The sequence below is a fragment of the Microbulbifer sp. CNSA002 genome, assembly GCF_047324085.1.
GTDB lineage: Bacteria > Pseudomonadota > Gammaproteobacteria > Pseudomonadales > Cellvibrionaceae > Microbulbifer.
In genome coordinates, this window is the sequence record NZ_CP172449.1 from 173,014 (window position 1) to 228,142 (window position 55,129).

Annotated in this window: 63 protein-coding genes, 1 tRNA gene and 1 riboswitch (1 of these 65 cut by a window edge); of the genes, 33 read left to right on the plus strand and 31 right to left on the minus strand. The window is 48.6% G+C overall.

Features of this window, described 5'->3' with window-relative positions; all coding sequences use genetic code 11:
- Positions 1 to 104: 104 nt before the first annotated feature.
- The 14 genes from ACG1BZ_RS00770 to ACG1BZ_RS00835 all read right to left on the minus strand — a co-directional run bounded on the left by ACG1BZ_RS00770 (position 105) and on the right by ACG1BZ_RS00835 (position 8,468).
- The gene (locus tag ACG1BZ_RS00770; RefSeq protein WP_413663999.1) at positions 105 to 515 is read right to left on the minus strand and encodes a hypothetical protein; all 411 of its coding nucleotides are present in this window, start codon (positions 513 to 515) and stop codon (positions 105 to 107) included.
- 179 nt (positions 516 to 694) lie between these two features.
- Positions 695 to 1,099, minus strand: a complete 405-nt coding sequence (locus ACG1BZ_RS00775; protein ID WP_413664000.1) for a hypothetical protein — start codon at positions 1,097 to 1,099, stop codon at positions 695 to 697.
- Between the two features lie 64 nt (positions 1,100 to 1,163).
- On the minus strand, positions 1,164 to 1,616 hold the full coding sequence (locus ACG1BZ_RS00780) for a hypothetical protein (protein WP_413664001.1): 453 nt from the start codon (positions 1,614 to 1,616) through the stop codon (positions 1,164 to 1,166).
- A gap of 217 nt (positions 1,617 to 1,833) precedes the next feature.
- The gene (locus tag ACG1BZ_RS00785) at positions 1,834 to 2,682 is read right to left on the minus strand and encodes a hypothetical protein (protein WP_413664002.1); all 849 of its coding nucleotides are present in this window, start codon (positions 2,680 to 2,682) and stop codon (positions 1,834 to 1,836) included.
- A 486-nt stretch (positions 2,683 to 3,168) separates the two neighbouring features.
- Entirely contained in the window at positions 3,169 to 3,585 is a 417-nt protein-coding gene (locus ACG1BZ_RS00790) for a hypothetical protein (RefSeq protein WP_413664003.1), read from the minus strand.
- Positions 3,586 to 3,593: 8 nt separating this feature from the next.
- Complete coding sequence (locus ACG1BZ_RS00795; protein ID WP_413664004.1) at positions 3,594 to 4,286, minus strand: hypothetical protein; 693 nt, start codon at positions 4,284 to 4,286, stop codon at positions 3,594 to 3,596.
- A 525-nt stretch (positions 4,287 to 4,811) separates the two neighbouring features.
- A complete protein-coding gene (locus ACG1BZ_RS00800) occupies positions 4,812 to 5,351 on the minus strand; it encodes a hypothetical protein (RefSeq protein ID WP_413664005.1) in 540 nt (179 codons plus the stop codon).
- A gap of 536 nt (positions 5,352 to 5,887) precedes the next feature.
- Complete coding sequence (locus tag ACG1BZ_RS00805; RefSeq protein ID WP_413664006.1) at positions 5,888 to 6,106, minus strand: hypothetical protein; 219 nt, start codon at positions 6,104 to 6,106, stop codon at positions 5,888 to 5,890.
- 129 nt (positions 6,107 to 6,235) lie between these two features.
- On the minus strand, positions 6,236 to 6,376 hold the full coding sequence (locus tag ACG1BZ_RS00810; RefSeq protein ID WP_413664007.1) for a hypothetical protein: 141 nt from the start codon (positions 6,374 to 6,376) through the stop codon (positions 6,236 to 6,238).
- Positions 6,366 to 6,548, minus strand: a complete 183-nt coding sequence (locus ACG1BZ_RS00815; protein ID WP_413664008.1) for a hypothetical protein — start codon at positions 6,546 to 6,548, stop codon at positions 6,366 to 6,368. The genes ACG1BZ_RS00810 and ACG1BZ_RS00815 overlap by 11 nt, the downstream gene beginning before the upstream one ends.
- A gap of 311 nt (positions 6,549 to 6,859) precedes the next feature.
- Positions 6,860 to 7,564, minus strand: a complete 705-nt coding sequence (locus tag ACG1BZ_RS00820) for a GIY-YIG nuclease family protein (RefSeq protein ID WP_413664009.1) — start codon at positions 7,562 to 7,564, stop codon at positions 6,860 to 6,862.
- A gap of 32 nt (positions 7,565 to 7,596) precedes the next feature.
- Positions 7,597 to 7,731 carry a hypothetical protein gene (locus tag ACG1BZ_RS00825; RefSeq protein WP_413664010.1) on the minus strand — a complete coding sequence of 45 codons (135 nt, stop codon included), beginning with the start codon at positions 7,729 to 7,731 and terminating at the stop codon, positions 7,597 to 7,599.
- Positions 7,724 to 7,900, minus strand: a complete 177-nt coding sequence (locus ACG1BZ_RS00830) for a hypothetical protein (RefSeq protein ID WP_413664011.1) — start codon at positions 7,898 to 7,900, stop codon at positions 7,724 to 7,726. The genes ACG1BZ_RS00825 and ACG1BZ_RS00830 overlap by 8 nt, the downstream gene beginning before the upstream one ends.
- Positions 7,901 to 7,904: 4 nt before the next feature.
- Positions 7,905 to 8,468 (minus strand): hypothetical protein, encoded by a 564-nt coding sequence (locus ACG1BZ_RS00835; protein ID WP_413664012.1) that lies wholly within the window; start codon positions 8,466 to 8,468, stop codon positions 7,905 to 7,907.
- Positions 8,469 to 9,629: 1,161 nt separating this feature from the next.
- Between ACG1BZ_RS00835 and csrA the strand changes: the two genes are divergently transcribed.
- Positions 9,630 to 9,821 carry a carbon storage regulator CsrA gene (gene csrA, locus ACG1BZ_RS00840; protein WP_413664013.1) on the plus strand — a complete coding sequence of 64 codons (192 nt, stop codon included), beginning with the start codon at positions 9,630 to 9,632 and terminating at the stop codon, positions 9,819 to 9,821.
- Between the two features lie 338 nt (positions 9,822 to 10,159).
- Here the strand turns inward: csrA and ACG1BZ_RS00845 are convergent, their stop codons facing one another.
- The gene (locus ACG1BZ_RS00845; RefSeq protein WP_413664014.1) at positions 10,160 to 10,366 is read right to left on the minus strand and encodes a hypothetical protein; all 207 of its coding nucleotides are present in this window, start codon (positions 10,364 to 10,366) and stop codon (positions 10,160 to 10,162) included.
- Positions 10,367 to 10,485: 119 nt separating this feature from the next.
- Here ACG1BZ_RS00845 and ACG1BZ_RS00850 point away from each other — a divergent pair, with 119 nt between their 5' ends.
- Entirely contained in the window at positions 10,486 to 11,826 is a 1,341-nt protein-coding gene (locus ACG1BZ_RS00850) for a site-specific DNA-methyltransferase (protein WP_413664015.1), read from the plus strand.
- A gap of 26 nt (positions 11,827 to 11,852) precedes the next feature.
- Here ACG1BZ_RS00850 and ACG1BZ_RS00855 read toward each other — a convergent pair whose 3' ends face one another.
- From ACG1BZ_RS00855 to ACG1BZ_RS00865, 3 genes are all read right to left on the minus strand, one after another.
- A complete protein-coding gene (locus ACG1BZ_RS00855; protein ID WP_413664016.1) occupies positions 11,853 to 12,809 on the minus strand; it encodes a hypothetical protein in 957 nt (318 codons plus the stop codon).
- Between the two features lie 405 nt (positions 12,810 to 13,214).
- Complete coding sequence (locus tag ACG1BZ_RS00860) at positions 13,215 to 14,987, minus strand: protein kinase domain-containing protein (protein ID WP_413664017.1); 1,773 nt, start codon at positions 14,985 to 14,987, stop codon at positions 13,215 to 13,217.
- Positions 14,988 to 15,088: 101 nt separating this feature from the next.
- Complete coding sequence (locus ACG1BZ_RS00865) at positions 15,089 to 16,564, minus strand: NarK family nitrate/nitrite MFS transporter (protein WP_413664018.1); 1,476 nt, start codon at positions 16,562 to 16,564, stop codon at positions 15,089 to 15,091.
- Between the two features lie 403 nt (positions 16,565 to 16,967).
- Between ACG1BZ_RS00865 and ACG1BZ_RS00870 the strand changes: the two genes are divergently transcribed.
- The 12 genes from ACG1BZ_RS00870 to ACG1BZ_RS00925 all read left to right on the plus strand — a co-directional run bounded on the left by ACG1BZ_RS00870 (position 16,968) and on the right by ACG1BZ_RS00925 (position 27,290).
- Positions 16,968 to 18,278, plus strand: a complete 1,311-nt coding sequence (locus ACG1BZ_RS00870; protein WP_413664019.1) for an MFS transporter — start codon at positions 16,968 to 16,970, stop codon at positions 18,276 to 18,278.
- A gap of 143 nt (positions 18,279 to 18,421) precedes the next feature.
- Positions 18,422 to 19,669, plus strand: a complete 1,248-nt coding sequence (locus tag ACG1BZ_RS00875) for an alginate export family protein (RefSeq protein ID WP_413664020.1) — start codon at positions 18,422 to 18,424, stop codon at positions 19,667 to 19,669.
- Between the two features lie 196 nt (positions 19,670 to 19,865).
- Positions 19,866 to 20,016: riboswitch (molybdenum cofactor riboswitch) on the plus strand.
- On the plus strand, positions 20,005 to 20,982 hold the full coding sequence (gene moaA / locus ACG1BZ_RS00880; protein WP_413664021.1) for a GTP 3',8-cyclase MoaA: 978 nt from the start codon (positions 20,005 to 20,007) through the stop codon (positions 20,980 to 20,982). It overlaps the preceding riboswitch by 12 nt.
- 4 nt (positions 20,983 to 20,986) lie before the next feature.
- Positions 20,987 to 21,586, plus strand: coding sequence for a molybdenum cofactor guanylyltransferase (locus ACG1BZ_RS00885; RefSeq protein WP_413664022.1), 600 nt, complete (start codon positions 20,987 to 20,989; stop codon positions 21,584 to 21,586).
- Positions 21,587 to 21,588: 2 nt separating this feature from the next.
- Positions 21,589 to 22,131, plus strand: coding sequence for a molybdenum cofactor biosynthesis protein B (gene moaB / locus ACG1BZ_RS00890; RefSeq protein WP_108731355.1), 543 nt, complete (start codon positions 21,589 to 21,591; stop codon positions 22,129 to 22,131).
- 3 nt (positions 22,132 to 22,134) lie between these two features.
- Positions 22,135 to 22,626: a cyclic pyranopterin monophosphate synthase MoaC gene (gene moaC, locus ACG1BZ_RS00895; protein ID WP_413664023.1), complete on the plus strand. Its 492-nt coding sequence runs from the start codon at positions 22,135 to 22,137 to the stop codon at positions 22,624 to 22,626.
- Between the two features lie 21 nt (positions 22,627 to 22,647).
- Positions 22,648 to 22,893 (plus strand): molybdopterin converting factor subunit 1, encoded by a 246-nt coding sequence (gene moaD / locus ACG1BZ_RS00900; protein ID WP_413664024.1) that lies wholly within the window; start codon positions 22,648 to 22,650, stop codon positions 22,891 to 22,893.
- A 10-nt stretch (positions 22,894 to 22,903) separates the two neighbouring features.
- Positions 22,904 to 23,383: a molybdopterin synthase catalytic subunit MoaE gene (moaE, locus tag ACG1BZ_RS00905; protein WP_413665823.1), complete on the plus strand. Its 480-nt coding sequence runs from the start codon at positions 22,904 to 22,906 to the stop codon at positions 23,381 to 23,383.
- Positions 23,368 to 24,150, plus strand: coding sequence for a molybdate ABC transporter substrate-binding protein (gene modA / locus ACG1BZ_RS00910; RefSeq protein ID WP_413664025.1), 783 nt, complete (start codon positions 23,368 to 23,370; stop codon positions 24,148 to 24,150). The genes moaE and modA overlap by 16 nt, the downstream gene beginning before the upstream one ends.
- Positions 24,147 to 24,869, plus strand: a complete 723-nt coding sequence (gene modB, locus ACG1BZ_RS00915) for a molybdate ABC transporter permease subunit (protein WP_413664026.1) — start codon at positions 24,147 to 24,149, stop codon at positions 24,867 to 24,869. Before modA ends, modB begins: the two co-directional genes overlap by 4 nt.
- Positions 24,869 to 25,987 (plus strand): ATP-binding cassette domain-containing protein, encoded by a 1,119-nt coding sequence (locus ACG1BZ_RS00920; protein ID WP_413664027.1) that lies wholly within the window; start codon positions 24,869 to 24,871, stop codon positions 25,985 to 25,987. The genes modB and ACG1BZ_RS00920 overlap by 1 nt, the downstream gene beginning before the upstream one ends.
- A gap of 100 nt (positions 25,988 to 26,087) precedes the next feature.
- Positions 26,088 to 27,290, plus strand: coding sequence for a hypothetical protein (locus ACG1BZ_RS00925; RefSeq protein WP_413664028.1), 1,203 nt, complete (start codon positions 26,088 to 26,090; stop codon positions 27,288 to 27,290).
- 54 nt (positions 27,291 to 27,344) lie between these two features.
- On the opposite strand, the gene ACG1BZ_RS00930 is transcribed toward ACG1BZ_RS00925, so the two are convergent.
- Positions 27,345 to 28,958 (minus strand): MFS transporter, encoded by a 1,614-nt coding sequence (locus tag ACG1BZ_RS00930; RefSeq protein WP_413664029.1) that lies wholly within the window; start codon positions 28,956 to 28,958, stop codon positions 27,345 to 27,347.
- 198 nt (positions 28,959 to 29,156) lie between these two features.
- Between ACG1BZ_RS00930 and narL the strand changes: the two genes are divergently transcribed.
- Entirely contained in the window at positions 29,157 to 29,822 is a 666-nt protein-coding gene (narL, locus tag ACG1BZ_RS00935; RefSeq protein ID WP_108731363.1) for a two-component system response regulator NarL, read from the plus strand.
- Between the two features lie 41 nt (positions 29,823 to 29,863).
- Complete coding sequence (gene moeA, locus ACG1BZ_RS00940; protein WP_413664030.1) at positions 29,864 to 31,105, plus strand: molybdopterin molybdotransferase MoeA; 1,242 nt, start codon at positions 29,864 to 29,866, stop codon at positions 31,103 to 31,105.
- Between the two features lie 478 nt (positions 31,106 to 31,583).
- On the opposite strand, the gene ACG1BZ_RS00945 is transcribed toward moeA, so the two are convergent.
- Positions 31,584 to 31,660, minus strand: a tRNA-Arg gene (locus ACG1BZ_RS00945).
- 191 nt (positions 31,661 to 31,851) lie between these two features.
- Between ACG1BZ_RS00945 and ACG1BZ_RS00950 the strand changes: the two genes are divergently transcribed.
- Complete coding sequence (locus ACG1BZ_RS00950) at positions 31,852 to 32,274, plus strand: c-type cytochrome (RefSeq protein ID WP_413665824.1); 423 nt, start codon at positions 31,852 to 31,854, stop codon at positions 32,272 to 32,274.
- 313 nt (positions 32,275 to 32,587) lie between these two features.
- Positions 32,588 to 34,531, plus strand: a complete 1,944-nt coding sequence (locus tag ACG1BZ_RS00955) for a hypothetical protein (RefSeq protein WP_413664031.1) — start codon at positions 32,588 to 32,590, stop codon at positions 34,529 to 34,531.
- Positions 34,532 to 34,609: 78 nt separating this feature from the next.
- Here the strand turns inward: ACG1BZ_RS00955 and rep are convergent, their stop codons facing one another.
- Positions 34,610 to 36,643 (minus strand): DNA helicase Rep, encoded by a 2,034-nt coding sequence (gene rep / locus ACG1BZ_RS00960; RefSeq protein WP_413664032.1) that lies wholly within the window; start codon positions 36,641 to 36,643, stop codon positions 34,610 to 34,612.
- A 153-nt stretch (positions 36,644 to 36,796) separates the two neighbouring features.
- Between rep and ACG1BZ_RS00965 the strand changes: the two genes are divergently transcribed.
- The 6 genes from ACG1BZ_RS00965 (at position 36,797) to bla (ending at position 40,537) form a co-directional block, all read left to right on the plus strand.
- Positions 36,797 to 37,015 carry a DUF3565 domain-containing protein gene (locus ACG1BZ_RS00965; protein ID WP_413664033.1) on the plus strand — a complete coding sequence of 73 codons (219 nt, stop codon included), beginning with the start codon at positions 36,797 to 36,799 and terminating at the stop codon, positions 37,013 to 37,015.
- Between the two features lie 2 nt (positions 37,016 to 37,017).
- Positions 37,018 to 37,470, plus strand: a complete 453-nt coding sequence (locus tag ACG1BZ_RS00970) for a YaiI/YqxD family protein (protein WP_152450565.1) — start codon at positions 37,018 to 37,020, stop codon at positions 37,468 to 37,470.
- A 17-nt stretch (positions 37,471 to 37,487) separates the two neighbouring features.
- Positions 37,488 to 37,991, plus strand: a complete 504-nt coding sequence (locus ACG1BZ_RS00975) for a GNAT family N-acetyltransferase (RefSeq protein ID WP_413664034.1) — start codon at positions 37,488 to 37,490, stop codon at positions 37,989 to 37,991.
- Positions 37,992 to 38,001: 10 nt separating this feature from the next.
- Positions 38,002 to 38,559: a GNAT family N-acetyltransferase gene (locus tag ACG1BZ_RS00980; protein WP_413664035.1), complete on the plus strand. Its 558-nt coding sequence runs from the start codon at positions 38,002 to 38,004 to the stop codon at positions 38,557 to 38,559.
- Positions 38,560 to 38,704: 145 nt separating this feature from the next.
- On the plus strand, positions 38,705 to 39,655 hold the full coding sequence (locus tag ACG1BZ_RS00985) for an alpha/beta hydrolase family protein (RefSeq protein WP_413664036.1): 951 nt from the start codon (positions 38,705 to 38,707) through the stop codon (positions 39,653 to 39,655).
- Between the two features lie 15 nt (positions 39,656 to 39,670).
- A complete protein-coding gene (gene bla, locus ACG1BZ_RS00990) occupies positions 39,671 to 40,537 on the plus strand; it encodes a subclass B3 metallo-beta-lactamase (protein WP_413665825.1) in 867 nt (288 codons plus the stop codon).
- Between the two features lie 31 nt (positions 40,538 to 40,568).
- Here the strand turns inward: bla and ACG1BZ_RS00995 are convergent, their stop codons facing one another.
- Genes ACG1BZ_RS00995 through ACG1BZ_RS01005 form a run of 3 tightly spaced genes read right to left on the minus strand, consistent with a single transcriptional unit; the run spans position 40,569 to position 41,501 of the window.
- Complete coding sequence (locus ACG1BZ_RS00995; RefSeq protein WP_413664037.1) at positions 40,569 to 40,766, minus strand: hypothetical protein; 198 nt, start codon at positions 40,764 to 40,766, stop codon at positions 40,569 to 40,571.
- Positions 40,763 to 41,206, minus strand: coding sequence for a MarR family winged helix-turn-helix transcriptional regulator (locus ACG1BZ_RS01000; protein WP_413664038.1), 444 nt, complete (start codon positions 41,204 to 41,206; stop codon positions 40,763 to 40,765). Before ACG1BZ_RS01000 ends, ACG1BZ_RS00995 begins: the two co-directional genes overlap by 4 nt.
- A 7-nt stretch (positions 41,207 to 41,213) precedes the next feature.
- On the minus strand, positions 41,214 to 41,501 hold the full coding sequence (locus ACG1BZ_RS01005) for a putative quinol monooxygenase (RefSeq protein WP_413664039.1): 288 nt from the start codon (positions 41,499 to 41,501) through the stop codon (positions 41,214 to 41,216).
- A 309-nt stretch (positions 41,502 to 41,810) separates the two neighbouring features.
- On the opposite strand from ACG1BZ_RS01005, the gene ACG1BZ_RS01010 reads away from it, so the two are divergent.
- A complete protein-coding gene (locus ACG1BZ_RS01010; RefSeq protein ID WP_413664040.1) occupies positions 41,811 to 42,512 on the plus strand; it encodes a YopT-type cysteine protease domain-containing protein in 702 nt (233 codons plus the stop codon).
- A gap of 85 nt (positions 42,513 to 42,597) precedes the next feature.
- On the opposite strand, the gene ACG1BZ_RS01015 is transcribed toward ACG1BZ_RS01010, so the two are convergent.
- Entirely contained in the window at positions 42,598 to 44,088 is a 1,491-nt protein-coding gene (locus tag ACG1BZ_RS01015) for a YifB family Mg chelatase-like AAA ATPase (RefSeq protein ID WP_413664041.1), read from the minus strand.
- 29 nt (positions 44,089 to 44,117) lie between these two features.
- Complete coding sequence (locus tag ACG1BZ_RS01020; protein ID WP_108735120.1) at positions 44,118 to 44,360, minus strand: accessory factor UbiK family protein; 243 nt, start codon at positions 44,358 to 44,360, stop codon at positions 44,118 to 44,120.
- Between the two features lie 426 nt (positions 44,361 to 44,786).
- Here ACG1BZ_RS01020 and ACG1BZ_RS01025 point away from each other — a divergent pair, with 426 nt between their 5' ends.
- The 5 genes from ACG1BZ_RS01025 (at position 44,787) to ACG1BZ_RS01045 (ending at position 48,251) form a co-directional block, all read left to right on the plus strand.
- A complete protein-coding gene (locus ACG1BZ_RS01025; RefSeq protein ID WP_413664042.1) occupies positions 44,787 to 45,512 on the plus strand; it encodes a TorF family putative porin in 726 nt (241 codons plus the stop codon).
- Between the two features lie 52 nt (positions 45,513 to 45,564).
- On the plus strand, positions 45,565 to 45,903 hold the full coding sequence (locus ACG1BZ_RS01030; RefSeq protein ID WP_413664043.1) for a P-II family nitrogen regulator: 339 nt from the start codon (positions 45,565 to 45,567) through the stop codon (positions 45,901 to 45,903).
- A 54-nt stretch (positions 45,904 to 45,957) separates the two neighbouring features.
- On the plus strand, positions 45,958 to 47,217 hold the full coding sequence (locus ACG1BZ_RS01035; RefSeq protein ID WP_413664044.1) for an ammonium transporter: 1,260 nt from the start codon (positions 45,958 to 45,960) through the stop codon (positions 47,215 to 47,217).
- A gap of 87 nt (positions 47,218 to 47,304) precedes the next feature.
- Complete coding sequence (locus tag ACG1BZ_RS01040; RefSeq protein ID WP_108731383.1) at positions 47,305 to 47,643, plus strand: P-II family nitrogen regulator; 339 nt, start codon at positions 47,305 to 47,307, stop codon at positions 47,641 to 47,643.
- A 383-nt stretch (positions 47,644 to 48,026) separates the two neighbouring features.
- Positions 48,027 to 48,251 carry a hypothetical protein gene (locus tag ACG1BZ_RS01045; RefSeq protein ID WP_108731384.1) on the plus strand — a complete coding sequence of 75 codons (225 nt, stop codon included), beginning with the start codon at positions 48,027 to 48,029 and terminating at the stop codon, positions 48,249 to 48,251.
- Between the two features lie 66 nt (positions 48,252 to 48,317).
- On the opposite strand, the gene ACG1BZ_RS01050 is transcribed toward ACG1BZ_RS01045, so the two are convergent.
- The 4 genes from ACG1BZ_RS01050 to lptM all read right to left on the minus strand — a co-directional run bounded on the left by ACG1BZ_RS01050 (position 48,318) and on the right by lptM (position 51,718).
- Positions 48,318 to 49,055, minus strand: a complete 738-nt coding sequence (locus ACG1BZ_RS01050) for a DUF484 family protein (RefSeq protein WP_413664045.1) — start codon at positions 49,053 to 49,055, stop codon at positions 48,318 to 48,320.
- A gap of 123 nt (positions 49,056 to 49,178) precedes the next feature.
- Positions 49,179 to 50,009, minus strand: coding sequence for a diaminopimelate epimerase (gene dapF, locus ACG1BZ_RS01055; RefSeq protein WP_413664046.1), 831 nt, complete (start codon positions 50,007 to 50,009; stop codon positions 49,179 to 49,181).
- Positions 50,010 to 50,102: 93 nt separating this feature from the next.
- On the minus strand, positions 50,103 to 51,356 hold the full coding sequence (gene lysA / locus ACG1BZ_RS01060) for a diaminopimelate decarboxylase (protein WP_413664047.1): 1,254 nt from the start codon (positions 51,354 to 51,356) through the stop codon (positions 50,103 to 50,105).
- 11 nt (positions 51,357 to 51,367) lie between these two features.
- Positions 51,368 to 51,718: an LPS translocon maturation chaperone LptM gene (gene lptM, locus ACG1BZ_RS01065; RefSeq protein ID WP_282930330.1), complete on the minus strand. Its 351-nt coding sequence runs from the start codon at positions 51,716 to 51,718 to the stop codon at positions 51,368 to 51,370.
- A 107-nt stretch (positions 51,719 to 51,825) separates the two neighbouring features.
- Here lptM and cyaY point away from each other — a divergent pair, with 107 nt between their 5' ends.
- A complete protein-coding gene (cyaY, locus tag ACG1BZ_RS01070; RefSeq protein ID WP_282930329.1) occupies positions 51,826 to 52,152 on the plus strand; it encodes an iron donor protein CyaY in 327 nt (108 codons plus the stop codon).
- 7 nt (positions 52,153 to 52,159) lie between these two features.
- Here cyaY and argH read toward each other — a convergent pair whose 3' ends face one another.
- Complete coding sequence (argH, locus tag ACG1BZ_RS01075) at positions 52,160 to 53,584, minus strand: argininosuccinate lyase (RefSeq protein ID WP_413664048.1); 1,425 nt, start codon at positions 53,582 to 53,584, stop codon at positions 52,160 to 52,162.
- 89 nt (positions 53,585 to 53,673) lie between these two features.
- Here argH and ACG1BZ_RS01080 point away from each other — a divergent pair, with 89 nt between their 5' ends.
- Together ACG1BZ_RS01080 and ACG1BZ_RS01085 are read left to right on the plus strand one after the other, a co-directional pair.
- A complete protein-coding gene (locus ACG1BZ_RS01080; protein ID WP_413664049.1) occupies positions 53,674 to 54,831 on the plus strand; it encodes a sensor histidine kinase in 1,158 nt (385 codons plus the stop codon).
- On the plus strand, positions 54,828 to 55,129 hold the start of the coding sequence (locus ACG1BZ_RS01085; protein ID WP_413664050.1) for a LytR/AlgR family response regulator transcription factor. The gene runs 445 nt beyond the window's last position; 302 of the gene's 747 nt are visible here — the first part of the coding sequence; it begins with the start codon at positions 54,828 to 54,830; its stop codon lies beyond the right edge, outside the window. Before ACG1BZ_RS01080 ends, ACG1BZ_RS01085 begins: the two co-directional genes overlap by 4 nt.

The following is a 55,129-nucleotide window of genomic DNA, read 5'->3' on the forward strand; positions in this document are numbered from 1 at the left end:
TTTTATCTTAAGTGCTCTGTAGAAACGTATGACATAAAAAATTCAGTGTACCTGAGGGCTATTTATGAGATGTTGATGAATATATCTATAACAATTAGATCTCTCTATCTATGGATAGAGGATACTGGCCTTTTATAAAAAAGACCGTAACCTAAACCGCTAGTAGCTCCAAAAAGGAGGCCTACTGTAAGTACATGCTTTAGGTAAATTAACCAACCCAAAAGCGTTGGATAGCCATTAATTGCTTTGATCACATCTATGCCCATTAAAGTATCTTCAACCTTACCAATGTAACTTCCATCAGGATACGGCCAAGCATTAACTCCAGGGTATAGTGAGCCAACAATTAGGCCTAGACAAATACATTTGAATAGATTTAACCCAAAGTATCGTTCTATGATTAATGCAAGTGGTACATAAATAATCATGTGTGCTAGTGATATAGGGATTGAAAAAATAAAAATAAATGCTGGGCCGGCTGAATTTATTTTAGAAAATCCAAACGTGCCGGCCATTAGCAAAAGTACTATCGAAGGAATAAGAATTGCAGCAATTATTGATGGTATATGTCGCACAGAAATTAAATTTTAAATAAATTATAAGCTACTATTGTGTGCTGAAGCTATGTCGTTTATTGGTGCACTATATCCATATAGTATTTTCGTGCCAATGGGTCGAATGATACCTATATGCGTTAGTGTGACTGTCTTCGCAAAGACCACAGAGAAGCAATTATTACTAATCCACAAAAACCCAAATATATTATTTTACCGCTTAAATCTTCAACATTAACACATTTCCAGTTTTCACATTGACGGACTATAAAAACATTTCTCTGATCAATCCAGAAAATTATACTTGCCGTTATTGCGGAAAATATAACTGGGTAAGATCTTACTTTGGGGATAACTTCTGCCAAGAAGGCCGCAAGCCAAAAAGCGAAGAGTGAGGCTAAATATAATTTTAAGTAGCTCTCACCAGAGAAAATCAAGCTGGCGATTGTACTGAAAAAAGCACATAGCCCGATAAAGAAGCGGAGCCCACTTAATCTAGATAGCCCGCCATCATCTTTGGCGAATTTGTAGCCGTATCTTTTCATAATTTACACTAACGTGCTTGTCAGTAGCTCGAACGAAATTACCTTTAGATGGAGGTTGAATATTTTATCTGCCTATCTCTGCAAGTCTACTTTGGAGTTCAGCTAAACATTTGGCTGCTTTGTTTCTAGTATTTGCTTGAATGGCATTGATAGAAACATATGCAATACCAGCTACAGCTGTTTCATTTATCTTATCTAAAGGCAATACGCTACATTGAGAAGGCAGATGTTTTGCCACTGCATCAGGATATGCGTGGGTAACAATATCTGCATATTTTTGAAGCTCTTTTGCTGCCAAAGCAGATAATTTCAGAGTGGAAACTTCCTCAGGTGTGTATACTAAACCAAACTGATTGAAAGATTTACCTTCGATATTATTTGTGTTTATTTTTCTAGCATGTTCAATAACTTCAGGAAAAGACCATGATTCTGGTTCTAAAATTACCTCTTTGGCGTGCACACTTTTCGTCATTGAGAATAATAAACTCATAAGACCAATTATTACATATCTATTCATTTTTAAAGTTTCCTAATTAAGTTTTGTATTAAAAATAATGGCTAGCTAGCAGCAATGTGCTGACATTAGCTAGATTTGCTATTATTCAAATTCATCATGCCTTAAAATACTTATTTTTCCTCTACCATTGATTTTTATAGTCAATATGTTGGTGATTTCGCATTGAGTAAATGATAACTCTATTGTTAATAATTTATCCATTGCTTTTTATATGAATCTATATTTTTTTCATAGATCTTCTAAGCGGACTTGGGATTAAATTTTCTTTTGAGCCTAAAAAATAGCTCAGTACTAACAACAAAAATATAGGAATATTTTCTGCTTGAGGCATGAAAAAAGATAGGGTGTAAGAAAACAGTATATATGCAACTACTCCTGCAAGTATTGAAAATATCAGACGGCTAGCCCCGCAGACAGCATATATCCAATTTCCAAAATTATATTTTGTAGAAATGCTATAAATATGCTCGACAATTGAAGCTAATCCTCCAAAGCATGCGAACGCAATAGCGTATATAATTGTTGGTAGTTCTGGGTCAATACTTGATATTACTCGTGGCTGAAATAAGTAAACTGACAGAGCTAAAATAAATAAAGTAAAAGTTATGATAAATGGGCCAAGAAGATAGTAAAACAATCCAGGCCCTCTATATTCTTTCCGTGCATCAGATTCTATTTTTTCGAAAAGAAATTCTGCCTCAGCTATATTCCCTTTAATGGCTGTAAGAATGGCGCTTGATGCGCGCCTTTTATATGATGCGTCCGCATCGACTTTATCTAGATATAATATTAATTCTTTGAACTTATCTTTTGTGCGCTGAAAATTGTTAGTTAACATATCGTCGCATTCGTCAATAGTATCCAAAGTTATTTTGAAATGATGAAACCCAGAAGTTCCTTCCGAACCGAAAATAATAAATTCTTCTTCGCGAGCATAGATTTCAGTTATCGTATAGTCTGTTTTATCTTTTGTTCCTACAACATATTTAGATAGTCTATTTCTCTTATCTAACTCATCATGTGAATTACTGCTGCTCTCCTTTGGAGCATTTATCACATCACCCATACAATATCCTTTTAACTTAGAGCTGAAGTATTAGCCAGTATTCTGTAGTTTATTGTCCTAGAGCTGTATTCTAAGGAATCTTTATCATATCACCTATAAATACATCTCAAGAATGGGAACTGTCTTGGTCAGATTTATATTGATTACCACGTTAGCTAATACTAGTACCAAGTTGTTTGATGAATGTATTGCAAATAATCAATACTAGACTAATTAACTCGACTTGAAAAAAGGTTGTAATAAATAAGTGCCAGCAAGTTATCGTATAAGTTAATCTGGATGTGGGACGTCGTGGCGATCTTTGGCGATGACAATAGAGGAACTAGACATACTATATGAATAAAGTGCTAATTTTTGTGAGAATCAATAAATTAACACTTTATAGTCTTTCGTGGTCAATCTATTTGTGATGAGAGTCATCCCCTTAAATAGGGATGACCTTAAGTATTAGATAAAGCTATTGCACTGCCACTCGAACTAAAATAGTTATTGCTCCTCCTTATCAAGCTCGATAACTTCTATTCTTACCCCTTTATCAACCATCTCGGATAAATGAAATTTTCCATTAGGTTGTTTCACTATGGATTTTTCAATATCACCAGATACAAATTCCCATAGCTCAGGATTCAGTGCATTTGGCTTTGGTTTGTAAACTTCCGCGGTGAAACCGCGTTTTGGCTCATTTTCACGTAAAATAACGATATCACCCTTGTAATCTGGAGCTGTTATTATCGTTAATGTAGTTGTTTCAATCTTATCGCCGAATCCTTTTTTGTTCCACTCTCGTAAAACAACATCAACTTGAGCTTTGTCCAGTTTAACATCATCCGTTTCCGTGCTAGCACAGGTGAAGGATGACAATGTCATTAAAAATAGTAGTAGGATTTTTATAGGTTTTAGCATAGATATAATTACTTACAGTTGGTGGAAGTAATAGTTAAAAGGTTGTGCGTGTCTGGCGGTACAACAATAATTCCTGAGAGCCAGGGAAACATTTTTAATTGTGTCTTAGTATATAATCCATCGCCAGCTTCTTTTTCCCAGTGTGATTCGTACACGAACTCTTTTGAATAAAGCCATACATGCCTACCGCCACTTGACATTCCCAGTCCAAATGGAATATTTGAAAATGTGTTGTAATCTGCGTCTTGTTTCTTGGTTAAATCCAAATAGGTGGTCACTTTATTTTTGCTCGGCTTATAGTTTATAACAGTATTGCTGATCGGCACACGACTGACACTATAGGTACAGTTTTTCTTTACCTGATTGTAGTAGCTCGCAATATGTTCACCAAGACCATCACTAGGGTGCTTAACGTCAGGATTATAATATACGCCTTTCCAGTTATGAGTATTAATCAAGTATTTTGCTAACTCGGTACCTTTTTCTCCAAGTCCACCCACTCGCTTGCTGGAATTAAGCTTTCCAAGCTTCTCAAAACTATATTTAAGAACCCAAATTGCCAATGTTATACAATCGCTAGAAATATGATTTTTATATTTTGTGGGGTTACCTATTTTAAGCTGGCTACCAACATGATTGCTGTGATCATTCATAATAGAATTAATCTTGTCTACAGCGTGCTGTGAAAATGTCTTTGTCATACCTAACTTCCCAGTTGTTATTATTGTGGAATTTCCTTATCGAGAACGATTTGATTAGATGACAATAGCCAATTAGGGTCAAGGAAGTGAAAACAGAGATCCTGTACTGCTGAGTTTGTTATAGTGTATTTTAGGCTGATAATATCGCTCTAAAAACGGAGCTACTTCACATATTCTATTTTTGATATTTATCAATCACCGGCATAAATCATTAAGAATCAGAAAGTTAGTACGGTGAATAGTAGGTATACACTTGTTAGCCATTGAACCTTGATGCTGCTAAAGCAAGAAATAACAAAGCATTACACCGAGTATAAGAAATAAAAAATGGGGTGTGATAGATAATCTTCGCCCAAATTTTTACGTTAAATCAGAGCGCGTTATCTATATTTGGAGCTACATTTCTGTAAGGCGGACTATCGTACCGGATATGCCTGGTGTTAAGTGTTGGAGAAAACATCCCTGCTATCTAAACCTTGTAATATTATCTTGATGGCTTGCTGGATGCTTAGATAATTAAATAATCTACGGGTGTTGCGTTGAAGAGGTTTGTTCTGTGATTGCTGGGGCTTTAATACCTTCAGACTCCAATCTTATGCTCAATAATTTCTTTGCTAATGGATGTAAACTTGCTGTATCAATCTCCTTGAGTCTGCGCTTACCTAAACGCTTATCCAGTGTGGCTAGGGACTGAATCAATGGGTTCTCGGAGTTTAGAGCTTCATCAATTTTGAGGGTATGAACGAATTCCCAGCAGGCTTGATAGGCATCTTGCCGAGATAACTCTCCATATTCCATCTCACCATAGGATATTTTCTGCTTTTCACTTACATGCTCAGGCACTTCGGAATCAGTAACCCAGCGATTATCCTTTCGATAGTAATCACCACTCGCTCTATTCCAAAAAGCCCTTGTACAGAAATTTGCTATGACTTCTTTATCAAGAGTCAACCAGGCATGTCCACACGAACAGTTTCCATAACTGGTACTATTGATAGAGATACGGCCATCCAGGGATGGAGAAAATTTTTCTTCAACTAGAGATTTAAGCTTGCTCCATTTCATTGGGGGATATTCCTACTTACTAATAACATCTAATTAATAAATTGATTCGATTGCTGTGGCCAATCAAAGATTAGGGTTCTGATAACTGCACCCTTCTACACGAGAACACCAGAACTCTACGCTTTTGTTATAAGTTACTTTTATAGGGTTGTCCATTTCTAAATGTTTGATCCATGGAGCATATAGATACTTGTTAAGATTAATACCCAGTTGAGAGTAAGCTAAGGCTTGAGTAAAGAAGCCTAACGTATACAAACTTAACATCATTAAAAATAAGATCACTATCTTCTTCATGGCATCAGCAATTATAGTAGTAGAATTTTTATTGACCTGAGGTTCATCATTACCAATAAATCCTATTGGCTTGAGGATCTATGGGTATTTAATATCTGTACAAGTCGGGGTTGTATGTGATCTCCCCTTATTGGTTGTGCCTATTGTTTATCGACTTCGTTTTACAGTTTGTATTCATAGTGAAGAATTCAAGCATTTTCTGAAATGGAGCTCATTTTTTTTCGTGCCAAACTTCAGCTTCCTCAATCCGTTGAGCTTACTTTGTTTAGAGATGGTCCCGAAGACTCAGCCTCTTCAATTTCTCGATTTACTAGAGCCAACAAGCGTCCCAAATATATAATATCATCTTGTATTTCTGAGAACTCTTCTTCACACTCTCCTTCAGTTGTTTGGTTTAGAATGCCTTCATAGGCCTGAATAGAAGCTCTAATATAGGTAAGATCTTTATAGCTAAATGGCATTTAATATCTTTTGATTTATGTACTTGCTAGGTAGTTATGTATAAATTAACAATAGGTTTTTTTGAGCTCTAAATCTATGTATATCCAAGATTACTACCTTGTGTTATTCAGGGCTACTATATATAAAAGTTATAGTTTCTGCTGATCCTTCAATTTATTTGACTTTATAGCCGTTTCAATCTCTTTAGCTTCCTTCAGTATTTTAGATTTGTTTTTTTCAACAAAATTTCTAATATCTGCTTTGCTTAGTTGTTTATCTTTAGTTGTCATTTTTCTGGTCTCTCATGTGGTCGATTTCAGTTGGGTTTGTTTGTTTTCCTAATGGTTCTTCTATCGTTGTGCCTTTTGATTTCTTTTTTACTTCTTCAGCATGTTTCTTCATTTTTGAACGAATCTCATTGATTCGGTCTTTCTCTGTTTGTAAAAACTTGTAGTCGCTCATAATTTTTTTATTCCGTCTCTTTTCCCGTGATGGATCTCAGGTGCTGAAAGCCCTTGGCTTTCATAATAATCTATTACACCATCTCTTAAAGGGTTTGGTCTTACGGGTTCTTTGTGCCATGTTTTGATATAATTCTAAAATAAAGCCCACAAACTTAATCCACAAATCAAACTGACATCCCATTTGATTTGATATGTATTCAATTCTGGCTCCCAGTCCATATCTCATGGATGTCTAGAATCACATTGGGGAGAAAAGTATATGGATGTCTAAAAATACTGTGCTAGCCTGCCGCGCTCTCTAGGACGCGACTAGGCTGGTTCAAGTTCAAATTCCGCTTCGATATTATTAATTATCTCCGCAATAACATTTTTAGATACGCCCGACAGCTTCGCATTGCCCTTATTATTTTGTTCAACATCGTAACCTCTTGACTCGAGGAAACCCCGTACCTCTTCAAAGATATCTCTGCTTCTTCCTATTGAAAGGTGATGCTTTCCGGATTTTCTAGCATTAACATAATATGTCAATTGTTTGATATCGCTAAAGAAAGTGGGACCAGCTTTCCTTGAACTCGATCTAAGTGGCTGTCGGAGAAGATTAGCTATTTCCCCTAAAAGAATATGATCTGTTTTTTCTCTTTCTTCACATTCTCTTCTGAGGATACCACGAGTGTACTCGTCATTACTTTCCTCTATAGATAACTCATTAGCACTAATGAGTTTCATTAGAGGCTGCATCCTTTCAACGAGAGTATCATCTTTGTCTAGAAACCACTCACCTTCAATATGACTATCCTCTAATAAATTGTGTAATGCTGTTTCAACTGCTTTTGCATCCTGATGTTTCCATGCAGCTACGCACTGAGCTTTTATCGGAGATTTAGTGCTACTGATTTGCTGAATTCGAGAATTTAATGTGGCATTTCCTTCGCCAGTAATTCCAATCTTTTTATATGGAATTTCTATATGACCACCAATATCAATGTGACGCATCACATAAATTATTGTGTGCATAATTCCTCTCATTATTCATTAAATATCATTAATTACACATGCAGTTTTTGAGTTGATTTAGTGGCTTTGCTAGCGCTTTTAGGTGAAGCAATTGCATTTGCCTTTACTTTATTTAGAACTAAGGCTTTTTTTGCCTTCTCTTTTGCTTCTTTTTCAATGTTACTCATCGTTTTCAATATCCTTCTTAAAATCTTCTTTTGACTCAGGTCCTGCCATAATCCCCCCTTCATCTTCAGAGCTATACGAAGGTGTTTTATTCTTCTTTAGAGCTTGGCGAGCCTTTTCTCGAATAATCTTTTCTTCTTCGGTCATTTTTTTATCCCCTTTTTTATCCATTTTTCTATCTAATAACTTTATATAAGTAATCAGGAAAATGCTGTGCTCCTGTGGATGGAACATAAGTAAAATCAAGACTTTCGTAGTAGCCAATTAATGGTTGAGCTGGCCTCATGATACGTAGCTCTTTAGCGCCTAAAATTCCTGCATAAGCAGTAGCATTCATAATCGTTATTGGAACAACGCGTCTTGGACCTAATGGGTTTCCAGATCTTGGTGCACCTTCAATAAGCTCAATACGCATTCTGCTTTTTCCGAAGGAAGGTCGCCCATAAGATAGGCCGCAGAGATGACCTTGATGCCATATTGAAAGCTCAAACCTTTTAGGGTAGCGCTTGCGATATTCGGCAGAGGCCTCTTGCCAACTCCATTCTGCCCTTGGTCTAGAGCATGCCATATCACACCAGGCTTCTGAAGCGCTAATGGCTTCAGCATCAATTCCTAATAGCCTTATATTTGCATGATCTTGATATAAATCAGATAAGCTCTCTTGTGTTACTTCTCTGGCAATGGAGCGTAATTGCTCATACCTTTCATGTGTTTCTCTTAGTCCATAGTGAATATTCACCCTATAACTCCTTTTGGTGCTATCGTCTGCTTCAGCCCTGGAACGAACTAGAAGCACTTGTTAGAGCTAGTCTATCAGCTTTGTAAACAATGGTTTGCGTAAAGGAAAAAATTTATCCTGTCTTTACTTCTACCATTGAATATTACTTCTTCAAATTATTTTGATGTAGCTATTTCTCTGCTTAATATTTCTATTAACTCATCTATCTAAAAACTTTGAAGCGATAATTCTTGCCATGAAATCAAAATTTGCACCATGTCTAGAAAGCCTACCTGGAGGAGCAAAGCTGCCTCTTTTTTCAAGAAATGTTTCGTATATCAGATAAGAATGGACAAATTTATGTGGCTTTTTCCGTGGTTACATACCTAAGTGTGTACTATCGAACCAAATAAAGGCTTTACGATCTAATCGAAGGTAATACTAATACTTCTTACAGATTGTCATCAGAATACCACGTTAATATTTTAGAGCCTGTGAGATATTTTAATCATTTGAAATACCTCGTTATCGATACAAGGGAGACAGATCTAGTAACCGCATAGTTGCTCTTTTGCGTTCAAGTTCTAATGTGAGAATCAGAGGGAAGTATTAATTCAATCTGCCATTCCTATGGACTTCTGAAATCTCTTAAGCGTAAATGCACAAAAATATAGGCACAAAAATGATCTTATTGGATTTTATTCAGTTTGTTTTAGTGTCAAAGCTGCGTAAAATCGATTGATATTTATTGGTATTTTGGCCGGAATTGGGTGGTCTTTTGTAGGCCGATGACCAAAGTCCAAAGGGATTCGAGAGAATCAAGACATCTAAGAGTTTTCTAAAGAACCATCTTCTCACAGGAGAACGGTAGCGTGACGTAAGAGACAGTAAAAGGCGCTGACCCAAGGTGCAGCAACACCAGGGGCCAGCTGACCAAATTGATAACCTAACTATCAAAATGGCTATATGGATCATACGCTAGAAACCCGCTCGTCTTCAATAAAGTGGAGTACATCCAGCGGCTTGGAGCGATTCCCCAAGCTCTGGAAGCGTTGTGCCTGCCTTTTCTTCTTCTATGCCTACCGTTCCCGCGCACCACCCCGTATTTCCTCAAAAAGTTACTTTCTCAGCCTTCCATCAGAGAAGGTTTACCCATGATTTGAGTATCAGTAGGAAATCAATATGTTGATTTTAAAGCGCCGGACAGGTGAAAACTTAAGAATTGGAGCTAATGTTTCAGTCACCGTATTGGAAGTTAAAGGTAATCAGGTGAAGATAGGAATTCGTGCTCCTAAATCTCTCTCCGTTCATCGTGAAGAAATATATATACGTATTCAAAGAGAGCTGGCGATGGGGGATGAAAATTTTTTATAAGTTGATAGCGGCAATGGAACACTCCGCTTAGGGATGGCTGAGGCAAAGTATATGCCATCTCTAAGCGTATCTAACATTGATACAATTATTTAAAAAACTAGGGTAGGCACTCTGACCAAAGGTATACATTTGAAGGTGCTTTATAATTGTATCTAAGGCCTCATTTTGTATGTAGTCTATGAGCTTCTAAGCTTATCATAAATACGATAATAACTTTGGCAACTTAGCTGTATCCTAAATTAGAAATACAAATTTAGTATTCTAATTCAGAATAGAAGAATCAGATTATAATCCTCAGCTAAATTCGATTTAAAAACTTATTCAGCATCTATGTTGTGTTAAGGGTTTTCGCTATCAACGCAAACTTTTCTCAGTATTTTAATCTGTTCTGATTTTGAAAGTCCTTTAAAAGACAATATGGCAGCCTTTAAAACATCGCTTCTACTGCACTTGAAGTCCCGAGGAAGAAAACTAATATCATCAATATCTTTACTGACAGGATCAGTAAGACTGAAATTAAATCTTTTGAATTTTGCCTGGCTCACAATAACCCCTTAATTTTTTTCGGAAGGTTAACATAGCCATTACCTATACACAACTTGCATAAGTTGTGTATAGGTAATGGCTATGTTAAAGTATTTGAAAACGTATATTCGAGGGTAGTATGGCTACAGGCATAGTAAAAGGCGAAAAGTTGGGAGACGATGCTCTTTTGGCTGATTCCGCGAGAAGTGAGCCTTTCCCCTTACCGTCCAATAAAGATAGCTTTGAATTGAATTATCCAAACAAGCTTTCAAAAGAAGAGATCTTGGGGGATGTGGATCATGAGTATTCTTCTGTTAATACTCGAGGTAGGGTCTCTCGTCAAAAAGATATCAATGTAAATGCATTTTTACTAGCAGATAATTTTTATGGACTTAAGAAACTTGTAGAAAAGCATTCAAGTGAGATTTCTTTAATTTATTTAGACCCGCCTTATGGAACTGGGAAAGATTTTCAGTCGAGGGCTCTTAAACATGCATACAAAGATGTTTTTGGTACAGTTTCTTGGATTGAATTCATGAGGAGGCGACTAATATTAATGCGCGAGCTACTTGCAAGTAATGGCTCTATCTATGTGCATATTGGGCATCAAATGCTATTCCATTTAAAGTTAGTTATGGATGAAGTTTTTGGTGCGAACAATTTTCGAAATTTGATAGTTAGGAAGAAATGTAGTTCAAAAAACTATACAAAAAATCAATATCCAAATTTGAATGATTACATTTTGTTTTATTCAAAAACTGATTCTTTTATATGGAATCGACCAAGCGTACCAGCAACCGAAGAATGGATTAATAAAGAATATACAAAAAAAGATGAGAGAGGACGTTATAAGTTAGTACCTATTCATGCGCCTGGAGTAAGAAATGGTGAAACAGGAAAGCCTTGGAAAGGAATGAATCCCCCTAAAGGAAAACACTGGCAATTAACTCCAGAAAAATTAGACGAGCTGGACGAAAATGATGAAATTCATTGGTCAAAAAACGGAAATCCTAGACGAAAGGTTTATTTGCCGCCTAACAAGCAGCGGCCATTGACAGATTATTGGGATCAATATCGTGATGCTCACCACCAAAGTATCAAGATAACAGGATATCCCACGGAAAAAAATCTAGATATGTTAAAAATGATTATTAGCGCATCTAGTAATGAAGGTGATATTGTCCTTGATCCGTTTAATGGTTCAGGCACCACTATCCATGCAGCAAACGAATTAGGTCGAAATTGGATTGGAATTGATCAATCTTTTACTGCTGCTGAAGCAACTTTAAAAAGGCTAAGGCATGGTTTGGAGGAAATGGGTGATTATGTCAATGGAAGGAAAGCAGATAGAACAAATGATTTGTTTAGCTCCGAGCTATCCTCTCCACCGATTAATCATCTAGCAGAATTTGATTTCTATGTAGATTCTGATGTGTTAGAAAAGCACTTTGAAGAAGTACAATTACTAGCAAAGATATAATTAAATGTGCAGCTTAAGCTGCGCATTTAATTTCGAAGCCAATCTTCAGTTATCCTTTCATTAGCTAGCTTTAAGGAGGATACTCGTACCCGATCATTTAATTTACCATCTAAAATGCAGGCTTCGTTCCAAGTGTCTCGATGAGTTAGGCCTGGTCCGTCTGCTAAGAATAGTACTTTAAAGTTAGCGCTAGAAGATTTTATAAATTCATCGGCTTTCATTACTTTATCATTATTACCACCTGTTCGATCATCAGACTGTGATCCACCCCTGGTACTATCGTAGCGTGCAAATCCAACTGCAAGAACATCGTTATTTTCAATGTCTCTAATGATAAAATCACATGGGTAATCACTCTCAAAACTATTGAAGATACTTTGCAATTGGATATCTTTTCCTGCTCCTCTGGGGCCTTCAATAGTGAATTTTTCTGAAAACTTATCTTCAAACCAAGTAAAGAATTGATCCGTTAGGATATAGCCTTGCTTGCCTCGATCATCATATTCTCCAATAAGTGTGGTTAAAGCGTATTTATCTTTATCAGGCATATCAGAAAACTGCCTTTTTAGGAGATTTATATCCTTAAAGGTATGTCCGTAGTACTCAACAAACATAGAAGTTGGGACTTTTATTTTCTTTGATTTTTCTGTGTCTATAACTGTGCTAACACATCTTCTGAAAAGTTTAAGGAGAGACATTCTTACATGGTTCTTATATGCTGCTGGGTCTCGAATCTTATTTAAGAGCTCCGCAGACGATGATGAACTCATAATCAGAGATTGAAATAAGTCTACAAATTCTATGTATCTATTAAAGCGACCTTCGACAAACTCAGGAAAAGTGGGGCTTGAGGGGATTGCTGTCACAATTGATTCAGGGTTATTAATTTCAGATAAATATGAAAAATTTACTGCCATAATATCTAGAGCTCTCGCCTCTCTCCTTTGAGGAATTAATATAGGTTCGTGATTATCTAACAGCATATTAAAAAGAAGCCGTACAATATCACTTGTTTAAGTGTCCGAAGAATGGAAGTTCAATCTAGCTGCGAAAGATAATAAACTAGCATATAAGTCAGGGCTGGCGCAAAATTGATCTGTTGAATATATTGATTTTTTCCCATATGTCATTGTTTATTTTTCTTATTAAGGATTCAGATCATGAGGAGCGACCGGTTAACCCAGATTGCTGTGGATATACGAAGTTTCTTTTGGTAATTAGTACTGATCAGATGAAAATATGGCCAAATGCAGTTGACTGTTAAATTTATCGCAAGGAAAGCGTTAGGAATGGTATCTATCTAAAATCATCAGGTAAACCAGGATGCTCTATAGGTATTCGGACTAGCATATTTTAGATTTGGCACGTTTGCACCAAAATTTTTAGCCTCAACCACTAGACGAAAACAACGCCGCCACCGCCAATAAAGTAGCCACCCAAATCCCACAAAGAATCTTCCAAAACAAAGACGCATCCCCTTTCTCAGTAGGATCTTCCCTTAGGTAATCCGGGTTTGGGTTAGCCAGGTCGCGCATAAATTCCGTCAGCGTGGAATAGCGCTGTTCCAGGTCGATACTGCATCCGCGCTCCAGGGCGCGGTCGAACCAGATGGGGACTACCGGGTTGAACTGGCTGGCGGTGCGGTAGCGCAGGCGTTCGAAGTCGGCGTGGGAACGGCAGTTCTCGATTTCTTCGCCGTAGGGCAGTTCGCCGGTAAACATCTCGAAGGCAATAGTGGCGAGGGCATAGATATCGCCGCGAATACCACTGTTGTGCCCGAGGATATAGTGGGGGTCGGAGTAGCTGGCGGTGCCCAGCGCTTCTGGGTGTTCCAGGGGGCGGAAAATCTCGGCACTGCCGGCTACATAAACTGAGCCGAAGTCGATAATTTTCACCCGCCCATGGCCGTCGATCATGATATTGGCCGGGCGCAAATCCTGGTGAATGGTTTCCTGATCGTGGAAGGCCTGTAGTCCGGTGGCAATTTCCTTAAGGATGCGAAACGCTTCCGCCGGTTTGGGAAAGCGGTTATTGGTGATCCACTGTTCGAGGGTGCTGCCCTGCACATACTCCATCAGGTAGTAGAGCGCGGTGCGCGGGCGGGTCTGGCGGTGCAGGCGCACTACCTGGGGACTGCGAATACGCAGGCCTATCCATTCCTCCTGAATAAAGCGGTCGATATAGTGGATATCGTCCTCGTAATTTACTGAGGGGGTTTTCATTACCAGGATTTCGCCGGTGGCACTGTCGCGCACCAGGTACAGCTGGCTGCGCTGGGAGGAGAACAGCTCCCGTTCCACCTGGTAGCCATCCAATACCATGCCCGGTTCTAACTCCGGGGGGAAGGGCAGGCGGGTAAGCTGGCGGCTGTAGTCGTCCAGAGTGGTTTGTGGCAATGCCTTTACCTTTACCACTAATGCGGAGAGGTTATCGTCACTGCCGTTTTCCTCGGCAAGGCGCACCAGGGTTTCCGCTGTTTCCTGTTCGCTTAGTTGGGTATCTGCCAGCAGCTCGCGCAGTAAATCCTGTTTAATAAAGTCGTGCACCCCGTCGCTGGTAATCAGCAGTACATCGTCCTTAGCCAGGCTGAGCTGGCCGTAATCCACTTGCAGGCCGGTATCCATTCCCAGCGCGCGGGACAGCATCTGCTGGCGGTGGGCCAGGGTGATGTTGTGGTCCCGGGTGAGGCATTTAAGGTTGTCGCCGCGCAGGTGATAGATGCGGCTGTCGCCGATATGGAAATAGTGGGCGGTGCGGGATTTAAAAATCAGGGCAGAGAAGGTGCAGAGGAAGCCCTTTTCCTGTTGGGGAAAGTCGTGGCTCTTGCGGTATAGCTTGCTGTTAATGGAGGCGAGGATTTTCTGTCCGGCGTGGGCGACAGACCAGGTATCCGGCACCTTGTAATAGTCCCGCACAAACTGCTCGGTGGCGGTGTGGCTGGCTTGGGCACCAGCTTCGGCAGAGCTGACTCCATCGGCCAGTGCGGCGACTGCGCCCAGGTATTCCTGTAAGTGCGGGCTGGCTGGCCAGTGATAGATTGCCGCGTCTTCGTTCTGCGGTTTGATGCCGGCACTGGTGCAGAGGCCGTGGCTCAATCGCGGTGTCTGGGCTTCGGGGTTTGCCTCGGTTTCTGTTTGCACCCCGGAATTGGTTTCGCTCACAGCTTTCTCCTATCTCGTTTCGTCCCCTCAGACCAACGGCGAAAAACAAAGAAGGGCCATTGGCCCTCCTTTGCGTTAGTTGCTTGATAACTGCTTTACGATCACTCCACGCTGATCAGCTGCACCGTGCCATCCGGTAGCACTTCGGCGATATTGCCTTTGGGCTCCTCCAGGAACAGGCAGGCGAAGAAGATCACCGCTGCTGCGCCGCAGATAATCAGGAAGAACTGGCTGTAGCTGACATAAGACAGGGCGGTAAGGAAAGTAACCGCACCCACGTTGCCGTAGGCTCCGGCCATACCGGCGATCTGCCCGGTCATGCGGCGCTTCACCAGGGGTACGACAGCGAATACGGCACCTTCACCGGCCTGCACAAAAAAAGAGCAGCACATGGTGGCCACTACCGCAGCGGGAATCCACCAGCCGCCGTTGATCTGGCTCAGTACAAAGTAACCCACTGCCAGGCCGCCGATCAGGAACATCAGGCTGCGGCGGCGTCCCAGTTTGTCAGAGAAGTATCCACCGGTTGGGCGAGCCACCAGGTTCATAAAGGCGAAGCCAGAGGCGAGCAGGCCGGCCTTCACCGGGCTCAAACCTTCAAAGGTTTCCAGGAAGAACAGGGGCAGCATAGAAACCACGGCCAGCTCTGAGCCGAAGGTGACGAAGTAGGCCAGGTCGAGGATGGCTACCTGCTTGAAGTTGTATTTCTCCAGCTCGGGCACACCTTCGCGCAGGTGGTCTTTGTTTACATTCCAGATCATGCGGGTCTGGAAGGCGAACAGTACTACCAGCAGTCCCCACATTGCGTAGGTGGCATTCTGGCTCAGCAGGGCTACGCCGCTGGGAGACAGTTTGTAAGCCAGCGCTGCCAGTGCCAGGTACATGGGCACATTCATCAGCAGGTAGAAGTAGAAATCCCGCTTGCTGGTGACTTCCAGGCCGCCGCTCTTTTTCGGTTTGAAGTAAGTGGAACCTTTAGGAGTGTTGCGGGCAACGCGGTAGTAGATGATGCCGTACAGGCCGGCGATGATGCCGGTGAGGCCCAGGGCATAGCGCCAGCCGTCTTCACCGCCGAACAGCAGGGCGATGGTGGGTAGGGTCATGGCACCGGCAGCAGAACCGAAATTCCCCCAGCCGCCGTAAACACCTTCTGCCAGGCCGACTTGTTTGGCTGGGAACCATTCACCCACCATGCGGATACCAATTACAAAGCCGGCACCCACAAATCCCAGCAGGAAGCGGAACAGGGCCAGGGATTCATAACTGTCTGCGGTGGCAAAGCCCAAACAGATTAAAGATGAGGTCATCAGCAGCCCGCTGTACACCAGGCGCGGCCCCAATTTATCCACCAGCATACCGATAATGATACGGGCGGGGATGGTGAGTGCCACGTTGAGGATTAACAGGGCTTTTACTTGCTGGCTGGTGAGGTCGAACGCTTCCTTGATAAAGACCATCAGCGGAGCGTGGGAGAACCACACCACGAAAGTCAGGAAAAACGCAAACCAAGTAACGTGCAGCGTCTTTATTTTGGGATCGCCCCAATTAAATAAATTGAGGCCGCTGGATTGACTCATGACTATTTTCTCCGGCTTCTCAGAAATTTTTAGAGGTGGATAGGGTCATGACCGATAGTATTTGAGCAGCGCCAGAGGGAAAGCGCGCAAAAGGGGTAAGTGGAAGGGAAATCGATTTGTAGTTGGAAGGGAGTAACCCCTTGGGGTTAGTCGCTCGGAGTGGGTAGGGATGGTTTTTAGTGCGTTTCTACCCCAGTGGAGGTAGTTGGTGGAAATTGATAATGATTAAAAAGGGTTTTTGGGAGTAATTGTCGCTAGCCGATTTTTTGTGCATCTTGCCAGTAGCTTGCCTCTGTAGATTTCTCGCCCCCGCTGTATTTCTGTGATCACTTATCTGGGGCGCGGGCTCAATGCGGTGCATAACCGGGGTGGCAATTAATTTTCGACAGCCAATATTTTGGAGATGCCTGCCGTGCAATATACACAGCAACTCGCCGGGCGCGCGCTGATATTTGCCTCGGCCATGTTCGCCGCTAACTTTTCTGTTTGGACGCTCTACGCGGTATTGGGGGTAGAGATTCGCGGGCAACTGGATCTGTCTGCAACTGAATACGGGGTTCTACTGGCTGCGCCGATTTTGAGTGGGGCGCTGTTGCGTTTTCCGGTGGGATTACTGGTGGAATATTTTTCTGCGAAAAAGCTGATTTTATTGCAGATGCTGTTGTTGTTGCCGGTGCTCTTTTTGTTGCCCTTTATCGATAGCTACGGGGCCCATTTGCTGGCGGGGTTGTGGCTGGGTATTTCCGGGGTGTCTTTTGTTTTGGGGATTCGCTATATCAGCCCGTGGTTCGAAAGAGGGCGGCAGGGTACTGCGATGGGCATTTTTGGTGCAGGAAATGCAGGAGCTGCAATTACCTTGGCATTGGCTCCAGCCATTCAAAATTGGTTTGGCCGCGAGTGGATAGGGCCGGCTTATGGAGCCGGGATTATCCTGATGATGGTTTTATTCGAATTTTTTGCACCAGAGGAAACCCGCTATATGCGCAGCCGCGGAAAACCGGATCTGCGCAGTCATTTAAAGCCGCTAACGCAAATCCGGGTTTGGCGTTATGGGCTCTACTATTACTTTGTTTTTGGCAGTTTTCTCGCGCTTTTATTGTGGTTGCCGAATTACTATCTGTCGGTATACCAAGTCAGTACACCGGTAGCAATGGCACTCACCCTGCTGTTTGTGGCCCTTTCCAGTTCACTGCGCGCTTTAGGGGGTTGGTTTGCCGATCGCTACGGTGCGCGCACCGTCAATTGGAGTGTTTTCTGGACCTGCCTGGTCTGTCTTTTCTTCCTCAGTTATCCGCCCACCAGCATGACCATTCACGGGGTGGAACGGGATGTGCATTTAAATATTGAAGTGGGTATTGAGCTGTTCACTTTACTGCTACTGGTTATCGGTATCGCCCAGGGATTTGGCCGCGCGTCTGTTTACAAAGCGCTGCACGATAATTTCCCCGCGCATATGGGGAGTGTTGGCGGTACCGTAGCCACTATTGGTGCCCTCGGTGGTTTTACCCTGCCTGTTCTTTTTGGTATCGCTCAGGACTTAGTAGGTATCCACAGTGCGGCCTTTATGCTGCTCTACGGTGTGCTCGCTATTTGTATGTTGGTTATGTATTTGGCGATTCAAAGAGAAAATTATATGCAGCGTTTACAGTACGCACAGCAAAATAATTTCCTGCTTGAGGAAACCAGCGAAACCGAGGCTTTGCCGGATAGGTAGTGCCCACTACCAATAAGGGATTACGCCTGAGTAAAGGCTAGGGAGTAAAGATTAATTAAGCAGGAAAAAATATATGGTTTCAGTCGAGTCTGAAAAATTGTAATTTGTCACTGTTCACTCCGTTGTTGCAAAGGAAAAGCGTCATGACCGTTTCCAAATTCCCAAAAATTCTCGGTGCCTTACTGTTGGGGGCATGCAGCACTGTTGCATTGCAGGCCGCTGCGCAGGAAAGTGAAAATGCCACTCTGGTGGATGCGTTGAAATCTGGTGAAGTCGGATTGAATCTGCGTTACCGAGTAGAAGTTGTCGATCAAGATATCTTAGTTGACGATACTGTCGATCAGTATGATATGGAAGAGGAAGCTGTTGCATCCACGTTAAGAACCCGCCTCAACTGGCGCAGTGGCAGCTACCGTGGCTTTACCGGCTTCCTGGAAATGGATGATGTTACTGCGATTGGTAATGACAGTTACAACTCCACCACCAATGGCAATATCGACCGCCCGGTGGTGGTTGATCCAGAAGGAACTGAAATTAACCAGGCCTATATTCGCTATAGCGGTGGGAACTCCATAATTACCGCAGGTCGCCAGCGTATAAATCTGGATGGACAGCGATTTGTCGGCGGTGTTGGCTGGAGACAAAACGAGCAGACCTACGATGGTGTTCGTTATCAGTACGGCAGTGCCGATAGCTTCCAGTTGGATTACAGCTATGTGTACAACGTTAACCGTATTTTTGGTGAAGACAGTTCCAATTCCGATATGGGCGGTGATATCCAACTGCTACACGCGATTTATCCAGTAGCTGAAAATCACAAAGTCAGCGCTTTTGTTTACAATCTGGATTTGGAAGATTCTGTCAATAATTCCAGCCGCACTTATGGAATAGATTACAAAGGTAAATTTGGTCCGGTAAAAACCAACCTCAGTTATGCCCACCAGTCTGAAATTGGTGATAGTAATCTGGACTATAGCGCTAATTACTATTTGGCGGAGCTGGGGGCCGACTTGGGTCCGGTTGCGACAAAACTTGGTTATGAAGTTTTGGGTTCCGATAATGGCGTTGGTTTTAAAACCCCGCTGGCAACCCTGCACAAATTCCAGGGCTTTGCCGACAAATTCCTGGCAACCCCCGCTGACGGTATCGAAGATTTATATGTTGGCGGCTCTATTAAACTTGCCGGCGGCAACCTGGGCTTGACCTATCACAACTTTGAGGCAGCTGAAGGCTCTACAAGTTACGGGGACGAGTGGAACTTGAGCTACGGATACAAACTCACCAAGGATATTTCCGCCCTGGTTAAGTACGCCGCGTTTGATGCCGATGATGACTCCACAGGGCTTACTAACACCGATAAGCTCTGGGTTATGGTAACCGCTAATTTCTAAGCGGCTGAAAGAACTCCTTAGCGAGGCCCCCGGCTTTGGCCGGGGTTTTCCCCGCACCTTGAACCTGTTTTTATAATTTATAAATTTTAATCGACTGAAGCTCCACGTTTTGATGTCTCCTTGAGGAGCATCAGTTCGAGCACCAAGGGAGTACCACCTTTGCCCCAAGCATAAATTAACCAGCTTGATACACTGACATCAGTTTAAACACCGAGTCCCGCTACCTAAACCGCGTCGTTTTTTATTGACGTTGCAAGGTGCCGGGACCGTGGCCGTACCGGCCACCAGGGTCTAGCGGGAAACTGCGCGGCCTCCCGACATTGGAAAGGCGTTTAATGTTACAAGACAATTTTGGCCGTAGGTTTTACTACCTGCGCCTGTCCGTGACGGACATCTGCAACTACCGCTGCAACTATTGCCTGCCTGAGGGCATCGGTTGCGGACGTTCCCTGGAAGGGGAAAATCCTCTCTCAGTCGCTGAGGTGGGCACATTAGTGCGCGCTTTTGCTTCACTGGGTACGGAAAAGGTACGCCTTACCGGCGGAGAGCCCTCCCTGCGCAAAGACCTGGTGCCGCTGCTCGAAGCCGTGCGCGCTAGCGATAAGATTCGCCGCTTAGCCATCACCACCAATGGTTACCGCCTGCCCAGTCAGATAGACGACTGGCACCGCGCGGGCTTGGATCAGGTGAATGTCAGTATCGACAGCCTCGACCCGGCTCAATTCCACCATATCACCGGCCATAATCGCCTGGATAAAGCCTTAGCAGGCCTGGATCGCGCCCTGGCCTTGGGTATCGATACCAAGGTCAACGCAGTGCTGATGCGCCAGTACAACCTGGCGGAGCTGGATAACTTCCTCGCCTGGGTTCGCGAGACTCCGGTGACCCTGCGTTTTATTGAATTGATGCGCACCGGCGATAACCGCGAGTTCTTCGCCAGCAACCATGTCTCCGGTGGCGATATAGAAACCCTGCTGCTGCGGGAAGGCTGGGAGCAGGTTATCCGCACCCGCGATGCCGGTCCGGCGCGGGAGTATTTCCACCCGGATTACGCCGGTCGTATCGGCCTGATTACCCCTTACGGCAAGGACTTCTGTGCAAGCTGCAACCGCCTGCGGGTATCGGCCCAGGGCAAGTTGCACCTATGCCTGTTCGCCGACCAGGGCTTTGATATGCGCGAAATCATCGCCGATGGCGATAGCGAGGCGCTGGCAGCTCATATCCGCGAGTTGATTGTGGATAAGACCGCAGGCCACCAGTTGCATGAAGGTTTTACCGGCGCTACCCGCAATCTGGCGATGCTGGGGGGCTAGGGTTATGGCCAGGGCTATTGTTAGTAAATCGACAATTGGTGTGGTGCTGGCCGGCGGCCGCTCCAGCCGGATGGGCCGAGACAAGGCCCTGCTGGCCCACCCCCAACAGGGCAATTTCTTGCAGCATGCTGAGGCATTGCTGAGTGGGCTTCCGCTGGAAAAAGTCGTCACCAGCGGCGCCCGCCCCGGAGCGATTGAAGACCTGGTGCCAGAGCGGGGCCCTCTGGGCGGCCTTTATTCGGTAGCCCTGGCAACCGGTGCTGATGCTGCCCTGGTGATCCCGGTAGATATGCCCCTGCTCGGGCGGAAGCACCTCGCAGAGTTATTGGCTGAAGGGCAGACAAGTGGCCGGCCCTGTTATTTTGAAAACTTCTTTTTTCCCCTGTGGCTGCCTTTAAATGGCGACTGCCTGGATTATTTGCGCCGTGCCGTTGAGGGCAGTGCGCGCAATTCTGTCGGCGCGTTGCTGCGTCACCTGGGGGCCAAATCCATACCCATAAAAAGTGCTGGCGATTGGCATCGCAATATCAATACGCCGGCAGATTATCTCGGCTTGAGTACGCCGGATAAAACTCCAGAAAACAGTTTTTTGAGAGACCACTGATTATGTCCGCACACGCTAGCAAAGAATTTGTACCGCTCAATATCGCGGTACTTACCGTATCCGATACCCGCAACGAGCAGACTGATACCTCTGGCCAGTATCTGGTGGAAGCCCTCAAAACTGCCGGCCATCAGCTCGCAGATAAGCGCATTACCCCGGACGATGTTTACCAGATGCGCGCGGTGGTCTCCGCCTGGATTGCCGACCCGAAAGTGCAGGTGGTATTGGTGACCGGTGGTACTGGTTTTACCGATCGCGACTCCACGCCGGAGGCCCTGAGCCCGCTGTTCGATAAAACCGTCGACGGCTTCGGCGAGCTGTTCCGCCATATTTCCCTTGGGGATATCGGCAGCTCCACCGTGCAATCCCGCGCGCTCGCCGGCCTGGCTAATCGCACACTGATATGTTGTATGCCTGGTTCCACCGGAGCCTGCCGCACGGCTTGGGAAGGCATATTGCTGGAGCAACTGGATGCCCGCCACAAGCCCTGTAACTTTATCCCTCATGTGCGCTTTGCCAGCGCGCCCTGCGAGAGCCGGGGGTAATTTGTGAGCCAATTAACCCATTTAAACCAGCGCGGCGAAGCCAGCATGGTGGATGTTACCGAGAAGGACATCACTGACCGCAGTGCCCTGGCCGAGAGTAGTATCAGTATGAGTGCCGAGGCTTTTGCACTGCTGAGCCAAGGGGCGCACAAAAAAGGCGATGTGCTTTCTGTAGCTCGTATCGCCGGCATCCAGGCCGCGAAGAAAACCTCGGATTTAATTCCCCTGTGCCATCCGCTGGCGTTGACCAAAGTAGCGGTGGATTTCGAATTACAGCCGGAAAAGCACAGTGTGCATATCACCGCTTTCTGCCGCCTGGCCGGGCGCACCGGAGTAGAGATGGAAGCGTTAACCGCAGCTTCGGTAGTGGCGCTGACCATTTACGATATGTGCAAAGCCGTGGACCCGGCGATGGAAATCGGTCCGACCCGCCTGCTGCAAAAAACCGGCGGTAAGCGCGGCCACTGGCGCGGCGATGCTGCGGACAAGGCGTAAAAATTTCAGAGGTGTAAAGCGATGGTAAAGGTTCTGTTTTTCGCGCGTCTGCGCCAGCAATTGGGCATGGGCGAGATTACCCTGAAGGATTTTTCCGGCAGTCTCAGCGAGTTGCGCAAAACCCTCTGTGAACAGCACCCGGATTGGAGCTCGCATCTGCAAAGAGACGATATTCGTATGGCCCTGAACCAGGAGCTGGCAGAAACCGGAGCCCAGGTGAAGGCTGGGGATGAAGTTGCATTTTTCCCGCCGGTTACCGGCGGTTAGTGGTGCCAATATGACAGCTGTTGATCGTATTGAAGTCTGTGAAACGCCCCTCGACGTAGCGGCTGAATATACTGCGCTGCAAGGCAACAGTGGTGATGGTGCCTGCGCCCTGTTTGTGGGTTCGGTGCGGGACTTCAATGCCGGTAGTGATGTCTGCGGCCTGGCCCTGGAACACTATCCGGGTATGACCGAAAAAAGCCTGCAACGGATTATCAATGATGCCCGCGATCGCTGGTCCCTGGGTCGTGTGGCTATCGTCCACCGTGTTGGCCCCATGCAGATCAACGATGAGATTGTTTTTGTCGGTGTTACCAGCCCCCACCGTCAAGCTGCCTTTGCCGCCTGCCAATACATCATGGATCGCCTCAAAACTGAGGCGCCTTTCTGGAAGCGCGAAGCGGTAGCAGATAAATCCGGTAAGCCTTCAGAGCGCTGGGTCGCAGCTCGGGCCAGCGATGCTGCGGAGATGGAAAAGTGGTCCGCCGGCTGAGCCTGCTGCTATCCGCTTTACTGGTGGCCATCGTGCTGCCGGTTAATGCGGATAACTGCACCTTGCGGGTGGCCGTAGCGGCCAGCTTCCGACCGGCACTGGAAGAGGTACTACCGGAATTTGAGCGTCGCCATGCCTGTGTGGTGCAAATCAGTAGCGGCAGCTCCGGGGTGCTCTACCAACAAATAGCGCACCGCGCGCCCTTCGATTTATTCCTGTCTGCGGATCGTGAGCGACCTGAACTGTTGGAAAAGCAGGGTGGGGCACTGGCCAACAGTCGTCAGACTTACGCCCTGGGTTTACTGGCTCTCTGGCACCCAAAATCGGAATCGAATATCGAGCAGTTACTGCAAACCTGGCCCGATAAAATTGTATTAGCCGATCCGAAAGTAGCGCCGTTCGGCAGTGCCGCACGGCAAGCGCTGCAAAGCCTGGATTTGTGGAAGAAAAAACAAACTCAATTGGCCCGGGCCCACAATGCAGGCCAAGCCTATTTAATGCTGGATTCCGGCAATGCGCAGCTGGGCTTTGTCGCCGCCAGCCAGATGCAAGCAGCCGGCCGCGACAACTACTGGTTGCTGCCGCAGCATTTGTACAAACCCATTGAACAGCAGCTGCTGATTCCCACCCAGAGTCGTCGACCTAAAGAGGCACAATCCCTCGCTAACTATTTGCGTTCAGGGGAAGTGCAGGCGCAGTTATACCACTTGGGTTACGGTGTTTTGCCAACTCAAGATCGAAGTAGAGATGGAGGGAGTGGCTTATGAATATCGCCACTGCCGACTGGCAGGCCTTGTGGCTAACTTTAAAATTGGCCGGATTAACCACCTTACTCCTGTTTATTATCGGTGTTCCCCTGGCCTGGAAATTGAGCCAATGGCAGAGTCGCTGGCGCCACGGTATCGAGGTATTAATTACCCTGCCGCTGGTACTGCCACCCACGGTGTTGGGTTTTTATTTACTGCTTTTATTTTCCCCCAACTATGCCCCCGGGCAGTGGCTGTCACAACTTTTTGATGGCCCTTTGGTGTTTTCCTTCACCGGCCTGGTGTTTGCGTCAGTGATTTATTCCCTGCCGTTTATGGTACAGCCGCTATTGGCAGCGTTTAATGCCAATGGCCAGCGTTTGACCCAGGCTGCCGCAGCACTGGGTATACCGCCCTGGGCGGCATTATTAAAAGTTCTTTTGCCGGCGAGTCGCGCCGCTATTGTGAGTGCCTGCGCTTTAACGTTTGCCCATACCCTAGGTGAGTTCGGGGTAGTGCTGATGATTGGTGGCGCTATTCCCGGTGAGACCCAGGTGGTTTCTATCGCTCTTTATCAGCATGTGGAGGCGATGGAATACGGTGCGGCGCACCGGCTGGCTTTGATGTTGATGGGGATTACTACCGTACTGCTACTCGCTGCCCGTTGGCTGGGACATAGTTTGGCCCCGCGCGGATCAAACAACGAGCAGGCTAAACCGGTAATGGGGGTGCTGGGCTAATGGAAATAACCTTACCCCTTTTCGGTACTGCGTCTACCACTTCTGATTCCACCGGATTGAGTGTTACAGGGCTAGAGACTCCGCTTAACGCTGCGACTCCCTGGCAATTAGAGCTGCCTGCCTCTGGGATTTTCGGCCTTACCGGCCCCTCCGGCAGTGGCAAGAGCACATTACTGGCTGCTTTGGCTGGCCAGCGCCACTGCCGTGGCAATATCACTTTTGCCAATACGGTTTGGCAGCGCGGACGCCGCGCCCTGGCCACCCATAAAAGAACGCTTTCTTTAGGCTTTCAGGACAGCCGCTTATTTGCCGGCCAGTCGGTGGCAGATAACCTGGCACTAGCCCGCCGTTACAGCCGCAGGCCACTACCCGAGGAAGAGTGTGATCGGCTGTTAAAGGCTTTTGGTATTGAACCGCTACTCCATCAGCCGGTGGAGCTATTGTCTGGTGGAGAAGCCCAGCGAGTGGCTGTATTACGCCAGCTTTTTAACAACGCGCCGCTGCAATTATTTGATGAGCCGCTTTCAGCGGTTGACCGCGCCCAAGTGCTGCGGCGCCTATTGCCGACCCTACGGGATTTCTGGGCTCGATATCCGGCGCTGGTAATCTGGACCAGTCACGACTTTGATGAAATCCAGCTACTGGCCCAGCGCTGTTTGTGGATGGATTCTGCCAATTTATCCGCACCACTTTCTTTACCTGAAGTTGCCCAGCGCCTGGATAGCCACGGCGTAGGGGATAGCTGTCGCAGCCGGATTGAAGCGCGAGTGGAATCCCTAAACGATGGTCTGCTGACTTTGGATTTGGGGGGGATTTCTATCTTTGCAGATAGGGTGGCAGGCCATTATCGCAAAGGCGATACCGCAGCTTTTCTGCTGGAAGCTGGAGATATTAGCCTCAGTGTAGAGAAGCCGGGCTTGTCCAGTATCCTCAATTGCCTGCCGGTAACTTTAGTTGCTAAGCAGAACCTTACCGACGGCCGCATTCGTTTACAGTTAGCCGCTGCTGATCAGGTGTTCTACGCAGATATTTCCCGTCTCTCCTGCGAGCGCCTAGAACTGCGTGAAGGCACTACCTACTTTGCCCAGTTTAAGGCCGGTAGTCTTGCTGGTTTGTAAGTAGTTCCAGGGCAATTTCTGAAAGTGCATTTCTTCGATCCCTAAAACCCCAGCAATTTTTTTGCTAAGTTTGAATATCAGCTAACTGAGTGGTGCTCCTATGGGCGTTGTGTTGGGAATTTCTCTCTTTAACGAGGGCGATAAGTTTTACCGGGAAAAAGCACAGGTCGAGGGCTTACCTGTAGCGAAAGCTGTGACCATTGAGGATCTACACCCAGTACTTACTCGCTGCATAGACGAAGGCGGGCACAACTATCGAGTAAGCCGCCTGGAATCGGGTGAGCTGGAAATTGCCGAGCTACTTGAGGATTGCGAGCCCTACCGGATCGATGCTTTCCGCTATCAGCTTCGCCGAAAGGGTGACGCTATCGTTATCCGCTCTACTTACAAAGACGATGCCTTGTACTTTCATCTGGCTTGCCGCGCAGCCAGTGGGCAGAGAGTTAAGATAGATTTCCACGGCGAGCACCCGTTTTATAACTATGACTCAATAGCGGAATACCAGGGTGGTGGTAACTATCATCTGGCTAATCTCTTCGACCTTCAATATCTGCCCGGTTATATCGAAGAGCACTGCCGGCGATTTATTCACTGCCCGGAGTACTGGTCCTTTACCTTTTTTATCCCGTATTTGGGCAAGGTAGAGCTGAATAACCACACTTCCGATCCAGAACAGCCTCTCTACCACCTCGATTTCTATTGCCCGGAGCGCAAGCTAAAAATCTTCCAGTCGGCGCTTGAGAGAGAAGGCTCTTACTATTTTCGCGACGCTATTTCGGCAGAAAAGCTGGTGCAATTGCTTGAAGATATGGCGACAGAACTGCTGCCAGAGCTGCAAGAAGCGGGTGTTATGTCCTGCTTGAGCTGTTTTGAAGCTATCCATCAAGCCTACAGTGAAATTGAGAGCACCATTGAGACGGATGACAGTCTTGCCTCAGTTGCGGAGGATCTTATTGGGTACCAACAGAGTATCTGCGGCAGACCTGTCCAATACGAAGTCACTGAAAATGCAGATGGATCTATTACTGTGCAGGCCTACTATTTTCAGCCGCCCATAGGTTACAACTATACGATTAGTGCTGAGGATATCGCAGGGTGCCATATCTATCTGGATAAGCTGCACGATTTAGATTTTTATGAGCAGATGTGTATGGCTATTGCCAGGCATCTATGCCCGACGATGCCGACCGTTGAAGACTTGGATGAAGTGACGATCTACTATCGCAGGGATACCGATAGACAGCTGATTTCCAGCCTGCTTGAAGGTTCGGATATAACGCCGATATTTATTCAGGTGAAATAAAAAAGGGGAGGTTAAACCTCCCCGCAACAGCGGTTTCCCGCCCGTGAGACCAAATTATGGATTGTAGAATTCGCCGTTCTTGCGCAGGTAGAACCAGTAGTTAACCACCAGGCAAACCGCGTAGAAGATAGCAATGCCTGCCAGAGCGTATTCCGGGGTGGTGGCTTTGATCTGCTCGCCGAAGACCTTGGGAATATAGAAGGCACCGTAGGCGGCAACTGCTGAAGTCCATCCCAATACCGGGCCTGCCTGCTCTTTCGGGAACACCATGGCGATGGTGCGGAAGGTAGAGCCATTGCCGATACCGGTAGCGGCGAACAGCACCAGGAACAGCAGGAAGAAGGGCAGGAAGAACTCTTCCGGAGTGGCTGAGCCGTAGGCGGCCTTCATGTAGTAAGCCACACCCAGGGCACTACCCACCATGATTGCAGCACAGATTTGGGTAACCAGGGCTCCGCCGATGCGGTCGGAGATCCAACCACCCACCGGGCGAATCAGGGCGCCGATAAATGGACCCATCCAGGCGTACATCAGGGCGCTGGGGCCATTGTTGTTGATGGTATCGTGAGTCATAACCCCATCCACCATCACGTGGCTGTATCCGAAGATCACCTTGATAGCCAGGGGGAAGGCCGCAGCGAAACCGATAAAGCTGCCGAAGGTCATGGTGTAAATGACACTCATCACCCAAGTGTGCTTGTTGTTGAAGATACGGTACTGACGCTGCAAGCTGGTTTTGATCTCACCGGGCAGCAGCTTCAAGCCGAACACGGTAGCGGTGATTACCAGCACCAGCACGATTTCCTTGGGCACGCCCCAGCCTGAACCATTGGCCGCTTCGGGAAGCAACAGCCACAGACCTGTGATTGCGGTGAAGAGGCCGATTCCCAGCATCATGGTCATCTTCAACATCGCGCCGATAGAGCTGCCCACATCCGGGGTGACTTCGTCGGTGCGCAGGTTGTTCATACCGAACCAACCGACAAAGGCCAGTGGAATCAGGAACAGCAGCCATACAAAACCAGCATTTTGAATCCACGCTTCAGAACCAGCTGGTACTTTGCCAATCAGGGAGCCAGAGCTGCTAACCAGGGTCATGGGGTCGCCGCCGGCAGCGCCGAAGGCACCGAAGGTCATAAACAGCGGTACCAGGATCTGCATGGTGGTAACACCGAAGTTACCCAAGCCCGCATTCAGGCCAAGCGCCAACCCTTGTTTTTCCTTGGGGAAAAAGAAGCTGATATTGGACATGGAAGAGGCGAAGTTACCACCGCCAATACCAGACAGCAGAGCCAGCAGCTGGAATACCCACAATGGGGTCTCAGGATTTTGCAAGGCGATACCCGTGCCCAGGGCAGGGACCATCAATAGGGCTGTGGTAAAGACAATGGTGTTGCGTCCACCGAACAATCGAATAAAGAAACTACTGGGTATTCGAAGAGTAGCGCCGGTGAGGCCGGCAATTGCCATCAGGGTAAATAGATCGGCTTTGGCAATGGGGAAGCCAAGGTTGAGCATTTGAACGGTAATAATGCCCCAGTAGAGCCACACGGCGAAGCCGCACAGCAAACTGGGAATGGATATCCACAAATTCCGGTTTGCGATTTTTTTGCCCTTGGACTGCCAGAACTTGCTGTCCTCTGGGGCCCACTCGTAGATGTCAGACACGGCGGCCACTCCTCCTCGAAATGATTCGTCCGGCCACTATGGGCCGGGGCTTATCCCTGCTCAATTACCAACAGTAAGTAACCCCTTTGCCCCCGCGCGTAATAGCTACCCATTTGGGGGTAAGCGCAGGCACTGAGCCCTGTGTTAAAGTCACTGTTCAGAATTAGTACAACTTACAGCAATGAAGCAGGACACCCCATGACTTCTTCTGCCACGGTAATGATGGTTGATGACCATCCTCTGTTTCGTAAAGGTCTCAAGCAATTGTTTGCTATGGAGCCCAGCCTGGAGTTGGTAGCCGAGGCAAGTAGCGGGGAGGAAGCGCTGGAGCTGGCCAAACAGCACGAGCCGGACCTTATTCTATTGGACCTGAATATGCGCGGTATGGACGGGCTGGATACCCTGCGGGCAATGCGTGCAGCCGATGTAGCCTCACGTATCGTGATACTCACCGTTTCCGATAACAACGCGGACGTAGTTTCCTGTATTCGTGCCGGTGCCGATGGTTACCTGCTCAAGGATATGGAGCCGGAAGATATTCTCGATCAGGTTATCCAGGCCACACACGGCAAGCTCGCTATCAGCCAGCGCCTTACCGAGATCCTCGCCTCCGCCCTGCGCAAACCGGACAATTCCGGTGCGGATACCCTGTCGACGCTTACCAGTCGCGAATACCAGATCTTGCAATTGATCGCCGATGGCCTCAGTAACAAGTTAATCGCCCGTGAATTGGATATCAGTGATGCCACTGTAAAGGTTCACGTTAAACACTTATTGAAAAAGTTGGGCATGCGCTCCCGCGTAGAAGCTGCTGTGTGGATGGTTAATCAGAAGCGACCGGAATCCCAAAACCGCAGCCACTAATTTGTCCCAACCGCAAAGGAATGAAGTAAGAGATATTGTCCATGCCCACTATCGACTGCTGTAGCCAACCGGGCCTGATGCCCATCGAAAGCGCCCGCGAGAAACTTCTTGAGGCACTGAGCCCAATCAGTGGCACTGAGACTTTGCCCCTGGCACAAGCCGCCGGTCGAGTATTGGCTGAGGATGTTATCTCCACAGTAAACCTACCGCCCTGCGACAACTCCGCAATGGACGGTTACGCCCTGCGCTTTGAAGACCTGGCTAGTGGCTTGCCGCTGGAACTGATCGGCAAATCTTTTGCCGGTGCACCTTTTGATGGTGTGGTGAACCCCGGCACTTGCGTGCGCATTATGACGGGAGCCGCTGTCCCCGCTGGTGCAGATACGGTAGTGATGCAGGAAAATGTCGATGCCCAGGGGGAGTCGATACGAATAAATTGCGAAGTTCGCACTGGCGATCATATTCGCCGCTGCGGTGAAGACGTAGCCGAAGGAGCTAGTCTCCTTAAGGCTGGAGAGCTCATCAGCGTTCCTCATATTGCCCTGCTCGCCGCTGCCGGAGTGGGCGTAGTGAAAGTAGTGCGTAAACCGATAGTCGCACTTTTCTCCACCGGCGATGAATTGCGTCAGCCCGGTGAAGCCCTGGGTAAGGGCGATATCTACGATAGCAACCGCATTGCCCTGTTATCAGCCCTGGACCAGCTGGACCTGGATATTTTGGATTTGGGTATATTGCCCGATAACAAACAGGCTATTACCAATGCCTTGCAGCGTGCTTCCGAAGAGGCCGATGCTATTATCACCTCCGGTGGAGTTTCCGTTGGCGAAGCGGATTACACCCGTGAAGTGTTGGAAGAGCTGGGAGAGATCGGCTTCTGGAAAGTGGCGATGAAGCCCGGCAAACCTTTTGCATTTGGTTTCCTACAGGGAACGCCCTTCTTCGGCCTACCCGGCAACCCAGTTTCCGCCCTGGTAACTTTCTACCAGCTGGCCGTCCCCGCCCTGAGTGTGATGAAAGGCGATCAGTGGACTGGCCCGCAGACCTTACAGGCAAAACTGTTAAAACCGCTGAAGAAAAAGCCGGGCCGTACCGATTTCCAGCGGGGTGTTTATCGCAGTGATGAAAACGGGATATTGGTAGTAGAACCGGTTGGTACCCAGGGGAGCCATATTCTTTCCGGTCTGGCTGCTGCTAACTGCTTTATCGTTTTGGCGCGAGAGAGTGGCAGTGTAGCGGCCGGGGAGCAGGTGGTGATTGAGCCTTTGAGGGTGCCGTTGGGGTAGGGTTTTTTACAGCTGCTTTTGTATTGGGTATGGGCTCGTATAAGCTATATCCAAATTAATTTGATTGAAGTTAGTAAAGGCGGGGAGGGTTTGCTTCGCCCTTTGGGGGTGCTGCTCTGCGGCAGCTTTGCTGCCTCTGAGTTGAACCTGAGTTCGAGCAAAACCTGGGAGTTAGCCATATACAAAGAGGCCCGCATAAGCGGGTGGTGTGCGGGAGGATTAGCTTCGCCCTTTGGGCTCGCTGCTCTACGACAGCTTTGCTGCCTCCGAGTCGAACCTGAGTTCGAACAAAACCCTGGGAGTTAGCCATATACAAAGAGGCCCGCATAAGAGGGTGGTGTGCGGGAGGATTAGCTTCGCCCGTTGGGCTCGCTGCTCTACGGCAGCTTTGCTGCCTCCGAGTCGAACCTGAGTTCGAACAAAACCCTGGGAGTTAGCCATATACAAAAAAGCCCGCTTATGCGGGCTTTTTTGTATATGGCCCGCCCGAGAGGATTCGAACCTCTGACCTTCGCCTCCGGAGGGCGACGCTCTATCCAGCTGAGCTACGGGCGGTTTAATTGGCTATCTGTGCCAATGGGAGGCGGATTATACAGAAGCTGGGGGGCGGGTTAAAGGACATTCTGTTGGCTTATATAGTCTTTGGCAGGTGGCGATGCAGTGCTTATAATGCGCGGCGTAGGAGTTTGCGACGATATTTTGAACGTTTGTGGGCCAACTCACTTCGGTCCTTTTGGGGGAATATGATGAAGCGTATTTTGGGTATTGTGGCGGCATTGGCCGTCAGTGCGGCTACGGCAGTGGCCCAGCAGTCTGTTAATGAAGAAATCGCAGAGCGAATTGCTCCGGCAGGTGAAACCTGCATGAAAGGTGAAGAGTGTGCGGCGGCAGTAGCGGCGGCACCTGAGGGTGCTAGCGGCGGCGCTGCTCGCAGTGGCCAGGATATCTACAACGCAAGCTGCCAGACCTGTCACGCAATGGGTGTTGCCGGTGCGCCAAAATTTGGTGATGCCGCAGCTTGGGCTCCCCGTATTGCCAAGGGCATGGATACTCTTTACAACAATGCCATTAACGGTATCAATGCCATGCCGGCCAAAGGCCTGTGTATGGACTGTAGCGATGACGAGATCAAAGCTGCTGTGAATTACATGGTGGATAACAGCAAGTAAGCTGTTTCTCTGTTGGAAAAAGGCCGCTCATTGAGCGGCCTTTTTTGTATCTAGCCTAAAGAAAACTTGCTTTCAGCCAATTTACTCTTTTTAGTCGGTGATTTTCAGCCACATATTTGACTTTTTAATTAACTTATTAAGTCAAATATAAAGAATAGATTTGTTAGTTGTCATACATGACTATTGGAAAAATTCTTAAAATATAAATGTAATAAGCCGTAATTAGGCGCCATTTCCCTCCAACCCAGCAGAATCTGTATTATCCGCACCTGCTTCTTAAAAAGATGTATATAACAACACAGGGAATTTATATATGAAGCTAGGGAAGTTGCTTTATTTCACTACTCTATCGATTTTATTAGCTGCTTGTAGCGGCGGCGGGGGTAGTGGTGGAAGTGATAGCGATAATGGAGAATTACCTGATACTTCTGGTGGGGGTGGTTCGCAATCAGTACAGTTCACGATTCAAGGCCTAATCGGAGAAAGTATTGATGATGTTGCTACTGTGAGAGTCAAAGTGGGTGACACTGATTACGATGCAACTGTTGATGGAAAAGTCTTTTCTGCAGAAATAATGGATTCAGAGGTTGATGACTTAGTCAGCATAGTTGTTAGTTATCCTGCCAATGAAAATCGTAAAGAAGTTATCCTCAAGTCTTATGTAGGAGATGTTTCACTGGTAGAAGCGCGTGAAAATGACGGATTGGTTTCTGTTGATGAGCTACCGACACTTTATGTAAATGCGATGTCTACCGCTGCAGCTGCTTTTTTAGAAAAAGTTAATGGAGGCGAAATTACTTTATCTACTGAGTTGTTGAATGCATCTCAGGTTTTGCCACAAGAAATGCTGTTAGAAAGTGCTGTTGGGCTTCGTTATGTTATTAGTGGTGGTGAATCGCCACTTTTTTCTCACGATAATACTTATGAATTTATTCAAGATTATCCGGTAGCTGCAAAGGTAGCACTACAGTTGAAAAATACATCTTCTGTAAATGCTGAAAATTATGAAGATCTTCTAGCCCAGCTTTTGAGTGATAGTGAGCAAATTACACCTGTTGAAGGTTATTCTGGAGAAGATGTAATACTTGTTGCAGCAGATCCCCAGATAGAGCGTATTCATGGATTTGTGATGAACTTATCTGGAGAGGAATCGGGTTCAGGGCAGTTTATAGATGATCACTATGATGTTGAAACAATTAATCCGTTAACTTATGTAATTTCCGACAATAAAACGATTTTAGATGTATCTGGCTGGGATCGAAGTGGCTATTTTCCAGAAGAGTGTACGGCGGATGGAAGTTCTTCGGCTAAACTCAATAGTATCCAATTAACAAAATATTACGATGCTGCATTTTATTCAGCGTATAAAATTGATTATGCCTATTCGTGCGAATCACCAGATTTAAATGAGGCAAACGCAGTTAATTTCCAAGCGGGAAATCAGTTTGCCCAAGTAAATATCCAGAGAGCAGGAGATTTGAAGGAAATAGCTTCAGCTGAATTTTCTATTGCTGGCTTTAGAGATCAATCTGGGGATAGCAATTTTTCATACGCAGATTCTTGGCAACCTTCGATCATTACTCCAAATGCAAATGGAACGATTGATCAAAGGTTTGACCTTCTCTCTGGTTATAAAGATGGTGGCGTACTTTCTTTTAATGATGCCGGAAACCTGGTTATAGAAAGTAATCGTGGGGTAAAAGTAGAATACTATACTTTTGGTGCTTACGGAGCTGCTATTCGGACTTTGGGTGTTTTGCGCAGAGCAGATGGTTCTTTAGTTTCGGTTGGAGGCCACTTTGCCACTCCGGTTGTGCGCGGTACTGTTATGCCTGCTCCTTCCGACATATTCAATTACGGTGGTATCTTCGATTTACTGGATTCGGAATTCCCAAGCTATCAGGAACAATTCGGATTACGGTACTTTGCCGATGGAAGTGGTACACACGTTTCCGAAGGGAGTGAAGGAATTACAGAGTCTGGATTTAACCTTTTCAGCTGGTCAGATACAAATATTATGCGTGAACATCGCTATTTTGTAGATCCTACTACCAGTGAAACTTTCAGTTCTTGTCCTGCAGACAATGTTGATTGTGTAGAATGGCGATATCGAGAAGTAGAACCCCTCTTTTTTGATGGTACTTACTACTACCTCCGTGTTTATCAGGAGCTGGACTACTGTAAATTAAGTGGTATTGATTCATGTAAAGAAGCCTCGGGCTATATCGATCGCTGGACCTTGTCAGCAATCCAGTAATTGATTGATACATATAATAAAGGCCGCTTTTCAAGCGGCCTTTATTGTTCTTGGAGCTGATGGGTGGGTGAATAAACTTCAATCAAACATACTCAACAAAGACCCTAAAGTTTCCTCTCCCTTCGCCTGATTCTGCTCCGGCGTCGCTTTACCAAATCCTTCCAACAACACATCTTCTTCCGGCAATTCGTCAATAAAGCGGCTGGGTGTGGTGTCCTGGGTTTCGCCGAACTGTTTGCGCTTGCCTGCCAAAGTCATGGTGAGGGTGCGCTGGGCGCGGGTGATACCCACGTAGGTGAGGCGGCGCTCTTCTTCGATATTGTCGTCTTCAATACTGTTGCGGTGGGGAAGTAAGTTCTCTTCCATACCGATCATAAACACATGGGGGAATTCCAGGCCCTTGGCGGCGTGCAGGGTCATAAGGCTGACCTTATCGGTGGCTTCCTCTTCTTCCTGGCGCTCCAGCATATCCCGCAGGATCAGTTTGGAGATGGCCTGTTCCAGGCGAATATCCTGCTCCAGCTCATCGTCGGTGCCCTCCATAATCTTGTTGAGGCTCTCCAGCAGCCAATACACATTTTCCATGCGCTTCTCGGCCACCTTCTCGCTGCTGGCGTTTTGCGAGAGCCAACCGGCGTAGTCGATATCTTCCAGCATTTCACGCAGGGCACCATTGGCGGTGGTATCGCGACAGTTGCGCTGAATCCCTTCGAGCCACAGGGCGAAGCGATTTAGGCGCTCGTAGCCCTGCTCGTTGATATGCTCCTTAAAGCCCAATTCCGAGCAGGCTTTGAACATGGAAATCTCGCGGCCCTTGGCGTAGTTGCCCAAGGCTTCCAGGCTGCTGGTACCTATTTGGCGACGCGGGGTATTGATAATGCGCAGGAACGCGTTGTCATCATCCGGATTCACCAACAGGCGCAGGTAGGCCATCACATCCTTGATTTCAGCGCGGGCGAAGAAGGAAGTACCGCCGGACATCTGGTAGGGAACCTGGTGTTCCTGCAGTTTCATTTCGATCAAGCGCGCTTGGTGGTTGCCGCGATAGAGCACGGCAAAATCCATAAACTTGCAGCCGCGACGGCTCTTTTGCAGAAAAATCTCGTTGGCGACCCGCTCCGCTTCCTCGTTTTCATTGGCCACTTTGAGTACGCGGATCTCCTCACCCAGACCGCGATCGGACCACAATGCTTTGTCGAATTCGTGAGGGTTGTGGGCGATCAGGTGGTTGGCCACTTTGAGGATGCGGCTGGTGGAGCGGTAGTTCTGCTCCAGTTTGATCAGGCGAAGGTTGGGGAAGTCGGTCTTCAGCGCACTCATATTCTCCGGGCGCGCGCCGCGCCAGGCGTAGATAGACTGGTCATCGTCTCCCACCACTGTGAGGCCGCCGCGCCCGCCCACTAGCAGCTTCACCAGCAGGTACTGGGAGTTGTTGGTGTCCTGATATTCGTCCACCAGCAGGTAGCGAATCTTTTTGCGCCAGCGTTGCAGCAACTCTGGATCTTTGTCGAACAACTGTACCGGCAGCAGGATCAAGTCGTCGAAGTCGACGGCATTGTAGGCCTTGAGGGCTTCACAGTAGCGATCGTAGGCAACCGCGATGGCCTGCTCACCGGGGCTCTGTGCCTGCTCCAGGGCACGGCGCGGGGTGAGCATATCGTTCTTCCAGTTGGAGATCTGGTTTTGTACCCGATCCAACAGGTCTGTATCCAGGTCGCCATCCCTGAGCATCAGCTCCTTGATCAGGGCGCGGGCGTCTTCCGCATCGAAGATGGAGAAACCGGGCTTAAAGCCGGCGGCGCGGTATTCCTTGCGCAGGATATTCAGCCCAAGGTTGTGAAAGGTGGATACGGTGAGACCGTGACTCGCTTTTGAGCGCTTGCCATCAGGGCCCGCCAGCAGTTTGCTGACCCGCTCTTTCATCTCCCGTGCCGCCTTGTTGGTGAAGGTGAGGGCGGCGATATTGCGCGCGGCGTAGCCACACTGCTCGATCAGGTAGGCGATCTTGCGGGTGATTACGCTGGTCTTGCCGGAGCCGGCACCGGCCAGTACCAGGCAAGGGCCATCGACGTACTTCACGGCTTCGGATTGGCGGGGATTGAGCTGGGTCATAGATGGGGCTGCATCTTCGCGTCGCGGAAAAGCGGGAGATTCTAGCAGTCTTGGCTCGAATCATCCCAGTACCAGTGCGAACCACCGGCCACACGTATACTTTGCCCTTGGGATTGGCTATAACTGCGCCTTATTCCCTGCTTGTGTAACCCCATGCAACAATCCATCGCCGGCTACCACCTGGATGAAGAGAATCACTGGGTGGCGGAGCTCGCCTGTGGCCACTTCCAACATGTACGCCACAATCCTCCCTGGACCAACCGGCCCTGGGTGATCACTGAACAAGGGCGCGAGTCCATGCTGGGATTCCAGCTCAATTGCAAGAAATGCGATGAGGGCGCACCGCCCGATACGCTCGAAAAGGTTGTATAGCCATGACAAAACTCTGGGTCGATGCCGACGCCTGCCCGGTCGCCATCAAGGAAATCCTGTTTCGCGCCGCTGAGCGTACAGCCACAGAACTGACTTTGGTGGCCAACCAAGCGGTGCGGGTGCCGCCGTCGCGCTATATTCGCTCCGTGCAAGTGACAGCGGGTTTTGATGTGGCGGATAACGAGATAGTGCAGCGCTGCGAGGCGGGGGATCTGATTATTACCAGCGATATCCCCCTGGCAGCAGAGGTGATCGACAAGGGTGCTGAAGCCCTTAATCCCCGTGGGGAGCGCTATACCAAAGCCAATATCCGCGCGCGTCTGAATATGCGGGACTTTATGGATACCCTGCGCTCCAGCGGCGTGCATACCGGCGGACCACCGGCCCTTAGCCAGGCGGACCGAAAAGCTTTTGCCGATCAGTTAGATAGATGGCTGGCAAAGAGTCGCAAGTAACTTTAAGGAGAATTGCCGTGGATAATTTGAGACTGAAGCCAATGGAAGAGTGGCAATTCCCAACATTGATGTCTTGGCTACCTGATAGGGAGCAGTGCCAACAGTGGGGGGGGCCTGATTTCAGGTTTCCGTTCGAGGGGAGGTCCTTCTTGGAGGATTGTCGCTGGCCGGAGTTTCCCAGCTACGCACTTCAGGACAGCAGCGGTGATGTGCTGGCTTTTGGGCAGTATTACCAACACCTGGGCCGCTGCCACCTAAGTCGCTTAATTGTCTCCCCCAATCATCGCGGAGCCGGATTAGGGCGTGCGCTGGTAGTACAGCTTGCACAAACAGGAGCCAGAGCCCTGGATGCAATCGAGTGCTCTTTATTTGTCCTGCGTACTAATCTAGCGGCACGGACTCTCTATCAGAAATTGGGCTTTGAGGAAGCGGCTTACCCAGGGCAGCGAAAATGGCTGGATCAGTGCGATTTTATGGTCGCACCGTCTGTAGATTTTCAGCAGAAACAAAATATTGAATAGCGAATATTCCATGCCTGAATTAATACAACCTATGACAGAGCGCTTACAGCTGCGCCAGTGGCGAGAGGAAGATAAGCCTGTACTTGCGGAAATGAATGCCGACCCCAGGGTGATGGAGTTCTTCCCCTCATTGCTGACGCGACAACAGAGCGACGCCGGTGTGGATCGCAGTATTGCGCATATTGAGAAATACGGCTGGGGCTTTTGGGCCTTGGAGCTGAGAGAGACTAAAGAGCTTCTTGGATTTGTCGGCATGAAAAATGTGACCGAAGATTTGCCCTTCACTCCAGCGGTAGAGATTGGCTGGCGCTTGGCCTTTCCCCACTGGGGAAAAGGCTATGCCAGTGAAGCTGCACAAGCATCTTTGGATGTAGCTTTTAATACCCTGAATCTCAGCGAAGTCGTTTCCTTTACTGCACTGCAAAACCTTCGTTCCCAGCGGGTGATGGAGCGGCTGGGTATGCGGCGGGATTCTCTCGTCTTTGAACATCCACTTGTCCCCAGCGAAAGCCATCTGCAGCGGCACTGCCTTTATCGCTTAAGTGCTGATGATTGGAAAAAATCTTGATGTGATTAGCTTCAGTTAGCTCGGGAACCATTACTTTTTCTTGGGTTCGGAGAGGGGGTGAATATGAGGTTCATCCCCTCTTCAACAATAACCAAGCAAATATAGCCCCACCATTAATTTCAGGTGAGGGCAGGGAGTTCTCGCTATGGGTTGTGTTAAATCGGCCTTTATAACGGCAACTGGTCTTCTGCTAGCGACTTTGCATATCGGCGTGTCCGCCGAACCTCTACTTAAAGTCAGTAAACGCCCAGATGGATCAACGCTTTACTGGTCTTTAGAGCAACCATCGGCTAACGGGAAGTATGGCTTGTTTTTGATAGCCCAGGGGTCTGGCTGCCTACCTGCTGTTAAAAATACTACTATCCAACAGGCTAAAGAGTTAGCGGCAGGATATGCTGTTTTATTGGTAGAAAAATATGGTGTAACTCACTCTGACAGCCCGGAAGAGCAATTTAAAGATTGTTCAAAAGAGTATGTAGCTAACCATACTGTTGAGCAGCGTGCGGTAGATGTAGAGCAGATTGTCGACGAACTGCGCGGGGCTGATTGGTGGAATGGCAAGCTGGTCTTGTTCGGCGGTTCCGAGGGTGGTGATCTTGTTGCACGACTGGCGCCGAGGCTAAATCCCGATGCGGCAGTGGTCTTTTCAAGTGGATTGGGGGAATCCTTTGCTCAAGTGCTAAAGAGTTTGGTTCCGCCCCACGTAGCTAAAGAGGTAGATGCCAAACTCGCCTATGCCCGAGCTAACCCAGAAAGCGCGGAAGTCTGGGGTGGAAACTCTATGCGTTGGTGGGCCGATGTCGTCGATCGGGTACCAGTTAACGATTTATTGAACAGCCATGCCCCCGTATTATTGATCCAGGGTACAGAAGATAAATCTGCCCCGGTCAGTTCCGGCCGAGCAGCACAAGATGCCTATGCATCAGCCGGACGTTGTGAGCTGACTTATTGGGAGTACCCCGGTTACGATCACTATATGACAGATAAGGATGGTGTAAATCACCGGGGAGAAGTTTTTGAAAGAATTTCTGGATGGATCAAAAAGACTGCACTAAATGGAGCTCCCGGGTGTATCTCTGATGCCGGTAAAAGTTGAGACTGATCAATGAATATAAGAATCCAATTAGCCGCAATAGTGATGGCCGCTTATTCCAGTTTTTCGGCAGCGGAAAACTATGCTGTCTTACCACAACTGGAAACCTACAAGGTACCAGAATCCTGGCGTCAGCCAGTAGCGCCTCTAAAGATTGCAGGTAACACGTGGCAAATAGGTACCGAGGGAATTACCTCACTGTTATTAAAAGGCAAAGAGGGATCGATTCTAATTGATGGTGGCATGGAGCAGACGGCTGAGCATTTATTGGAGAATATGCGCAGGTTGGGAGTCGCCCCCTCGGATCTCAAGTTAATCTTGCACAGTCAGGCCCATGCAGACCATGTAGGTTCCTTAGCCGAGCTAAAACGCGTAACTGGTGCACAGGTAGTAACCAATGCCGAGTCAGCGGTGTTAATGGCTCGCGGTGGTGCCAATGATATTCATTTTGCCGACGAACTTTTATATCCGCCAATAAAGGCGGATCGTATCCTGCACGATGGCGAGCAAGTGGTTCTAGGGGATTTGCGTCTACGCGTACATTTTATCCCAGGCCATACACCAGGGAGTATGGCCTGGACCTGGGAAGACAAAGTTGATGGTAAAACTAAAGATATAGCTTATGTGGATAGCCTTACAGCGCCCGGTTATCAACTGATTGATAACCGCCGCTATCCCAATATCTTAGAGGACTTCCGCACAAGCTTTGCCCGTGTGCGGGATTTACCTTGTGATTTACTACTTACCCCTCATGCACCTGCCAGCGGTTGGGAGTTTAAAAACAAAGCTATACAGAAAAAATCAGTAAGCTGTCATCAATATGCAGAGAAAGCGAAAAAAAAATTAAGTGAAAAGCTGGAAGCTGAGAAAGATCCAGCTGACTAGATATTTGCGCTACAAAACATGGCTCGGCATATTAATGCCGGGCCAAAAATTGATGCACCTTTGGCACAAGATAGAAATACATTAGTGGGACCAGAATAACGGTCATTATTAGCGCTTTTAAACCAATTGCAATTTGCAATTCCAGTGCCTGCATCCCTAGAAGTAATAGAGTAACAATAGGGTAAACCAATGCCCAGATGCACAGAGCATGTAGTATCGGTTTCTTCATTTGTTCAATTCCTCCATAAATTTAGAAATTGTCTTAAAATATCCGGGCAAGATTTTCTGTAGAAATTGTTTTCCATTCTCAGTAAGTGCTACACATTTTGCCCTGCCATCGCTGGAGTCTGCTTCCATAACGATGAGCTCATCTTCCACCATGCTTTTCAGGGTTCGTGTCATTACCGGGCGAGAAACATCGATGCGCTCTGCGATTTCTGAAGCGAGTAAACTATCTCTTTGAGGCTCCCGGTCGATAACGATCATTACCAGGAAGCGCAGCTGGGAGGTTCCGTGTTCAGAAAAGTAACCCTCCAGCTCCCGCAATAGGAGGCTCGCATCCCGCATCATGGTGAGGGCGCCCTGAATGGCAGTGGGGTCTTTTACAGAAAATCGTTTGGAATATCCCTCAACCATCTGTTGTGAGGGAAGTTCTTTGAGAAAAAACATAAGGGTATTAAGCCAACCTCACCAGCTTATTGATCTCCACAGGCTCTTTTAGCCACTCTTGATAGGCTTCGAATATCGGAGCGATATAGGGCATAGCGTAATGCTTGTCTAAGTCTTCCTGGCTGCGCCACTCCTCGTATAAAAACAGGTGTTCCCCGTCTTCGTGCACAGCAAACTGCAGGCAGCCCTCTTCCTTCAACGTATTAGCCACTATGGATAAGATGGCCTGTTTGGCTTGTATGAAGAATTCAGCCTTGGGGGAAATCTTGGCAATAATGAATAGATGCTTGTTCATATATAGTGCCTTTACATAGAGATGATTGCCATGATAACTATTTGGGTGGTTATGTCAACTGATCGCCATGTCAATAATTGCAATGATTAATGTGAATGAATACAGGCCTATTTTAAGTGGGTTGGGTTTATAAAATACTGAAATCACTAGGGGGAGAAATAGCAAGAAAAATCAAAAATACAGTAAAGCCTCACTGTAGGATGAAGGTTAATTGTTCATGTACATGCAATCGGACGAAAAGTTGTCGACAAGTTGAGTTGCAATAATTTGTCGAATAATGATCGAAGCTTTTACTGGGTGAGGATAAATATGCCTTTATGGATGAATCGAACTGCAAGAGATACTCGCAGAATTATAGAAAGAGTTATCTTAGCAGCAAGAGCTCGGGGTTGTATTAGAGTCGTTGAGTTTTCACAATCCCCTGGAAGTAAAATTCACACTGTACTCACTAAAAGGGGAGTTGGAGATGGTATATGTATAGCACTAGCACTTTATTGGCTTGAGGGGCAAATTAAAAACAGGGTCTATCTAGACCCTATGGTCGGGCAGAATAAGAGAGTTATTGCTGATGCTCTTTCACCGGCAATAGAATTATTTAATGCCACAAAAGCTGCGAGTACTCAGATGAAGGATGCCCATTTGTGGATGAATACTCACGGTTTCGTAGGAAATATGCCCCGTAAAGAATATGTCAATAGACTTAGAAATTGGGTTGGTGATTACTGCTGTCAGGGGCCAGATATAAATCAATTTCGAATAATTTCCACTCGAAGTTTTCATTCGCATACTATGGCCTTGGATCTTGAAAACTTGATATTTTTTGATCCAAATATTGGGACTTTCCAATTTAATTATCTGGCGCACCTGAGGAATTTTTTAAGCGATGTGATCTTTCCTTATGGGGTTGGGGGACGTGAACAAGGTGCACAATATTTGGGGCGTAAAGTGCTCCATGTTTTGGAAATGGGGTCTTATAGTCGGGATCCTAATTTAAATTACTTCATGAGCTGATATTGAGTATCCACCTCAGCTCACGAATAAAGGTATCGAGACCGGTATAGATTCCTCGGGATGTGTAAGTGTTCATATAGGCAAGTTATGCCGTAGCCGTTTGGCGCCTGTCCAGATTGCGGTACGCCAAAGCTTCAGCAATTTGAGTTGTGCTTATACGTTCAGAATTAGCAAGGTCTGCCAAGGTTCGGGCTACTTTAAGGACCCGATGGTAACTACGCGCGGATAGCCCCAGTTTTTCCACCGATTGACGTAAGAGGTGTTTCTCCTTTTCCCCCAAGGCACAGTGCTTTTCCAGCTCTGCGCCTTTTAACAGGTTATTTGTCTTACCTTGCCGCTGTATTTGTTGCTGGCGTGCGGCACAAACTCTCTCTCTCACGGTATCGGAAGTTTCTCCGGGAGCTGAATCCTGTAATTGCACAGCATTCATAGCGCCCACCTCTACCTGCATATCGATACGATCCAGCAGAGGGCCTGAGAGCTTGTTACGATATCGATCTATCTGGTCTGGGGTACAGCGACAGCGGGGTTCGCCTAAATAGCCACAAGGGCAGGGGTTCATAGCCCCGACCAGCTGAAAGTGGGCGGGGTAGGTGACTTGGGCTCGGGCGCGGGAGATACGCACTTCACCATTCTCCAGGGGTTCCCGCAGTATCTCCAGGGCGTGCCTGGGAAATTCGGGCATCTCATCAAGGAATAGGACTCCCCGGTGCGCGAGGGATATCTCACCGGGCCGTGGAGTACTGCCCCCACCGACCAGCGCTGTTGGGGAGGCGCTGTGGTGTGGGGCCCTGAAAGGGCGCAGGCTCTGGTGAGGTAGGCCTGCGCTGGAGTAAACGCTCGCTACCTCTAGTGACTCTTCAGTTGTCAGCGGGGGCAATATTCCTGGCAGGCGGCTGGCCAGCATGGTTTTGCCGGTGCCGGGCGGACCGTAAAAAAGCAGATTGTGGCTCCCGGCTGCTGCCACTTCGAGAGCGCGGCGGGCCTTTAGTTGGCCGCGCACATCGGCTAAGTCTGCGCACAGGTGCTCTTCGGCAATAGGCTCTGTAACAGCTTTGGGCATAGATTCACGCCCATGAAGTTCGGCGCAAACTTCCAGTAGGGAGTTGGCAATGCTGACTTCGCCGGTTGCCAGCGCGGCTTCCGCACCGTTCTCGGTAGGCACAACGAGTTTACGGTCTTCATTGGTGCAGGCCACGGCTGCCGGTAAGCTACCACTTACTTCCCGCAAGGCGCCGGTGAGTGCTAGCTCGCCAATAAATTCATAGCGTTCCAGAGTTTCGGTGGGAACCTGTCCCGAGGCACTGAGAATACCGATGGCGATGGCCAGATCGTAGCGGCCACCTTCCTTGGGTAAGTCGGCGGGGGCGAGGTTGACGGTAATACGGCGCTGGGGGAAGTCGAAATGGCTGTTGATTAGGGCGCTGCGCACACGGTCGCGGCTCTCCCGCACCGCCGCTTCCGGTAAACCCACAATATGAAAAGCAGGGAGTCCATTTGCCAGGTGGGTTTCTACGGTAACCAGAGGTGCAGAGACCCCGAGCTGAGCTCGGGAGTAGGTGACTGAGAGGCTCACGATTTCATCCTTGAAGTGGCTCCCTGGGCTTAGTCCTTGGCGGCGCTGTCTCTCTGCGCCAGGGCCTGCTCCAGCATTTCGACCTTATCTTCGAGTCGTGCCAGCTTTTCCCGGGTCCGGCGCAGTATCTCCACCTGAGTGTCGAACTCTCGCTGGGAGACCAATGGCAATTTATCCAGTGATACTTCCAGAGCACTGCGCAAGTCACTGGTCACCACGGCGCCCTGTTGTTGTAGCTCTTTCAGCAGCTGTTGCAGTTTATCTGCTGCCACGGGCATTTCCTCGCTAAATAAGATGGATATGAATAGCACGGGATTGTAACCCAGTGCATTTTTTGGAAAAAGCAGCCTAACAGCGCACCGTTCTGAGCGCACCTTAATCTTTACCTCCCCACTTCAGTGCAAAGGAAGAAAGGCAGTTCCATGTTGGTGCAGCACTTTGCCTCCGAGTTTCTATTCGTACGAATTTTACTAATTCAATTACTCCTAACTTATTGATTTTGCTTGCGGTTGCAGTGTTGGCATCAAGTCTGCAAACAATCTGTGCAGGTGTCCCATTAACGATCATTGGGAGTCTGGGAAAGTAGCAGTTCACGAGACGCAAGCGACCCTCTGTCACACCCGACAGTGAAGGACTGATTGCAGGCGGCGCCATAAAAGCACTCGAAAAAACAGCTTCAAAAGCCTTGGAGGATTAAAGTGGAAAATAAAATGTATAAAGTTGCCACTCTCGTCACCGGTGCCGTTCTCGCACTGGGCGCTGCAAATTTATCGATGGCTGCCGAGGGCGGTCCCAGCATTAGTGCCAATGTGGGTCTTGTTTCTGACTATAGATTCCGTGGTATTAGCCAGACTGATGGAGGCCCCGCATTACAGGGTGGTGTCGATGTCGATTTTGGAAACGGCATTTATATTGGCACCTGGGCATCCCAAGTGGATTTTGATTACGAGACTGATCAAACCGACTACGAACAGGATTTTTACGGCGGTTATAGTGCGGATATCAATGACAGCGTTAGCTTTGATGTTGGCTACATTTATTACGCCTATCACGGAGGAAGTGAAGATGAAGATTATCAGGAAATATACGGCAGCCTGAGTTTTTCAGACTTAACGTTGGGGTTTGCCTATTCCGATGATTATTGGGCGGATACCGGTGAGTTTTATTACCCTTATGCGGAATATAGTTTCGCTCTTCCCTCAGATCTTTCTCTCGATCTACATCTGGGATTAAACCTTTTTGAAGAAGAAGGTTTTCTCGATGGATCTGATTCCTATATCGATTACTCCGTTTCCCTCAGTAAGGAATTTGGCGGCTTGAGCCTGAGCGCTTCTTTCGTGGGCACCGATGTCAGCGATAAAGAGTGCTACGAGACCGACTGGTGCGAACCTACATTGCTCGCCGGCGCGACTTATACCTGGTAATACAAAAGGGCCTTCGCTAATACGAGGGCCCGTTTTTCTTTAGGGGAATACCATGAAATTAATCACTGCAATCATTAAACCCTTCAAGCTGGATGCTGTGAGAGATGCCCTGCGGGAGTCGGGGGTTAATGGTGTAACGGTTACTGAAGTGAAGGGCTTTGGTCGCCAAAAAGGGCATACGGAATTGTATCGCGGTGCAGAGTATGTGGTGGATTTTCTTCCGAAAACCATGCTGCAAATAGCGGTGTCAGATTCGCAACTGGATGCGGTTATCGAAGCAATTGGTTCCAGCGCGCAGAGTGGCAAGATCGGTGACGGAAAAATATTTGTCGCAGAGCTTGAGCAGGTCGTGCGCATACGTACCGGAGAAACCGGTAATGCAGCAATTTAATTAAAAACCGAAAACATAATTTTAATAAATATCCAGATTTGAACGGAGAGGAATATGGAGAACCAAATTTTTCAATTGCAGTATGCAATTGATACTTTTTACTTTCTGATGTGCGGCGCCTTGGTAATGTGGATGGCCGCCGGCTTTTCCATGCTGGAAGCCGGCTTGGTGCGTTCCAAAAACACCACGGAAATTCTCACCAAGAATGTGGCCCTGTTTGCGATTGCCTGCATTATGTATCTGCTGACTGGCTACGCCATTATGTACGATGGTGGCTGGGCATTGTCCGGTATTGAGGCGTTTAGTCTGGAAGGCGTCCTCAGCGATTCTGCAGAAAATGGTTTTGAAGGTGACTCCGTTTATTCCGGAGCTTCAGACTTTTTCTTCCAGGTGGTTTTCGTAGCTACCGCTATGTCCATTGTATCCGGTGCGGTTGCCGAGCGTATGAAGCTGTGGAGTTTCCTGGCCTTTGCAGTAGTTTTGACCGGTTTCATCTATCCACTGGAAGGTGCCTGGACCTGGGGCGGCAAAGAGGTTTTCGGCCTGTACAACTTGGGCGATCTCGGTTTCTCTGATTTTGCCGGTTCCGGTATCGTGCATATGGCGGGTGCAGCGGCTGCGCTTGCTGGTGTCCTGCTACTGGGCGCGCGCAAAGGCAAATACGGCCCTAACGGCCAAGTGTATGCCATTCCCGGTGCTAACTTGCCGTTGGCAACCCTGGGTACCTTTATCCTGTGGATGGGCTGGTTTGGCTTCAATGGCGGCTCCGTACTGAAGCTGGGCGATGCTGCCAGTGCACACTCCGTTGCCATGGTCTTTGTGAATACCAATACCGCTGCTGCCGGTGGTGCTATTGCTGCACTGATCACCGCCCGTATCCTGTTCGGTAAAGCTGATCTGACCATGTTGCTCAATGGCGCCCTGGCTGGTCTGGTAGCAATTACTGCGGAGCCATCGACCCCGACTGCATTGCAGGCAACCCTCTTCGGTATGATCGCCGGTGTGTTGGTGGTCTTCTCTATCATCACCCTGGATAAGCTGAAAATTGATGATCCGGTGGGCGCTATCTCTGTACACGGCGTTGTCGGCTTGCTCGGTTTGCTATTGGTACCTGTGACTAACAATGATTCCAGTTTCAGCGGGCAATTGATTGGTGCACTGACCATCTTTGGCTGGGTATTCGTCAGTTCATTTGCAGTGTGGTACCTGCTCAAGCTCGTCACTGGTATCCGTGTGAGCGAAGATGAGGAGCAAGAGGGTGTTGACTTGACCGAATGCGGAATGGAAGCTTACCCGGAATTTATGAACAAGTAAGTTAACAGTGTCGGTGCTGCCCCATAGGCGGGGCAGTGGCCTGGGTAAGGTTCTCTCGACGAGGACGAATCAGGGGAAATACTCAAGATGAAATTGATTACGGCTGTAGTAAAGCCCTTCAAATTGGATGATGTACGCACTGCCCTGTCTGAAGTGGGCGTGCAAGGAATGACCGTCACCGAGGTAAAAGGTTTTGGGCGTCAAAAGGGCCATACAGAACTTTATCGTGGCGCCGAATATGTGGTGGACTTCCTACCGAAAGTAAAATTGGAACTCGCTGTTGATGATGAGATGGTGGACTCCGCTGTTGAGGCAATCACCAAGGCGGCGCAAACCGGCAAAATCGGTGACGGCAAAATCTTTATCACGGCTCTCGAAGAAGTCATTCGTATCCGTACCGGTGAAACCGGTAGCGAAGCTGTGTAACCTGTTTGATAACTCTTTCATAACGTAGCGATTGAGTATCATAAGCCCCGCAAGGGGCTTTATATGCACTTCTGATAAATCCCGCTATCTCGCCTTCGATCTTTGTTATCTATTTTGCTTGAAATATCTGCTACCGGTGCAGGCGCAAAAATCTGCATAACTAACTGAAATATTCCCATTTCATTTCCCAACAAAAAACTCTACAGCCTCCTCCTTGTGTTACTGGCACGGGGGTGGGGAACTGCCTATAAATTAATCGCCGCTATTGACGCGGTAGGGGATCGCCACTGGAAAGTGGTTGTCAGTTTTGTAGATGCCGCGGGAAAGGGGCGGCACAGAGGTACTCCCTCTGTAACAGGAGTAAAGGTTACAGGGTTTTAGCTATGAAAGATGGTTATGAAGATCAGGGTAAGAACTCTCGCAGCAAGGACTCCGAGGAATTTGCAGAAGAACGCAGTATCACCTCTCGCCAGCGTGCCAGAAGCCAGTTAAGTTCCGATGTAGAGGAGTTTCTCGCCGGTGGCGGCGCGATTAGTGAAGTTGATCCAGAAGTTACCGCCGACCCCCCGCGCAAACCGCAGCCAAAATACGGCAGCCGCCCTATCTAATCTCTCTGGTCGCTGTTGCTCCTCCAGCAGGAGGAGTGACAGTTGGCCAAACCCCTCTCAGAGCTTTTACCGATTGAGCAGTTTCGGTAGCAGGCGCTCCAGGACTTCGCCGATATAGGATAGGAATAAAGTACCCAGGCTAGACCGGTAATACTGGGGATCAGCAGAGCCTACCGCTAGAGTGCCAAGTTGATTGCCCAAAGGAACTACGGCAGCTGAAGCGATATATTGCGCTTTTTCCGCAAATAGGAATTCTTTTTCCCGCTGGCGCAAAACACCACAGATGGGGCGGCCGTTACGAATTATTCCGCCAATTGCCGTCTCGGCATCGGAAAATGTGTTGGTCTGAACTTGTCCCAGGCTTTGGCGGGGAACAGATAGTGGCTCGAACAGAGTCAGGCTGGTGAACTCAACATTGAAGTCAGCGGCGAAACTGGCATAGAGAGCTTCTGTGACTTCACCGATATTTTCAGCTTCCAGCAGTGCCAGGATAAGTCGGCGGCTATTGAAAAATAACTGGTCGTTGTCCCGTGCGTTGTGCAAGAGCTGGTCGAGGCGCTGGCGCATTTCGATATTGCGCTCACGCAGCAAATTCGTTTGGTGGGTCATCAGCGACACGGTCTTGCCATTTTCCCGCGGCAACTTGATGGTTTCCAGAAGTTCCATGCGCTCTTCAAAGAACTCCGGGTTTTGAATCAGGTAGCGGGCTACCTGCCGTGCCAGCAGTTTATCGTCACGCTGGGTTTCCTTGTGAGTGTCGCCGGCAATCTCTTCGGGGGGCTGATTGGCGTCTGTGTGTTCCATTGTGTTTGCTTTTTCTGGCACGGGGATGGGGCATCGGACAACTGATGTGGCGAAGCGTTCTGCTCTCTGAGTTATCCCGTACCCGCTTGTGGCGGGTTTACTGCCAAATACCCGGACAATTGTTTAGAGAATAATCTGCCCGTGAAAAACTGTGGTTGCGGGCCCGGTCATAGTAACTGGCTGGCCGGGTCCGCTCCAGTGAATTGTCAGTGTGCCGCCGGGGAGCTGAATTTGGACTTTGTCATCCACCAGGTTTCGCAGGCGAGCGTATACCATGGCAGCACAGGCGCCGGTGCCACAGGCACGAGTTTCGCCAACGCCGCGCTCAAATACCCTGAGCCGGGCTTCGGTGCGTGTATCCACTTGCAGAAAGCCAGCGTTGACCTTTTGTGGGAACCGCGGGTGGCGTTCAATTAGGGGCCCGAGTCTTTCCACCGGTGCGGAAGCGATATCTTCCACCAGCAGAACCGCGTGGGGGTTTCCCATGGATACAGCACCAATGGTGAAGGTCTCCCCGTCCACTTCCAGGGGATAGGACTCTGCACGGCGATCGGCGGAAAAAGGTACTTTTTGGGGCTCAAGGACTGGTGCTCCCATATCGACACTAACCTGATCCCCGTCCAGCACTCTAAGGTGCAGTAAACCGGCGGCAGTTTCTACTTGGATATTTTTCTTACCGGTAAGGCGGCGTTCACGTACAAAGCGGGCAAAGCAGCGGGCGCCATTGCCGCAATTTTCCACTTCGCTGCCATCAGCGTTAAATATGCGATAGCGAAAATCCGCCTCGGGTGTGCGGGGCGGCTCCACCAGCAGTACCTGGTCGCAGCCCACGCCGAGGCAGCGGTCTGCCAGGCGACGAGTTTTTTCCGGGGTCAGTTTAATTTTTTGGCTGACGCCGTCGAGCATCACGAAATCGTTGCCGAGCCCATGCATCTTGCTGAATTTAACGCGCATTCCATTTCTCTATTCGTACTGATTTTCCGCGGCGTTAGCTGCGGTTTGGGGCCCGGGCTGAAAAATGGACCCCACTGCGATGCAAGTAGCTGATCAGGCTTTTTTGGGGACAGTGGTTTCACCGCGAACCAAGTCAGCAAAAGTCTCCCGCTCACGCACCAGGTAAGTTTTGTCGCCATCCACAAGTACTTCAGCAGCGCGACAGCGGCTGTTGTAATTGGAACTCATGGTGAAACCGTAGGCACCGGTCGACAACATGGCTAACAGTTGCCCCTCTCGCAGAGATTGGGAGCGGTTTTTACCCAGGAAGTCGCCCGTTTCGCATACCGGACCGACAATATCCCACAGGGTACTTTCACTCTCGTCCGGTGTCACTGGCACAATATCCTGCCATGCTTGGTAAAGGGCCGGACGCAGGTTGTCATTCATGGCGGCATCGACGATAGCGAAGTTGTGCTCTTCGGTACGCTTCAGGTATTCGACCCGGGTCAGCAGGGCGCCGCCGTTGGCGGCAATGGAGCGGCCGGGTTCGAGAATCAGGGATAAATTGCGTTCGCCGATACGCTTGTGGACCTCCGCCAGGTAATCCCCGACAGGGGGTGGTTCCTCACCCCGATAACGCACACCGAGGCCTCCGCCCAGATCCAGGTGTTCCAGGGTAATTCCCAGCTCGGCGAGCTGATCGATAAGAACCAGCAGGCGATCGAGTGCATCCAGGAAGGGGGCGACTTCGGTGAGCTGGGAACCGATATGGCAGTCCACACCGGTAATTTTCAGATGCTCGGAATCCGCCGCGTGCTGATAAACTTCGATCGCCTTGTCTATGGCGATGCCAAATTTATTTTCTTTGAGACCGGTAGAAATATAGGGGTGGGTTTGTGCATCCACATCGGGATTGACTCTGATGGAAATCGGGGCGGTCTTGCCACACTCTGCGGCCACGCGCTCAAGGCGGTCAATTTCCGCTTCTGATTCAATATTGAAGCAGTGCACTCCAACCTCCAGAGCACGCCGCATTTCCTCTGAGGTTTTACCCACTCCGGAAAATACGATTCGCGATGGGTTGCCGCCGGCGAGCAGCACTCGCTCAAGTTCCCCGCCGGAAACAATATCAAAGCCCGCCCCCAGCTGTGCCAGCACTGACAGAATGCCCAGGTTACTATTGGCTTTCACTGCGTAGCAGATTAGGCCGGGACGATTGCCGAGGGCCTCGGCGTAATCCCGATATTGCCGTTCAAAGTGCGCGCGGCTGTAGACATAAGTGGGGGTGCCGAAATTCTCAGCTATTTGTTCCAGTGAAACCTGCTCAGCCCACAGGCTACCGTCGCGATAACTAAACTCTCTCATATGACCGGTTCTTACTCTTCTAAATCTTCCTCGACATTGGAGTCATCCGCTGTGCCCGATTCGTCGTCGACTTCGATAGTCGGGCCGGTCTCAATGGTGTCATCGATATCAAAGTCGGGCCCATAGCCGTCTTCAGATTCAATTTCATCAACGGTTTCCACCGCTTGCTCTGCTGCGGAGCCGGGCTCGCCCGGTTGTGCTGCACCACTGGTGGGTACTGTCTCCGGCGGGCCACCTGGAATATTGGAGGCGGGCATGGCGGGGTCCTGTGGAAGATAGAGAGGACCTTTTTGGCCACAGCCCAGTAACAGTGCGGTGGCACCGATGGTGATGGTTAATAGAGAGAGTCGTTTTTTGAGCATCGATAACATCCTGAGAGTCGGAGATTCGCAGCGGCAACCGGCAAAAGCCTGATAGTATAGCGGCCCACCTGATTCAACACATTACACGGTAACAGAAGTAACCAAAGATGAGCCAAGCGGAATATGATGCGGCTGTGGAGCAGACTCTAATCGGTATTGAGGATGCACTCGATCACTGTGATTGGGATATTGACTACGAACGCAGTGATGCGGTGCTGACCCTGACCCTGGAAGACAATGGCAGCCAGGTAATTCTCTCGCGCCAGTCTGCCAACCGGGAGTTGTGGGTCGCCGCCAAATCCGGTGGCTACCATCTTTCTTTTGAAAACCCCGGTTGGAAGTGCACCACGACCGGTGAGGACCTGCCGACTTTGCTCGACCGCGTATTGAGCGAGCAGCAAGGCGAACAGGTTTCCCTCGGATTATCCGCTTAAACAGCGCTTAAGTGCGCTGCGAAATCTCTTCCCGTGCGCGTTTACAGGCCGCGCGCACCTGGTTTGGTGCGGTACCGCCAATATGATCGCGAGCCGCAACCGAGCCCTCTAAAGTCAGCACCTCAAATACATCTTCGCCAATTTCTGTTGAGAACTGTTGTAGTTGGGCCAGGTTGAGTTCGGATAAGTCTTTATCCTGTTCAATAGCAAAGGATACGGACTGCCCGACAATTTCGTGAGCATCGCGGAAGGCCACCCCTTTGCGCACCAGGTAATCGGCCAGATCCGTCGCGGTGGAGAAGCCCTTGGCCGCAGCTTCCAGCATATTTTCTTTTTTTGCCTTCAGTGCCGGCGCCATATCGGCAAACGCGCGCAGGCAATCCAGTGCGGTATCGGCGGCATCGAATAGTGGCTCTTTATCTTCCTGGTTGTCCTTGTTGTAGGCCAGCGGTTGGCTCTTCATCAGTGTCAGCAGCGCAATCAGGTGGCCGTTAACCCGGCCCGTTTTTCCGCGCACCAGCTCCGGAACATCGGGGTTTTTCTTCTGCGGCATAATTGAGGAGCCGGTGCAGAAGCGATCGGGCAGGTCAATAAAGTCGAACTGGCTGGAAGTCCACAGCACCAGTTCCTCACTGGCCCGGGATAGATGGGTGAGCAGCAGCGCGGCGAAAGCACAAAATTCGATAGCGAAATCCCGGTCGCTGACGGAGTCGAGGGAGTTTTCTGTGGGGGCATCGAAGCCCAGCAACTCCGCTGTGCGTGCGCGATTGATCGGATAGCTGGTGCCGGCCAGTGCTGCGGCTCCCAACGGCGAGCGGTTAACCCGTTTGCGGCAATCCATGAGGCGCTCGAAATCCCGGCTCAGCATGGCATTCCAGGCCAGTAAGTGGTGGCCAAAGGTCACTGGTTGCGCGCTCTGTAAGTGAGTAAAGCCGGGCATAATGGTATCGGCTTCGCGCTCGGCTAAATCGACCAAGCCATTTTGCAGGCGGGTCAGTTCGGCAGCAATCAGATCGATGCGCCCACGCAGCCACAGGCGGATGTCGGTTGCCACCTGATCGTTGCGCGAGCGGCCGGTATGCAGTTTCTTGCCAGTGGCACCAATGCGTTGGGTCAGGCGCGCTTCGATATTCATATGGACATCTTCGAGCTGCACAGACCAGGGAAATTCTCCCGCTTTTATCTCTTCGGCGATGCCCTTCAGGCCGTCGGCTATCTTGTGATATTCATCAGCACTTAATACCCCCACTTCTGACAACATCTGCGCGTGGGCAAGTGATCCCTGGATGTCTTCCATGGCCATGCGCTGGTCAAAAGTCACCGAGGCGGTAAATCGCTCGACAAAGGCATCGGTGGCTTCACTAAAGCGGCCGCCCCAGAGTTTGGCGGCAGGATTGTTGGCGGACTCGGAGGGGGATTTTTCGTTACTCATGGTTTTCCTGGCTGCAGTGAGATGAAAGGCTGGGGAGCTTGGTGATATCTTGCGCTTGGAACTTTGGGACAATCAAGAATAACAACTGCATGTCATTCCCCTGGCCGTCGGGCATTATAACGCAGAAAATTCGAAAATATCGCACAGGAAATAAGGATTCTGCGCTATCTGGGCAGCTTCCGTTTCTGCCAGACCTCTGTAGTGTCACCTCTCTGGCGGTACTGGTGTTGATGGGGGAGTTGCTGGCGTTGGTGCTGGTCCTGGCCCTGGATGGTTTACCGGAATTCAGTTGGCAGCGCCTGGGGCTGATCTCTCTGGTGATCCAATGGGTGATATTACCTTCGGCCGCGCTGCTGTGCCGGCTTCGGCCGAGCCTGGCGAAAATGCCCCACAAACTCGCTGGCGGCTTGAGTTTTATTGCAGTGCTGTCGGTGCTCATATTGGTGATGGCAGTGCAGCGCTCCCTGCGCGCGGTGTTGTTGCAGACCAGCTTTGATAGCTGGGGATTTGCGGGCGACTGCCTGCTTGGGGCTATTTGTGCGGGGGTGGTATTGCGCTACGCCTATCTTCAGCAGCAACTCTACAACCAGCAGCAGGCGGAGCTCGGTGCCCGAATCGAGGCACTTCAATCGCGGATTCGCCCCCACTTCCTTTTTAACAGTATGAACAGCCTGGCTAGTTTGATCGCTGTTGATCCTGATCGCGCGGAGCGGTTGGTAGAGGATTTATGTGCATTATTTCGTGCAAGCCTCGCCGATCCAAAGCTGGTGCCTTTAGCGCAAGAGATTACTCTAGCCCAACGCTATTTGGAGATTGAAGCCCTGCGTCTGGGGGAGCGTTTGCGCCAGAGTTGGCAGCTAGACGCGGGCCTGGATAAGATTCAGCTGCCCAGTATGTTGCTTCAACCCCTATTGGAGAATGCGGTGTTGCACGGTGTGGCACAGTTGCGGGCAGGCGGAGAGATCAGCGTACAGCTCTCGCAAGGGGGGGGCATATTCAAAGTTGTTATTGAAAACCCATTGCCACAGGACAGTGCAGTTCCTGCGAAGACTGGTAATGGCATGGCGACAGAGAATATTCGCCAGCGTCTCACTGCATACTACGGCGATCGCTTCAAATTTACCGCCCGTCGGGAGGAGGGCCGGTACCGGGTCATACTACAGCTACCCTTATCTCCCCGGGAAGTGGACCGGCGGGAAATAGAGTCCAGCACAAATTCCAAGAAGACTATCGAGGTGATGGAGTGACCCAATTGCGCGTACTGATTGTTGATGACGAGCCTTTAGCTCGTGCCCGTCTGCACCGGCAGTTGGAGAGGATCGATAATTGTATTGCTGTGGGAGAAGCGGCAGATATTGAAGTCGGACTATCACAGATCCGCGAACTCGACCCGGACCTTGTGCTACTGGATATTGAAATGCCCGGTGGTAGCGGCCTGGAATTGGCTCAGCAGTTATCCAGCTTCGCGTGTCCGCCGGCAATAATTTTCTGCACCGCCCACGATGAGTTTGCTTTGCCCGCTTTTGCCACCTCAGCGGTTGGGTA

Coding starts and splice junctions, on each gene's coding strand:
- ACG1BZ_RS00925 (WP_413664028.1), top strand. CDS start 26,088: ATGGGCGTTGTGTTGGGAATTTCTCTCTTTAACGAGGGCGATAAGTTT.
- ACG1BZ_RS01035 (WP_413664044.1), top strand. CDS start 45,958: ATGGAGAACCAAATTTTTCAATTGCAGTATGCAATTGATACTTTTTAC.
- ACG1BZ_RS01000 (WP_413664038.1), bottom strand. CDS start 41,206: ATGTTTTTTCTCAAAGAACTTCCCTCACAACAGATGGTTGAGGGATAT.
- moaE (WP_413665823.1), top strand. CDS start 22,904: ATGACAGCTGTTGATCGTATTGAAGTCTGTGAAACGCCCCTCGACGTA.
- ACG1BZ_RS01080 (WP_413664049.1), top strand. CDS start 53,674: ATGTCATTCCCCTGGCCGTCGGGCATTATAACGCAGAAAATTCGAAAA.
- ACG1BZ_RS00995 (WP_413664037.1), bottom strand. CDS start 40,766: ATGAAGAAACCGATACTACATGCTCTGTGCATCTGGGCATTGGTTTAC.
- ACG1BZ_RS00790 (WP_413664003.1), bottom strand. CDS start 3,585: ATGCTAAAACCTATAAAAATCCTACTACTATTTTTAATGACATTGTCA.
- ACG1BZ_RS00920 (WP_413664027.1), top strand. CDS start 24,869: ATGGAAATAACCTTACCCCTTTTCGGTACTGCGTCTACCACTTCTGAT.
- ACG1BZ_RS00830 (WP_413664011.1), bottom strand. CDS start 7,900: ATGGATAAAAAAGGGGATAAAAAAATGACCGAAGAAGAAAAGATTATT.
- cyaY (WP_282930329.1), top strand. CDS start 51,826: ATGAGCCAAGCGGAATATGATGCGGCTGTGGAGCAGACTCTAATCGGT.
- ACG1BZ_RS01030 (WP_413664043.1), top strand. CDS start 45,565: ATGAAATTAATCACTGCAATCATTAAACCCTTCAAGCTGGATGCTGTG.
- ACG1BZ_RS00870 (WP_413664019.1), top strand. CDS start 16,968: ATGCCTGCCGTGCAATATACACAGCAACTCGCCGGGCGCGCGCTGATA.
- ACG1BZ_RS00865 (WP_413664018.1), bottom strand. CDS start 16,564: ATGAGTCAATCCAGCGGCCTCAATTTATTTAATTGGGGCGATCCCAAA.
- ACG1BZ_RS00950 (WP_413665824.1), top strand. CDS start 31,852: ATGAAGCGTATTTTGGGTATTGTGGCGGCATTGGCCGTCAGTGCGGCT.
- argH (WP_413664048.1), bottom strand. CDS start 53,584: ATGAGTAACGAAAAATCCCCCTCCGAGTCCGCCAACAATCCTGCCGCC.
- ACG1BZ_RS00775 (WP_413664000.1), bottom strand. CDS start 1,099: ATGAAAAGATACGGCTACAAATTCGCCAAAGATGATGGCGGGCTATCT.
- moaA (WP_413664021.1), top strand. CDS start 20,005: ATGTTACAAGACAATTTTGGCCGTAGGTTTTACTACCTGCGCCTGTCC.
- ACG1BZ_RS00795 (WP_413664004.1), bottom strand. CDS start 4,286: ATGACAAAGACATTTTCACAGCACGCTGTAGACAAGATTAATTCTATT.
- ACG1BZ_RS00965 (WP_413664033.1), top strand. CDS start 36,797: ATGCAACAATCCATCGCCGGCTACCACCTGGATGAAGAGAATCACTGG.
- ACG1BZ_RS01045 (WP_108731384.1), top strand. CDS start 48,027: ATGAAAGATGGTTATGAAGATCAGGGTAAGAACTCTCGCAGCAAGGAC.
- modB (WP_413664026.1), top strand. CDS start 24,147: ATGAATATCGCCACTGCCGACTGGCAGGCCTTGTGGCTAACTTTAAAA.
- lysA (WP_413664047.1), bottom strand. CDS start 51,356: ATGAGAGAGTTTAGTTATCGCGACGGTAGCCTGTGGGCTGAGCAGGTT.
- ACG1BZ_RS01005 (WP_413664039.1), bottom strand. CDS start 41,501: ATGAACAAGCATCTATTCATTATTGCCAAGATTTCCCCCAAGGCTGAA.
- ACG1BZ_RS01010 (WP_413664040.1), top strand. CDS start 41,811: ATGCCTTTATGGATGAATCGAACTGCAAGAGATACTCGCAGAATTATA.
- ACG1BZ_RS00980 (WP_413664035.1), top strand. CDS start 38,002: ATGCCTGAATTAATACAACCTATGACAGAGCGCTTACAGCTGCGCCAG.
- dapF (WP_413664046.1), bottom strand. CDS start 50,009: ATGCGCGTTAAATTCAGCAAGATGCATGGGCTCGGCAACGATTTCGTG.
- ACG1BZ_RS01050 (WP_413664045.1), bottom strand. CDS start 49,055: ATGGAACACACAGACGCCAATCAGCCCCCCGAAGAGATTGCCGGCGAC.
- ACG1BZ_RS00855 (WP_413664016.1), bottom strand. CDS start 12,809: ATGCTGTTAGATAATCACGAACCTATATTAATTCCTCAAAGGAGAGAG.
- moaB (WP_108731355.1), top strand. CDS start 21,589: ATGTCCGCACACGCTAGCAAAGAATTTGTACCGCTCAATATCGCGGTA.
- ACG1BZ_RS00825 (WP_413664010.1), bottom strand. CDS start 7,731: ATGAGTAACATTGAAAAAGAAGCAAAAGAGAAGGCAAAAAAAGCCTTA.
- ACG1BZ_RS00875 (WP_413664020.1), top strand. CDS start 18,422: ATGACCGTTTCCAAATTCCCAAAAATTCTCGGTGCCTTACTGTTGGGG.
- ACG1BZ_RS00885 (WP_413664022.1), top strand. CDS start 20,987: ATGGCCAGGGCTATTGTTAGTAAATCGACAATTGGTGTGGTGCTGGCC.
- ACG1BZ_RS00815 (WP_413664008.1), bottom strand. CDS start 6,548: ATGAGCGACTACAAGTTTTTACAAACAGAGAAAGACCGAATCAATGAG.
- ACG1BZ_RS00820 (WP_413664009.1), bottom strand. CDS start 7,564: ATGCACACAATAATTTATGTGATGCGTCACATTGATATTGGTGGTCAT.
- ACG1BZ_RS00850 (WP_413664015.1), top strand. CDS start 10,486: ATGGCTACAGGCATAGTAAAAGGCGAAAAGTTGGGAGACGATGCTCTT.
- ACG1BZ_RS00800 (WP_413664005.1), bottom strand. CDS start 5,351: ATGAAATGGAGCAAGCTTAAATCTCTAGTTGAAGAAAAATTTTCTCCA.
- ACG1BZ_RS00985 (WP_413664036.1), top strand. CDS start 38,705: ATGGGTTGTGTTAAATCGGCCTTTATAACGGCAACTGGTCTTCTGCTA.
- ACG1BZ_RS00805 (WP_413664006.1), bottom strand. CDS start 6,106: ATGCCATTTAGCTATAAAGATCTTACCTATATTAGAGCTTCTATTCAG.
- lptM (WP_282930330.1), bottom strand. CDS start 51,718: ATGCTCAAAAAACGACTCTCTCTATTAACCATCACCATCGGTGCCACC.
- moaD (WP_413664024.1), top strand. CDS start 22,648: ATGGTAAAGGTTCTGTTTTTCGCGCGTCTGCGCCAGCAATTGGGCATG.
- ACG1BZ_RS00955 (WP_413664031.1), top strand. CDS start 32,588: ATGAAGCTAGGGAAGTTGCTTTATTTCACTACTCTATCGATTTTATTA.
- narL (WP_108731363.1), top strand. CDS start 29,157: ATGACTTCTTCTGCCACGGTAATGATGGTTGATGACCATCCTCTGTTT.
- csrA (WP_413664013.1), top strand. CDS start 9,630: ATGTTGATTTTAAAGCGCCGGACAGGTGAAAACTTAAGAATTGGAGCT.
- moeA (WP_413664030.1), top strand. CDS start 29,864: ATGCCCACTATCGACTGCTGTAGCCAACCGGGCCTGATGCCCATCGAA.
- ACG1BZ_RS00770 (WP_413663999.1), bottom strand. CDS start 515: ATGGCCGGCACGTTTGGATTTTCTAAAATAAATTCAGCCGGCCCAGCA.
- ACG1BZ_RS00780 (WP_413664001.1), bottom strand. CDS start 1,616: ATGAATAGATATGTAATAATTGGTCTTATGAGTTTATTATTCTCAATG.
- ACG1BZ_RS00810 (WP_413664007.1), bottom strand. CDS start 6,376: ATGACAACTAAAGATAAACAACTAAGCAAAGCAGATATTAGAAATTTT.
- ACG1BZ_RS01040 (WP_108731383.1), top strand. CDS start 47,305: ATGAAATTGATTACGGCTGTAGTAAAGCCCTTCAAATTGGATGATGTA.
- rep (WP_413664032.1), bottom strand. CDS start 36,643: ATGACCCAGCTCAATCCCCGCCAATCCGAAGCCGTGAAGTACGTCGAT.
- ACG1BZ_RS00970 (WP_152450565.1), top strand. CDS start 37,018: ATGACAAAACTCTGGGTCGATGCCGACGCCTGCCCGGTCGCCATCAAG.
- ACG1BZ_RS00785 (WP_413664002.1), bottom strand. CDS start 2,682: ATGGGTGATGTGATAAATGCTCCAAAGGAGAGCAGCAGTAATTCACAT.